The organism is Devosia riboflavina, assembly GCF_000743575.1.
Taxonomy (GTDB): Bacteria; Pseudomonadota; Alphaproteobacteria; order Rhizobiales; family Devosiaceae; genus Devosia; species Devosia riboflavina.
The window spans coordinates 54373-107317 of record NZ_JQGC01000004.1 but is presented as its reverse complement, the minus strand read 5'-3'; the positions used below and the strand labels follow the sequence as shown (position 1 = coordinate 107317).

Annotated in this window: 65 protein-coding genes (1 of these 65 cut by a window edge); 31 read left to right on the top strand and 34 right to left on the bottom strand. The window is 62.0% G+C overall.

What is annotated here, in order from left to right:
• Positions 1-125, bottom strand: the 5' end (the start) of a protein-coding gene (locus JP75_RS05905) for an outer membrane protein (RefSeq protein WP_051960410.1). The gene continues 571 nt to the left of window position 1, outside the view; the window shows 125 of its 696 coding nt (coding positions 1-125); it begins with the start codon at positions 123-125; the stop codon falls past the left edge of the window.
• A 281-nt stretch (positions 126-406) separates the two neighbouring features.
• Here JP75_RS05905 and JP75_RS05900 point away from each other — a divergent pair, with 281 nt between their 5' ends.
• From JP75_RS05900 to JP75_RS05880, 5 genes are all read left to right on the top strand, one after another.
• On the top strand, positions 407-658 hold the full coding sequence (locus tag JP75_RS05900) for an accessory factor UbiK family protein (protein WP_035080483.1): 252 nt from the start codon (positions 407-409) through the stop codon (positions 656-658).
• A 4-nt stretch (positions 659-662) separates the two neighbouring features.
• A complete protein-coding gene (locus tag JP75_RS05895) occupies positions 663-1385 on the top strand; it encodes a metallophosphoesterase family protein (protein WP_035080482.1) in 723 nt (240 codons plus the stop codon).
• A gap of 278 nt (positions 1386-1663) precedes the next feature.
• The gene (locus JP75_RS05890) at positions 1664-2164 is read left to right on the top strand and encodes a type III secretion system chaperone family protein (RefSeq protein WP_035080481.1); all 501 of its coding nucleotides are present in this window, start codon (positions 1664-1666) and stop codon (positions 2162-2164) included.
• Positions 2164-2985, top strand: coding sequence for a pyrroline-5-carboxylate reductase (gene proC, locus JP75_RS05885; protein WP_035080480.1), 822 nt, complete (start codon positions 2164-2166; stop codon positions 2983-2985). Before JP75_RS05890 ends, proC begins: the two co-directional genes overlap by 1 nt.
• A 151-nt stretch (positions 2986-3136) precedes the next feature.
• The gene (locus tag JP75_RS05880) at positions 3137-3619 is read left to right on the top strand and encodes a hypothetical protein (protein WP_152565743.1); all 483 of its coding nucleotides are present in this window, start codon (positions 3137-3139) and stop codon (positions 3617-3619) included.
• Here the strand turns inward: JP75_RS05880 and JP75_RS05875 are convergent.
• Positions 3616-4134: a MarR family winged helix-turn-helix transcriptional regulator gene (locus tag JP75_RS05875; RefSeq protein WP_425277265.1), complete on the bottom strand. Its 519-nt coding sequence runs from the start codon at positions 4132-4134 to the stop codon at positions 3616-3618. The genes JP75_RS05880 and JP75_RS05875 overlap by 4 nt on opposite strands.
• A 135-nt stretch (positions 4135-4269) precedes the next feature.
• On the opposite strand from JP75_RS05875, the gene JP75_RS05870 reads away from it, so the two are divergent.
• The 3 genes from JP75_RS05870 to JP75_RS05860 all read left to right on the top strand — a co-directional run bounded on the left by JP75_RS05870 (position 4270) and on the right by JP75_RS05860 (position 5798).
• Positions 4270-5160, top strand: coding sequence for a branched-chain amino acid aminotransferase (locus JP75_RS05870; RefSeq protein ID WP_035080476.1), 891 nt, complete (start codon positions 4270-4272; stop codon positions 5158-5160).
• A 94-nt stretch (positions 5161-5254) separates the two neighbouring features.
• Positions 5255-5515 (top strand): type II toxin-antitoxin system ParD family antitoxin, encoded by a 261-nt coding sequence (locus tag JP75_RS05865; RefSeq protein ID WP_035080475.1) that lies wholly within the window; start codon positions 5255-5257, stop codon positions 5513-5515.
• Positions 5508-5798: a type II toxin-antitoxin system RelE/ParE family toxin gene (locus tag JP75_RS05860; RefSeq protein WP_035080474.1), complete on the top strand. Its 291-nt coding sequence runs from the start codon at positions 5508-5510 to the stop codon at positions 5796-5798. The genes JP75_RS05865 and JP75_RS05860 overlap by 8 nt, the downstream gene beginning before the upstream one ends.
• Here JP75_RS05860 and JP75_RS05855 read toward each other — a convergent pair.
• The 11 genes from JP75_RS05855 to JP75_RS05805 form a co-directional block, all read right to left on the bottom strand.
• Positions 5795-6238, bottom strand: a complete 444-nt coding sequence (locus tag JP75_RS05855; RefSeq protein WP_035080473.1) for a molybdenum cofactor biosynthesis protein MoaE — start codon at positions 6236-6238, stop codon at positions 5795-5797. The two genes, JP75_RS05860 and JP75_RS05855, sit on opposite strands and share 4 nt — an antisense overlap.
• 1 nt (position 6239) lies before the next feature.
• Positions 6240-6491 (bottom strand): MoaD/ThiS family protein, encoded by a 252-nt coding sequence (locus JP75_RS05850; protein WP_035080472.1) that lies wholly within the window; start codon positions 6489-6491, stop codon positions 6240-6242.
• Positions 6488-7057 carry a CDP-diacylglycerol--glycerol-3-phosphate 3-phosphatidyltransferase gene (gene pgsA, locus JP75_RS05845; RefSeq protein ID WP_035080470.1) on the bottom strand — a complete coding sequence of 190 codons (570 nt, stop codon included), beginning with the start codon at positions 7055-7057 and terminating at the stop codon, positions 6488-6490. Before pgsA ends, JP75_RS05850 begins: the two co-directional genes overlap by 4 nt.
• A 119-nt stretch (positions 7058-7176) precedes the next feature.
• Positions 7177-8250 carry a 3-deoxy-7-phosphoheptulonate synthase gene (locus tag JP75_RS05840; protein ID WP_035080468.1) on the bottom strand — a complete coding sequence of 358 codons (1074 nt, stop codon included), beginning with the start codon at positions 8248-8250 and terminating at the stop codon, positions 7177-7179.
• Positions 8251-8617: 367 nt separating this feature from the next.
• A complete protein-coding gene (locus JP75_RS05835; RefSeq protein WP_035080466.1) occupies positions 8618-9418 on the bottom strand; it encodes an ABC transporter permease in 801 nt (266 codons plus the stop codon).
• Position 9419: 1 nt separating this feature from the next.
• Positions 9420-10223: an ABC transporter permease gene (locus tag JP75_RS05830; protein WP_035080464.1), complete on the bottom strand. Its 804-nt coding sequence runs from the start codon at positions 10221-10223 to the stop codon at positions 9420-9422.
• The gene (locus tag JP75_RS05825; protein WP_035080462.1) at positions 10220-11218 is read right to left on the bottom strand and encodes an ABC transporter ATP-binding protein; all 999 of its coding nucleotides are present in this window, start codon (positions 11216-11218) and stop codon (positions 10220-10222) included. Before JP75_RS05825 ends, JP75_RS05830 begins: the two co-directional genes overlap by 4 nt.
• A 95-nt stretch (positions 11219-11313) precedes the next feature.
• Positions 11314-11817, bottom strand: a complete 504-nt coding sequence (locus JP75_RS05820; RefSeq protein ID WP_051960409.1) for a pyridoxamine 5'-phosphate oxidase family protein — start codon at positions 11815-11817, stop codon at positions 11314-11316.
• Between the two features lie 89 nt (positions 11818-11906).
• Positions 11907-12260 (bottom strand): YciI family protein, encoded by a 354-nt coding sequence (locus JP75_RS05815; RefSeq protein ID WP_035080460.1) that lies wholly within the window; start codon positions 12258-12260, stop codon positions 11907-11909.
• A gap of 265 nt (positions 12261-12525) precedes the next feature.
• The gene (gene uvrC, locus JP75_RS05810) at positions 12526-14406 is read right to left on the bottom strand and encodes an excinuclease ABC subunit UvrC (protein WP_035080458.1); all 1881 of its coding nucleotides are present in this window, start codon (positions 14404-14406) and stop codon (positions 12526-12528) included.
• A complete protein-coding gene (locus JP75_RS05805) occupies positions 14403-15188 on the bottom strand; it encodes an SDR family oxidoreductase (protein ID WP_051960408.1) in 786 nt (261 codons plus the stop codon). Before JP75_RS05805 ends, uvrC begins: the two co-directional genes overlap by 4 nt.
• A 203-nt stretch (positions 15189-15391) precedes the next feature.
• On the opposite strand from JP75_RS05805, the gene JP75_RS05800 reads away from it, so the two are divergent.
• The 3 genes from JP75_RS05800 to JP75_RS05790 all read left to right on the top strand — a co-directional run bounded on the left by JP75_RS05800 (position 15392) and on the right by JP75_RS05790 (position 17235).
• Positions 15392-15700 (top strand): hypothetical protein, encoded by a 309-nt coding sequence (locus JP75_RS05800; protein WP_035080456.1) that lies wholly within the window; start codon positions 15392-15394, stop codon positions 15698-15700.
• 121 nt (positions 15701-15821) lie between these two features.
• The gene (locus JP75_RS05795; RefSeq protein WP_051960407.1) at positions 15822-16739 is read left to right on the top strand and encodes a DMT family transporter; all 918 of its coding nucleotides are present in this window, start codon (positions 15822-15824) and stop codon (positions 16737-16739) included.
• A 61-nt stretch (positions 16740-16800) separates the two neighbouring features.
• Complete coding sequence (locus tag JP75_RS05790; protein ID WP_035080454.1) at positions 16801-17235, top strand: hypothetical protein; 435 nt, start codon at positions 16801-16803, stop codon at positions 17233-17235.
• A gap of 3 nt (positions 17236-17238) precedes the next feature.
• Here the strand turns inward: JP75_RS05790 and JP75_RS05785 are convergent, their stop codons facing one another.
• The 4 genes from JP75_RS05785 to JP75_RS05770 all read right to left on the bottom strand — a co-directional run bounded on the left by JP75_RS05785 (position 17239) and on the right by JP75_RS05770 (position 18902).
• Complete coding sequence (locus tag JP75_RS05785; RefSeq protein ID WP_035080452.1) at positions 17239-17526, bottom strand: BrnA antitoxin family protein; 288 nt, start codon at positions 17524-17526, stop codon at positions 17239-17241.
• Complete coding sequence (locus JP75_RS05780) at positions 17523-17771, bottom strand: BrnT family toxin (RefSeq protein WP_035080450.1); 249 nt, start codon at positions 17769-17771, stop codon at positions 17523-17525. Before JP75_RS05780 ends, JP75_RS05785 begins: the two co-directional genes overlap by 4 nt.
• Positions 17772-17877: 106 nt before the next feature.
• Entirely contained in the window at positions 17878-18330 is a 453-nt protein-coding gene (locus tag JP75_RS25140; RefSeq protein ID WP_051960406.1) for an SH3 domain-containing protein, read from the bottom strand.
• 149 nt (positions 18331-18479) lie between these two features.
• The gene (locus JP75_RS05770; protein ID WP_035080448.1) at positions 18480-18902 is read right to left on the bottom strand and encodes a MarR family winged helix-turn-helix transcriptional regulator; all 423 of its coding nucleotides are present in this window, start codon (positions 18900-18902) and stop codon (positions 18480-18482) included.
• A gap of 174 nt (positions 18903-19076) precedes the next feature.
• Between JP75_RS05770 and JP75_RS05765 the strand changes: the two genes are divergently transcribed.
• The 3 genes from JP75_RS05765 (at position 19077) to hemH (ending at position 22830) form a co-directional block, all read left to right on the top strand.
• On the top strand, positions 19077-19973 hold the full coding sequence (locus JP75_RS05765; protein ID WP_201772905.1) for a LysR family transcriptional regulator: 897 nt from the start codon (positions 19077-19079) through the stop codon (positions 19971-19973).
• A gap of 12 nt (positions 19974-19985) precedes the next feature.
• A complete protein-coding gene (locus JP75_RS25765) occupies positions 19986-21692 on the top strand; it encodes a HoxN/HupN/NixA family nickel/cobalt transporter (protein WP_084587505.1) in 1707 nt (568 codons plus the stop codon).
• 115 nt (positions 21693-21807) lie between these two features.
• Positions 21808-22830, top strand: coding sequence for a ferrochelatase (hemH, locus tag JP75_RS05755; RefSeq protein ID WP_035080652.1), 1023 nt, complete (start codon positions 21808-21810; stop codon positions 22828-22830).
• A gap of 2 nt (positions 22831-22832) precedes the next feature.
• Here the strand turns inward: hemH and JP75_RS05750 are convergent, their stop codons facing one another.
• From JP75_RS05750 to JP75_RS05740, 3 genes are all read right to left on the bottom strand, one after another.
• The gene (locus JP75_RS05750; protein ID WP_051960405.1) at positions 22833-23123 is read right to left on the bottom strand and encodes an SH3 domain-containing protein; all 291 of its coding nucleotides are present in this window, start codon (positions 23121-23123) and stop codon (positions 22833-22835) included.
• 40 nt (positions 23124-23163) lie between these two features.
• Positions 23164-23445 (bottom strand): hypothetical protein, encoded by a 282-nt coding sequence (locus tag JP75_RS05745; RefSeq protein WP_035080444.1) that lies wholly within the window; start codon positions 23443-23445, stop codon positions 23164-23166.
• A 110-nt stretch (positions 23446-23555) separates the two neighbouring features.
• Positions 23556-24008: a DUF1236 domain-containing protein gene (locus JP75_RS05740; RefSeq protein ID WP_051960404.1), complete on the bottom strand. Its 453-nt coding sequence runs from the start codon at positions 24006-24008 to the stop codon at positions 23556-23558.
• 622 nt (positions 24009-24630) lie between these two features.
• Here JP75_RS05740 and JP75_RS05730 point away from each other — a divergent pair.
• Both JP75_RS05730 and JP75_RS05725 read left to right on the top strand, forming a co-directional pair.
• On the top strand, positions 24631-25113 hold the full coding sequence (locus JP75_RS05730; RefSeq protein ID WP_035080440.1) for a hypothetical protein: 483 nt from the start codon (positions 24631-24633) through the stop codon (positions 25111-25113).
• 2 nt (positions 25114-25115) lie between these two features.
• Entirely contained in the window at positions 25116-25592 is a 477-nt protein-coding gene (locus JP75_RS05725) for a hypothetical protein (RefSeq protein WP_035080438.1), read from the top strand.
• 7 nt (positions 25593-25599) lie between these two features.
• On the opposite strand, the gene JP75_RS25135 is transcribed toward JP75_RS05725, so the two are convergent.
• Positions 25600-26022 (bottom strand): helix-turn-helix domain-containing protein, encoded by a 423-nt coding sequence (locus JP75_RS25135; protein WP_152565742.1) that lies wholly within the window; start codon positions 26020-26022, stop codon positions 25600-25602.
• A gap of 291 nt (positions 26023-26313) precedes the next feature.
• Between JP75_RS25135 and JP75_RS25760 the strand changes: the two genes are divergently transcribed.
• A complete protein-coding gene (locus tag JP75_RS25760; RefSeq protein ID WP_084587503.1) occupies positions 26314-27066 on the top strand; it encodes a DUF5131 family protein in 753 nt (250 codons plus the stop codon).
• Here JP75_RS25760 and JP75_RS05715 read toward each other — a convergent pair.
• From JP75_RS05715 to JP75_RS05690, 6 genes are all read right to left on the bottom strand, one after another.
• The gene (locus JP75_RS05715; RefSeq protein WP_035080434.1) at positions 27021-27938 is read right to left on the bottom strand and encodes a three-Cys-motif partner protein TcmP; all 918 of its coding nucleotides are present in this window, start codon (positions 27936-27938) and stop codon (positions 27021-27023) included. The genes JP75_RS25760 and JP75_RS05715 overlap by 46 nt on opposite strands.
• Before the next feature lie 139 nt (positions 27939-28077).
• The gene (uvrB, locus tag JP75_RS05710) at positions 28078-30597 is read right to left on the bottom strand and encodes an excinuclease ABC subunit UvrB (RefSeq protein WP_425277266.1); all 2520 of its coding nucleotides are present in this window, start codon (positions 30595-30597) and stop codon (positions 28078-28080) included.
• Between the two features lie 241 nt (positions 30598-30838).
• The gene (locus JP75_RS05705; protein WP_035080430.1) at positions 30839-32245 is read right to left on the bottom strand and encodes an HD-GYP domain-containing protein; all 1407 of its coding nucleotides are present in this window, start codon (positions 32243-32245) and stop codon (positions 30839-30841) included.
• 105 nt (positions 32246-32350) lie between these two features.
• Positions 32351-33223, bottom strand: coding sequence for an alpha/beta fold hydrolase (locus tag JP75_RS05700; RefSeq protein ID WP_051960402.1), 873 nt, complete (start codon positions 33221-33223; stop codon positions 32351-32353).
• A complete protein-coding gene (locus tag JP75_RS25130; RefSeq protein ID WP_051960401.1) occupies positions 33220-33867 on the bottom strand; it encodes a permease prefix domain 1-containing protein in 648 nt (215 codons plus the stop codon). Before JP75_RS25130 ends, JP75_RS05700 begins: the two co-directional genes overlap by 4 nt.
• Positions 33860-34198, bottom strand: a complete 339-nt coding sequence (locus JP75_RS05690) for a PadR family transcriptional regulator (RefSeq protein WP_035080429.1) — start codon at positions 34196-34198, stop codon at positions 33860-33862. Before JP75_RS05690 ends, JP75_RS25130 begins: the two co-directional genes overlap by 8 nt.
• 146 nt (positions 34199-34344) lie before the next feature.
• Between JP75_RS05690 and JP75_RS05685 the strand changes: the two genes are divergently transcribed.
• Positions 34345-34644 carry a PRC-barrel domain-containing protein gene (locus tag JP75_RS05685; RefSeq protein ID WP_035080428.1) on the top strand — a complete coding sequence of 100 codons (300 nt, stop codon included), beginning with the start codon at positions 34345-34347 and terminating at the stop codon, positions 34642-34644.
• Positions 34645-34700: 56 nt separating this feature from the next.
• Here JP75_RS05685 and JP75_RS25125 read toward each other — a convergent pair whose 3' ends face one another.
• Entirely contained in the window at positions 34701-35366 is a 666-nt protein-coding gene (locus JP75_RS25125) for an SH3 domain-containing protein (RefSeq protein ID WP_051960400.1), read from the bottom strand.
• Positions 35367-35568: 202 nt separating this feature from the next.
• Here JP75_RS25125 and JP75_RS05675 point away from each other — a divergent pair, with 202 nt between their 5' ends.
• The 3 genes from JP75_RS05675 to JP75_RS05665 all read left to right on the top strand — a co-directional run bounded on the left by JP75_RS05675 (position 35569) and on the right by JP75_RS05665 (position 39260).
• Complete coding sequence (locus JP75_RS05675; RefSeq protein WP_051960399.1) at positions 35569-36537, top strand: AraC family transcriptional regulator; 969 nt, start codon at positions 35569-35571, stop codon at positions 36535-36537.
• A 189-nt stretch (positions 36538-36726) separates the two neighbouring features.
• Positions 36727-38781, top strand: coding sequence for an autotransporter domain-containing protein (locus JP75_RS05670; RefSeq protein WP_160194643.1), 2055 nt, complete (start codon positions 36727-36729; stop codon positions 38779-38781).
• Positions 38781-39260 carry a hypothetical protein gene (locus JP75_RS05665; RefSeq protein WP_035080425.1) on the top strand — a complete coding sequence of 160 codons (480 nt, stop codon included), beginning with the start codon at positions 38781-38783 and terminating at the stop codon, positions 39258-39260. The genes JP75_RS05670 and JP75_RS05665 overlap by 1 nt, the downstream gene beginning before the upstream one ends.
• A gap of 72 nt (positions 39261-39332) precedes the next feature.
• On the opposite strand, the gene JP75_RS05660 is transcribed toward JP75_RS05665, so the two are convergent.
• Positions 39333-39512 (bottom strand): hypothetical protein, encoded by a 180-nt coding sequence (locus JP75_RS05660; RefSeq protein ID WP_035080423.1) that lies wholly within the window; start codon positions 39510-39512, stop codon positions 39333-39335.
• Between the two features lie 169 nt (positions 39513-39681).
• Here JP75_RS05660 and JP75_RS05655 point away from each other — a divergent pair, with 169 nt between their 5' ends.
• The 3 genes from JP75_RS05655 (at position 39682) to JP75_RS05645 (ending at position 42671) form a co-directional block, all read left to right on the top strand.
• Entirely contained in the window at positions 39682-40287 is a 606-nt protein-coding gene (locus tag JP75_RS05655) for a Spy/CpxP family protein refolding chaperone (RefSeq protein ID WP_035080421.1), read from the top strand.
• Between the two features lie 147 nt (positions 40288-40434).
• Complete coding sequence (locus JP75_RS05650) at positions 40435-41655, top strand: aminotransferase class V-fold PLP-dependent enzyme (RefSeq protein WP_152565740.1); 1221 nt, start codon at positions 40435-40437, stop codon at positions 41653-41655.
• A gap of 110 nt (positions 41656-41765) precedes the next feature.
• On the top strand, positions 41766-42671 hold the full coding sequence (locus tag JP75_RS05645; protein ID WP_035080637.1) for a DMT family transporter: 906 nt from the start codon (positions 41766-41768) through the stop codon (positions 42669-42671).
• Between the two features lie 3 nt (positions 42672-42674).
• On the opposite strand, the gene JP75_RS05640 is transcribed toward JP75_RS05645, so the two are convergent.
• Positions 42675-43058, bottom strand: coding sequence for a DUF2147 domain-containing protein (locus JP75_RS05640; RefSeq protein WP_035080419.1), 384 nt, complete (start codon positions 43056-43058; stop codon positions 42675-42677).
• Positions 43059-43508: 450 nt separating this feature from the next.
• Between JP75_RS05640 and JP75_RS05635 the strand changes: the two genes are divergently transcribed.
• The 4 genes from JP75_RS05635 to JP75_RS05620 all read left to right on the top strand — a co-directional run bounded on the left by JP75_RS05635 (position 43509) and on the right by JP75_RS05620 (position 46081).
• Entirely contained in the window at positions 43509-44105 is a 597-nt protein-coding gene (locus tag JP75_RS05635) for a thymidine kinase (protein WP_035080417.1), read from the top strand.
• Positions 44105-44494 (top strand): acyl-CoA thioesterase, encoded by a 390-nt coding sequence (locus JP75_RS05630; RefSeq protein ID WP_035080415.1) that lies wholly within the window; start codon positions 44105-44107, stop codon positions 44492-44494. The genes JP75_RS05635 and JP75_RS05630 overlap by 1 nt, the downstream gene beginning before the upstream one ends.
• A gap of 231 nt (positions 44495-44725) precedes the next feature.
• Positions 44726-45397, top strand: coding sequence for an SH3 domain-containing protein (locus JP75_RS25120; protein WP_051960397.1), 672 nt, complete (start codon positions 44726-44728; stop codon positions 45395-45397).
• A gap of 111 nt (positions 45398-45508) precedes the next feature.
• The gene (locus JP75_RS05620; RefSeq protein ID WP_035080413.1) at positions 45509-46081 is read left to right on the top strand and encodes an SH3 domain-containing protein; all 573 of its coding nucleotides are present in this window, start codon (positions 45509-45511) and stop codon (positions 46079-46081) included.
• 126 nt (positions 46082-46207) lie between these two features.
• Here JP75_RS05620 and JP75_RS05615 read toward each other — a convergent pair whose 3' ends face one another.
• Positions 46208-46636, bottom strand: coding sequence for a CBS domain-containing protein (locus tag JP75_RS05615; protein ID WP_035080411.1), 429 nt, complete (start codon positions 46634-46636; stop codon positions 46208-46210).
• 265 nt (positions 46637-46901) lie between these two features.
• Between JP75_RS05615 and JP75_RS25115 the strand changes: the two genes are divergently transcribed.
• On the top strand, positions 46902-47315 hold the full coding sequence (locus JP75_RS25115) for a DUF4864 domain-containing protein (RefSeq protein ID WP_160194642.1): 414 nt from the start codon (positions 46902-46904) through the stop codon (positions 47313-47315).
• A gap of 85 nt (positions 47316-47400) precedes the next feature.
• On the opposite strand, the gene JP75_RS05605 is transcribed toward JP75_RS25115, so the two are convergent.
• Positions 47401-47652 carry a hypothetical protein gene (locus JP75_RS05605; RefSeq protein WP_035080408.1) on the bottom strand — a complete coding sequence of 84 codons (252 nt, stop codon included), beginning with the start codon at positions 47650-47652 and terminating at the stop codon, positions 47401-47403.
• Positions 47653-47790: 138 nt separating this feature from the next.
• Positions 47791-47994, bottom strand: a complete 204-nt coding sequence (locus tag JP75_RS05600) for a hypothetical protein (protein ID WP_035080406.1) — start codon at positions 47992-47994, stop codon at positions 47791-47793.
• 149 nt (positions 47995-48143) lie between these two features.
• On the opposite strand from JP75_RS05600, the gene JP75_RS05595 reads away from it, so the two are divergent.
• Together JP75_RS05595 and JP75_RS05590 are read left to right on the top strand one after the other, a co-directional pair.
• A complete protein-coding gene (locus tag JP75_RS05595) occupies positions 48144-49217 on the top strand; it encodes a LacI family DNA-binding transcriptional regulator (protein ID WP_341872266.1) in 1074 nt (357 codons plus the stop codon).
• A 55-nt stretch (positions 49218-49272) separates the two neighbouring features.
• A complete protein-coding gene (locus JP75_RS05590) occupies positions 49273-50475 on the top strand; it encodes a pyridoxal phosphate-dependent aminotransferase (RefSeq protein ID WP_035080405.1) in 1203 nt (400 codons plus the stop codon).
• Between the two features lie 146 nt (positions 50476-50621).
• Here JP75_RS05590 and JP75_RS05585 read toward each other — a convergent pair whose 3' ends face one another.
• Positions 50622-51746 carry a hypothetical protein gene (locus tag JP75_RS05585; protein WP_035080404.1) on the bottom strand — a complete coding sequence of 375 codons (1125 nt, stop codon included), beginning with the start codon at positions 51744-51746 and terminating at the stop codon, positions 50622-50624.
• Between the last annotated feature and the right edge of the window lie 1199 nt (positions 51747-52945).

Sequence of the window (52945 nt, the reverse complement as noted above, 5' to 3'; positions counted from 1 at the left end):
GACCAATCGAAACCGGCATCGGGGATGACCAGCGGTGGCGGGTCTACGAGAACGAGGTCGGCGCCGTGGGTAGCGCCTAGCGATACAAAAGAAGCGGCCAACGCCGCGATGAGTCTACTTTTCATTGTGCCCCCTTGAATTTCCTTATGGAAACAAATCAAGCAGCAAAACAGTAGTACGCCAATTTTTGTTCGGCAATGTACCGGTCGTTTTATTGACGTTTGATCCGGTTTTGATGCCTCATCGACGTTTACGGGGCGAAGCGGCCAAGTCGATCGTGTCATCGACGGCTGCGTCCCTGGGCATGAAGGGGCGCGGGGTGTGCCGCGGCCTCTCACCGCACTGGTCAAGTGGGTGGGGCTGGCTTACATAGGGGCTAGACGCGCAACCGAGAGTTGGAAAAGCCATGACGCAGAGCAGCAACCGGATTTTTGATGGCCTTGGCCGGATCATGAACGAGGCTGCGGGCGTGGCCGATGGCGTGCGCCGGGAAGTCGAAACCGTCGCCAAATCGCAGGCCCAGCGCATCGTGGCCGATATGGAACTGGTGAAGCGCGAGGATTTTGACGCGCTGCGCGAGTTGGTGCAGGTGCAGGGCGAAGAGATTGATGCCCTCCGCAAGGAGCTGGCTGCGCTCAAGGCCGAAAAGACCGCCTAAGACTTTGCGCCTCGCGGTTATTTCAGACGTGCATGGCAATGCGCCGGCGCTGGACGCCGTGCTCGAGCATATTGCCGGCGAGCATGTCGACGCCATCGTGTTGCTGGGCGACCATGTCAGTGGGCCGATCGACCCCAAGGGGGCGGCGGAGCGGCTAATGGGGCTCGATGCCGTGGCTATTCGCGGCAATCATGATCGCTGGACGGTGGATACCGGCTCACGTGGGGCAGGGGCGGTCGACCGCTTTGCGCAGGGGCGATTGTCGGCCGAGCAATTGACGTGGCTGGCGGGGCTACCGGCGACGGCGGAGGTGGGAGACGAGATTTTCGTCTGCCACGGTACGCCGGAGAATGACGAGACGCCCTGGCTCGACAATTTCTATGATGGACGCACGACCACGCTGCCTTCCGAGGAGGAGGTGGCGGGGCACGCTCGGGGGATCGACAGTGCGGTCATTCTCTGCGGGCACACGCATATCGCGCGGACCCTGCGGCTGAGCGACGGGCGGTTGATCGCCAATCCCGGTTCGGTGGGGATGCAATTGGTGCGGGGATCGCCCGACGCGCATTATGCGATCGTGGAGAAGGGGCGGCGCGGCTGGCAGACGGCGCTGATTGCCGTGCCCTATGACACCGAAGCTGCGGCAAAGCTGGCGGAGGCCAATGGGTTTCCGGGCTGGGGCGAGTCCATCCGGCATGGTTGGGCGGGGCCGGAGAGCCTGGGCTAGGTTTTAAGGCTTGCCGGTGCCCCCGCCCTCATTCCCTCCCCACAAGGGGGAGGGAGGCAAAGGCCTCTGCCGGCGCGGCAAGAGTTAACAAGTCGTTACTGTCATCCACAAGAGAATAGCCGCTCTTGAACTAGCTGACTGCCTGAATCAGTAACGCAGTGTACCCTTTCCATTGTGGACGATTCGAACGCCGGAGGAGGCGCGAGAGCGGGTCCGCATTCGTGATGCGCCCCTCCTGGTGCATTCGACGTAGCGCCAAGCCAGCATGGAAACGGCCAATGTCCTTGATTGCCCACGAGCCCGATCGCGTGTCCCACCCGGTGGACCTGGTCGAGCATATCGCATCGATCAATGACTGGAACTTTGAGCGCCAGGACGCCGACGAAATCTCGATTTCGGTGCGCGGCGGCTGGAGCGACTATCATGTGTCGTTCAACTGGATGGAGGATCTCGAAAGCCTCCATGTCGCGTGCGCATTCGACCTGAAGGTGCCGGATGGGCGGCGCGGGGAGGTGCGGCAGTTGATCAGCATGATCAACGAGCAGCTCTGGATCGGACATTTCGATATCTGGAACAAGGAAGGCGTCGTGCTCTTCCGCAATTCGCACCTTCTTACAGGCGGCGCCGATGTGTCGCCGCAGCAGTGCGAAGCGCTCTTGCGTTCGGCCAGCGATAGCTGCGATCTCTATTATCAGGCTTTCCAATTCGTCGTCTGGGCAGGCAAATCGGCGGCGGATGCGCTGAGCCATGTGATGTTCGAAACCGTGGGAGAGGCGTGATGGCGAATTTGCGCTCGATCGGGCCGGTCATGCTGGTGGGTGCCGGCAAGATGGGCATGGCACTGGCGACCGGCTGGCTTGAGGCGGGCTTGCCGCCGACTAACCTGGTGCTGGTGGAGCCCAAACCGAGCGAAGAAACCAAGGCTTTTGCGGCCGAATATGATTTGAAGATTTATGACCATGCCGTGGGGCTTTTGCCCAATGTGCTGGTGCTGGCGGTCAAGCCGCAGGTGATCGACGAGGTGATGGCGAGCCTCGTGCCGGTGATCGGGCCGCAGACTCTGGTAGTGTCGATTGCGGCGGGGATTTCGCTGGCGCGGCTGGCCAAGGGCACGGGTACCGATCGGATGGTGCGCAGCATGCCCAATACGCCGGCGCAGATCGGCAAGGGTGTCACGGGTGTCGTCGCTGGAGCCGGTGTCGATCAGGATGGTCGCTCGGCGGCGGAGGCGCTGTTGTCGGCGGCCGGGCTGGTGGTTTGGTTTGACGAGGAAGGCGACCTCGATGCGGTGACGGCGGTTTCGGGTTCGGGCCCGGCCTATGTGTTCAACCTGGTCGAGGCGCTGGCTGCGGCTGGCGTGGCGCAGGGGCTCGACGAGCATGTGGCCATGGTGCTGGCGCGGCAGACTGTTATTGGCTCGGCGGCGCTGCTGGAGGCCGATGCGGCGCCGGCGAGTGTGCTACGGCAGAATGTGACCTCGCCCAATGGCACGACGGCGGCGGCGCTCAATGTGCTGATGGGCGAAGATGGCCTGACGCCGCTGATGGATCGCGCGGTGGATGCGGCGCGGAAGCGCAGCGAGGAATTGGGTCGGGGCTAGGACAGGTCGTCCTAACGTCTCTTCACGCTTTATCTGAAACATCCAAGCATTCGGTTGTCACCCCGGCAAAGGTGCAGATCCTGCGCCAGACTTTGCGTCAGGACGAACTGCGTTAGCGCGAGCCGGCGAGAAGCGCGCGGAGCGAGTGTATGTGTTCGAGCGGCGGCGCTTCTGTCTCGGCCAATCTATCCAGTTGGATGTTTGCCGCGAGCAGGTCTGCCGTTTGGCCGGAGAGCTGAAAGCGCAGGATATGGGCTTCGGCCAAAGCAAGGCCCAAGGTGGGCTCGGTCGGGTCGGATTGGCTGGCTGTCGTCAGCGCTGTGATGGCGCGATTGACGAGGCGGTCGACGCGGCGCGGATCGTCGCTGTGGCGGGCTTCGGTGATGAGCAGGAGGCCGAGGCCAAGGCCGGCGGCTTGCAGGGTCGGGCGGTCGTCACCGACCAGTGGATCGCGCAGAATGGTCTCGTAGCACCAGATGGCTTCGACCAGTTCGCCCTGTTGTTCCAGGCGCTGCGCTTCGGACAGATACTGAACCAGACTAAGAATCTGCCGCTCCCGAAGGCTGCCGAACTGATTCCAGAGTGCCGGACAAGTTATTGGCGCACAAGCCTATTTCTGGCGAGGCAGCGCTAGAGATTGATGGTGAGATTGAGCCGATCGAGAACCGAATGATCGGATGGTTCGACCATCCGGACCAGGAATTCGCGGACCATGCGGGCGCCTTCGGGGGGGAGGGAAGCGATGGCTTCGTCGATGCGGCTGGCCTGGGTCGCCGAGAGCGTGGCGAAGAGGGAACGGCCCTTGTCGGTGGCAAAGAGCAGGCGCTGGCGGCGGTCGGAATGGCCGGTCTTTTGCTCGATATAGCCGTTGTCGATCAGTTGGCGGAGCACGCGGGCCAGGCTCTGCTTGGTGATTTTCAAGATATCGAGCAGGTCGGCGACCGGCATGCCGGGGCGCAGGTTGACGAAATAAAGCACGCGGTGGTGAGCGCGGCCAAAACCCTGGCGTTCGAGCAGCGCATCGGCATCGCCGGTGAAGTCGCGATAGGCAAAGAAGAAAAGGCCCATAATGTCGAGCGGCAGGCCTGACTGCACGGGATGGCCAGAATTTATGTCAGCCTTGTTGACATTTTTTGGGCTCTCTGGCATTGTCACTCCATCGCAAAGGCGTTCCGTCTTATCCCAAAGACATTCAGGTTTGCCAAGGGCATGGCCCTTGGGGCATGATCAAAGGAACACCCGTTTCGCGAGCAAACGGCAAAAACGAAGACTTTGGAGAGGATCATGGCAGGCGTGCCCATGGACCAGCGCGATGGCTGGATTTGGTTCGACGGCGAACTCAAACCGTGGAAGGACGCGAAGATTCACGTACTGACGCACGGGCTTCACTATGCCAGCTCGGTATTTGAAGGCGAACGCGCCTATGGCGGCGAAATCTTCAAGTCGCGCGAGCACACCGAACGCCTGATCCGTTCGGCCGCGACGCTCGACATGCCCTTCCCCTATTCGGTCGACGAAATCGAGGCGGCAAAGCGCCTCGTGCTCGACAAGAACGGGTTGGTTGACGCTTACGTGCGGCCTGTGGCCTGGCGCGGCTCGGAAGAGCTTTCGGTGCCGGCGCGCAACAACAAGGTGCATGTGGCGATCGCTGCGTGGGTCTGGCCGAGCTATTTCTCGGTCGAGGAAAAGCTCAAGGGGATTCGCCTTGAATGGAGCAAGTGGAAGCGTCCGTCGCCGGAAACCATTCCGTCTTCGGCCAAGGCTGCCGGTCTTTACATGATCTGCACGCTCTCCAAGGACCATGCCATGGCCAACGGTTTTGCCGATGCGCTGATGCTGGACTATCGCGGCTATGTGGCTGAGGCCACGGGCGCCAACGTGTTCTTCATCAAGGGCAAGGAAATCACGACGCCGACGCCGGATTGCTTCCTCAACGGCATCACCCGCCAGACGCTGATCGCGCTGGCCAAGGAAAACGGCTTTACGGTGACCGAGCGGCATATCATGCCCGAAGAGTTGAGCCAGTTCGACGAGTGTTTCCTGACCGGCACGGCCGCGGAAGTGACGCCGGTTTCGCTGATTGGGGACTACAAGTTCACCCCGGGCGAAGGTTGCCGGACGCTGATCGATGCCTATTCGGCAGCGGTGCAGCCGAAGCGGGCGGCGGCGGAGTAGGGTTCTTTCGCTGATTTGCGTTTGAGGAGGCCGGGCAGGATGTCCGGCCTTTTTTGTTTTTGAAGGGTGGGCAGGAGTTTGATATGATGGGGGTATGAAGACGCTGACCATATCGGTGGATGATGAGACCGAGAAGCTGCTCGAGAGGGCGGTTGCCGGGGGGCGGTTTGCATCCGATAGCGAGGTCATTCGCGAAGCATTGGAGCTTTGGGAAAAGCGCAAGACGGCCGAAGCGGCAGAGGTCGAATGGCTGCGGCGGGAGATTCAGGCTGGGTTTGACAGCGGCGAGCCTAAACCGCTGGATCGCGAGGCCTTCTTCGCCGAAGTGAAGTCCCGGCGGGCCAAGCGTGCGTGAAGCGCGCCTATCGCCAGCTGCGAGACGCCAAATCGCTGACATCTGGTATTTTATTGCCGAAGAAAGCGAACGCTCCGCCGACAAAGTCATCAATGGCATTCTTGATGCTATAGATTTGGCGGCTGAGAATCCAAACATGGGTAGCCCAAGAGACGATATCCAAGATCGGCTGCGGATGCTGGTGGTCGGATCATATCTGGCTTTCTACCGGCCAGAGGTCGAGATGATCTGGGTGGCAGCCGTGGTGCACGCCATGCGTGAACCAAAATCCTGGCTCGACTAGCGCCAACGATCCCGCGCGGCATCGTCCGCCAACTTGGCTTCCACCCATTCCGTGCCCGCTGCGGTGTCTTCCTGCTTCCAGAAAGGCGCGTCGGTTTTCAGGTAGTCCATCAGGTATTGGGCGCCATCGAAGGCGGCTTGGCGGTGGGAGGCGAGGGTTATCACCTGCATGATGGGTTCGCCGGGGACGAGGCGGCCGTAGCGGTGGAGGACCGCGGCGTCGATGAGGTTGAAGCGGGCGATGGCGGCGGAGCGAATGGTGGCGATCTCGTTTTGGGCGAGTTCGGGATAGCATTCGAGGATGAGGGCCGTGATCGGGCGATCGGGGGTGGAGCGGACCATGCCGGTGAAGGCGACGGCGGCGCCGGCTTCGGGGTGGTTGGCCTGAAACTCGTTGAGGAGGGCGCCGGGGTCGAAGGGGGCTTCGGAGATGATGATCATCTCAGCCACCGGTCATGGGGGGCAGGATGGCAATCGTGTCGGCATCGGCGATGGGGGTTTCCCAGGGGACGATGCGGGCGTTTTTCGAGAGTTTGAACTGTTTGGGATTGGCCATGGCGAGGTCGAGGGCTTCGTCATTGGCGCGGAGCCAGACGATGAGGTCGGCCAGGGTTTGGACTTCGGCGGGCGGCGATACGTCGTCGCTGGCGCGGTTGAGGCGCTCGCGCAGCCAGGCGAAGTAGAGGATTTTCATTTCGCAGTCGTGCCGGAAAGGTGCGGCCAGGAGGCGCGGAGGTAGTTCCAACCGGTCCAGAGGGTGATGGCGCCGGCGGCCCAGAGGATCAGGTCGGAGATGAGGCGCAGGCCGGGGATGAGGGGTTCGACCAAGACCACGGCGAGGGCGACGAGCTGGATGGTGGTCTTCCACTTGGCGAGTTGGCTGACGGGGAGGACCACGGCGGTATTGCCGAGGAATTCGCGGAGGCCCGAGATGAAGAATTCGCGGAAAAGGATGGCGCTGACTGGAATCATGTCCCAGCCGGAAAAGCTGCCGTCCCAGGCGAGAGCAGCGATGAGGATGCCGACGAGGAGCTTGTCGGCAATCGGATCAAGCATGCGGCCGAGGTCGGAATATTGGTTCCACGCGCGGGCGAGGAAGCCATCGACCCAATCGCTGGCGGCGGCCACGACGTAAAGGACGAGCGCGATGATGCGCAGCGTCAGGTCGCCATCCATCACCAGCCAGACGATCGGGATGATCGCCGCGATGCGGGCGATGGTGATGATATTCGGGACGAGCGTGAGCGGGTTTCTGGCCATGGGGGGACAGAACAGGAATGGGGGCGGGGGGTCAAGGGAGTTGGCATTCGCGCTTGCTGCTACCCCCCCTTGATCCCTCCCCACAAGGGGGAGGGAGACGAAGGAGCGCAGGTATCGGCTCAGGCAACTGCCTGATTGGTCACGGATCGGCGTTTTTCGACGGCTTCGGCGAGGGCATTGAGCGTGGTGACGGTCGTGTCCCAGTCGATGCAGCCGTCGGTGATGGACTGGCCGTAGGTCAGTTCCTGGCCGGGGACGAGGTCCTGGCGGCCGGCGACGAGGTTGGATTCGATCATGACGCCGATGATGCGCTTGTCGCCAGCGGCGAGCTGGGTGCCGATGTCGGCGAGGACCAGCGGTTGGTTTTCCGGGTTTTTCGAGGAATTGGCGTGGCTGGCGTCGACCATGATGGCCGGGTTGAGCCCGGCCTTGGTTGCGGCCTGGGCCGCGGCTTCAACGCTCTGGGCGTCGTAGTTCGTGGTTTTGCCGCCACGGAGGATGATGTGGCAGTCTTCATTGCCGGTCGTGGCGGCGATGGCGGAACGACCGTCCTTGGTGACGGCGAGGAAATGGTGCGGGTGTGAGGCGGAGAGGACGGCGTCGAGGGCGATTTTGACGTTGCCATCGGTGCCGTTCTTGAAGCCGACGGGGCAGGAGAGGCCGGAGGCCAGTTCGCGGTGGATCTGCGACTCGGTGGTGCGCGCGCCGATGGCGGCCCAGGAGACGAGGTCGGCAATGTATTGCGGCGTCGTCATGTCGAGGAATTCGCAAGCGGCGGGGAGGCCAAGATTGGCGACGTCGAGCAGCAGGGTGCGGGCGGTGTGCAACCCTTGGGTGATGTTGAAGCTGCCGTCGAGATCGGGGTCGTTGATCAGACCCTTCCAGCCGACGGTGGTGCGGGGCTTCTCGAAATAGACGCGCATGATGATTTCGAGGCGATCGCCGAGGGTTTCGCGCAGGGCAACGAGGCGGTTGGCATAGTCCATGGCCGCCTTGGGGTCGTGGATGGAGCAGGGGCCGACGATGACTGCCAGGCGATCATCCTGGCCGGTCAGGATATTATGGAAATCGTGGCGGGCGGCGATGACGGTGCGGGTCGCGGCATCGGTGCGCGGGTGCTGGCGCATGACCTCGATGGGCGTGGTCAGCGGTTTGATCTCGGTGATGCGGAGGTCGTCGGTCGATTTGAGCATTTCTTAGTCCTCGAAGTTTTTTGGGTCGAGGGGCCAAGAAAAAAGCCGCCTCGGAAGTCGGGCGGCTGGCTTGCGATTTGGTCTGGTCTTGTCGGGATCAGGACACGCGCGCGATAGCCTCCGCCGGGAGCGGATAGCTAAAATACCAAAAAAAGGTCGCTGCGTTGATCATGGTGAGGAAGCTAGCGGAGGAGTCGGGGCTTGTCGAGTCCCGACTTTAGGAGGGGGTGTCGGTCCTTTTGGGCCAAATGAGTGGGACGCATACGTGTCACAACGGCGAAGGCCGGGGCCTATCCCGAGATCTCAAGTTGGGCCCCGGCCTTCGCCGGGGTGACAATCGAGGATGGGTGGATTCTGTGCAGAAATCCTAGCCGCCTGCGCCCTGGTAGTTGCGGAGGCACCAGCGCCAGTGGGCCATGGCGATTAGGGTGACCAAGGGACCGGCGAGGAGGGCGGCTGCGGAGGCGTAATCCCCGAGGAGGGGCACGGGTTTGCCCAGAGTCGCCGCGACGGGGACATAGGCCATGAAGGCCAGGGGCGCGAAGGTGAGCATGAGGAGCTGCAGGGGGAGGGGGAAGATGTTGAGCGGGTAGCGGGCCAATTCCCAGAAGCCGAAAAAGATCTGGTAGAGGTGGTTGGATTTTACCCAGACGAGCGCGGTGGCGCCGATCATGGTCATGACAGCGGCGATGATCATGGCGGCGCTGATCAGGTAGCAGACAAAGAGCAGGCTGGACTGCCCGGTCCAAGTGACGTCGACCTGGGTGAGGGACCAGGCCATGAGGCCGAGGGCCAGGACGATGTGGCCAGCATAGCCGATATTAAGGCCGGAGAAGACGATATAGGTCCAGGTGCTGACGGGTTTTACCAGGATCGCGTCCATCGTGCCTATGCGCACTTTTTCTTCCATTTCGCGGAATTGCACGAAGCTGAGCGACGCGCCAAGGGAATAGGCGAGGAGGTGGAAGGAGAGCAGCAGGGCGATTTCCGGCCAGACCCAGCCGCCCAGTGAGCCGAAGCGGGCGAGGATGAGGGAGATGGCCGTGTACATCGAGCCATAGGCAGCGAACTGGGATAGCCAGCCCAAAACCATGGCGCCGGGATATTCGGTCTTGCTCCTGATGAAGGTGTGGACGAGGGCGGGGATGACAACGTGGAGACGAGCCATGTCAGCCTCCCTGTACGATCAGGCGGTGGCGGGCCTTGGCCCAGAGCCAGAGCAGGACACCCAGCAGCACGGCGAACCAGACGAGGCCGATGATAAAGGCGGTCAGCGCCTGGGAGGGATCGAGCTGTCCGATATAGATGGCCGCGGGATAGTAAGAGACCCAGGCGAAGGGCAGGTTGCCGGCGATGGCAGCGAGCCAGCCGGGGAAGAACCAGAGTGGGACGATGCCCCCGGCCAGCAGGGTCATGATGCTGTTGAAGAACCAATCAAGGGAATCGGCGGTCATCAGCCAGAAGGCGGCGAGGCCGAGGATGGTCGTCAGCAGGAACAGCATGCCGAAGGAGAGCGCCCAGAAGGGGAGGAAGGCCAGGCCGTGAAAGAGGCTCGCCGGGGGAACGAGGCCGACGGTGAAGCCTATGATGATGGCGACCGGCACCGTGACGGTAAGCAAGTCGAACAGGAAGTTGCCGGTATGATTGGCCAGCATATAAGCGGGATAGAGCAGGGGTTTGAGCAGGTACACGGCGATGTCGCCTGACTTTACCGCAGTGCCGACATCGCGCAGGAGGCGCGAATAGTCCCAATAGAGCACCGGGCCGGCGAGCAGGGCATAGGTGATCATTTGCGGCAGGGTGACGCCGTCGACGCTATCCGAGGCCACGGTGCTGAAGACCGATGTCCAGATGGCGATGCGGGCGAACATGAAGACCAGCTCGCCGAAGACGCCCGACCAGACCTGATTGCGATAGGCGAGGCGCGACTGGAAGGCCGTGGCGGTGAAGGCGGGATAGGCGGCGAGCTTCATGGCGCGACTCCCGCCTGCACCTTGTTTTTATAGAAAGTGCGGATCACTTCCTCGATGTCGGGCTCTTCGAGTTTGACGTCTTTCAGGTCGTGGCCTGAGCCGAGTTCGGTGAGGACATCGAGGATGGATGTCTGTTCGCTGTCGAGCAGGAAGTGTTTTGCGGCGCCTTCGTCGGTGACGAGGTGTGCGGTCTTGAGCGTGATCGGGCCGGGGTCGGTGCCGAATTCGAGTTTCAGGCGGCGGCGGGAGCCGAGGGCACTGCGCAGGTGTTTCAGTTCGCCATCGAAGAGCAGCTTGCCGTCGTCGACCATGATGAGGCGGGGGCAGATTTCTTCGATGTCGACGAGATCGTGGGTGGTGAGGATGATGGTGGTGCCGCGCTCGCGATTGACCTCGGCGAGGAATTTTCTGACCACGTCCTTGGCGACGACATCGAGGCCGATGGTGGGTTCGTCGAGGAAGAGGATTTTGGGGTCGTGCAGCAGGGCCATGGCGATTTCGGCGCGCATGCGCTGGCCGAGGCTCAATTGGCGCACAGGGCGGTCGATATAGCCTCCCATGTCGAGCATGGTGGTGAGGCGGGTGAGGTTTTCGGCAAAGCGCGGGGTCGGGATGTCGTAGATGTGGCGGTTGAGGTCAAAGCTGTCGCGCACAGGCAGATCCCACCAGAGCTGGCTGCGCTGGCCGAAGACGACGCCGATTTCGGCGGCATTGGTGATGCGATTGGAATGGGGCTCGCGGCCGAGGACGCTCAAGGTGCCGGCGGTGGGAACCAGGATGCCGGTCATCATCTTGATCATGGTCGACTTGCCGGCGCCGTTGGGGCCGAGATAGCCGACGGCTTCGCCGGGCTGGATGGTAAAAGAGATGCCGTTGACCGCGCGAACCTCGGTGTAGTCGCGCGAAAAGAGGCTGCGAATTGCGCCGGCCAGACCGGATTGCCGCTTGGGCTGGCGGAAAGTCTTTTCGACGCCCTGTGCCGAGATGATCGCCATGGTTCTCCCTCCCAGAGGGGGGAAGCTAAACGATTCTTGGGGTGTGGGAAGGGGATAGACAGAAATGGCCCGCGGAGTGCCGCGGGCCGGGGATGCTACATGCGCACCTTGGCGGTGTCGCCCATCTCGGGCTTGGCGCCGGTGGCGGCGGCGACCAGCATTTTGGCGGTGGCGACGAGCATGTTTGGACTGTCCCAGACCTCGCCGTCATCGGGCGTGACGCGGAGGAGGCGGATCTGCGGATCATTGGCGTCGTCCCACCAGGCTTTGTCAAAGCTTTCCCAGAGGTCGGCGATCATGTTGCGGTCGTTGAGCACTTCGGCTTCGCCGGCGATCACTGCATATTTGTGACCGCCATTGTCGGCCCAGGCGAGGGAGACGTGCGGGAACTGCTCGATCTCTGTGAGCTTGTGGCCTTCGAGATCGGTGAGGAAATAGATGGCGTGTTCTTCGCGGCGGACCCTAGCGGACATGGGGCGGCTGCGCTGCTGGTTGCCGTCCCAGGTGGTCAGCATGCAGATGTCGATCTTTTCGGCCAGTTCCCAGATGCGGTCCACGGCTTCGCCGGGCGGCAGGATGTTGTTGTTTTCTTCGGTCATGGTTCGACTCCTTGTGGGGTGGGAGCCGAACGGGTGGGCGCGGGCGGAGGTTGCGCTGTTGTGACCGCGGGGCGATCACATCGGAGCGTTCAACCGGCCATATTGAATTGCTGGAGGTGCAGGATGGTGACCTCGCCGTCCCATACTGGCCAGTGCTTGCGATGAAGATCGACGAAGCGTTCGGTCCAGTTGATGATTTCGGCGTCGGTTTCGAGCTCGTAGACCGCGTAGCCGCCGACCATTTCCTTGGCCTCGGCGAAGGGGCCATCGGTGATCATCTGGCCTTGTTTCGTGGTGACGGTGCCAGCGAGGGCCATGCCGCCGGTTTCGGTCATCTTGGCGCCGGCTTCCATGCCGAGCTGCATGATGGCCTGCATGAGTTCGACGGGCGGGTGTATGGCGGTTTCGGGGTTGAGGGTTTTCACCATGGTGATGAATTTCATCTGATGCTCCGGGGCTGGGGATTGCTAACGCGACGAATGGGGGTGGGGGATTTCGACGAGTCTACAGCACTTTTCTTCCTTCTCCCCTTGCGGGAGAAGGTGCCCGAAGGGTCACCGAATTCGCGTTTGCGAATTCGGCTGGGATGAGGGGTGGCACCGTGTCATTGCCAACTCCTCTGCGGAGGAGAGATACCCCTCACCCTGGATTTTTGCTGAACGCAAAAATCCTGTCCCTCTCCCGCAAGGGGAGAGGGACAGGTCCGGGCTAGGTCTGGTTGAAGTGATCGTAGACGAGCTGGGCCATGGCTTTGGAGATGCTGGGCACTGACTCGAGGTCCATGAGGCTCGCTCTTGCGACGGCCTTGGCGGAACCGAAGTGATTGAGGAGGGCGCGTTTTCTTGTGGGGCCGATGCCTTCGATTTCGTCGAGGGGGTTTTTCACCACGTCCTTTTTGCGCTTGGCGCGGTGGGTGCCGATGGCGAAGCGGTGGGCTTCGTCGCGGAGGCGCTGGACGTAGTAGAGGACCGGGTCGCGGTGGGGGAGCATGAAGGCGTCCTTGCCTTCCATGAAGAATTTTTCGCGGCCGGCATCGCGCTCTTCGCCTTTGGCGATGCCGATGAAGGTCACTTCCTTGGGCAGGTTCAGTTCGGCGATGACGCCGCGCACGGCGCTGAGCTGGCCGGCGCCGCCGTCGATGAAGACGACGTCGGGCCAATCGGGCATGCCGGTCTGTTCGTCTTCGGCGTCGGTCTCGCTTTCGGTGGCGAGGCGGGTGAAGCGGCGGGTCAGGACTTCGCGCATCATGCCAAAATCGTCGCCGGCGGAGATGTCGGATTTGATGTTGAAGGTGCGGTAGTGCTTTTTGGAAAAGCCTTCTTCGCCGGCCACGATCATGGCGCCAACCATATTGGTGCCCGAGATGTGGGAGTTGTCGTAGACCTCGATGCGACGCGGGGTTTCTTCGAGGCCGAAAATTTCGCCGACGCCTTCGAGGAGGGCGCGGTGGGAGGCGCCTTCGGCGAGCTGGCGGCCGAGGGCTTCGCGGGCGTTTTGGAGGGCGTGATTGACGAGGTCGCGCTTTTCGCCGCGCTGAGGGGTTTCGACGCGGACCTTGTAGCCGGCGCGGGTGCGTAGCGCCTCTTCGAGAACTTCGGGCTCGGACATTTCGTGGCTGAGGAGCACGAGGCGCGGTGGGGTGCGGTCTTCGTAGAACTGGCCGATAAAGGCTTCGAGCACTTCAGCGTCGGAGAGGGAGTCGTCGGCCTTGGGGCGGAAGGCGTGGTTGCCCCAATTCTGGAAGGCGCGGAAGAAGAAGACCTGCACGCAGAACTGGCCGCCTTCGTGATGAATGGCGAAGACGTCGGCTTCTTCGACGGATTTTGCCGTGGCGTCGCCCTGCGACTGGATCAGCGCCAGGGCCGAGAGGCGATCGCGGAGGAGAGCGGCGCGCTCGAAATCGAGGTTTTCGGCGGCGCTCGCCATGTCCTTTTGCAGGTGGTCGCGGACCGTTTGCGATTTGCCGGTGAGGAAGAGGCGCGCGTCTTCCACCAGCTCGCCATAGGCTTCAAGGCTGGTTTCGCGGGTGCAGGGGCCGGCGCAGCGCTTGATCTGGTATTGGAGGCACGGCCTTGTTCTTGCGGCGTAAAAGCTGTCGGAACAATTGCGCAGGAGGAACGCCTTTTGGAGGCTCGCAATGGTGCGGCTGACGGCGACGGCGGAGGCGAAGGGGCCGAAATAGTGGCCGGGGCGGCGGCGGGAGCCGCGGTGTTTCGTCAGTTCCGGGGCTTCGTGATCGGTGGCGATCAGGATGTAGGGAAAGCTCTTGTCGTCGCGGAGGAGGACGTTGAAGCGCGGCTTTAGCCGCTTGATGAGATTGGCTTCGAGGAGGAGCGCTTCGGCCTCGGTCTCGGTGCGGACGAATTCCATCGAGACGGTGGCCATGATCATGCGCTGGATGCGCACGGAAAGGCCTTCGGGGCGGGTGTAATTGGTGACGCGCGACTTTAGCGAGCGGGCCTTGCCGACATAAATGACCTCGCCGTTTTCATCGAGCATGCGATAGACGCCCGGTGCCGAGGGCAGGGTGCGGACGAAGTTCTTGATGACTTCAGGGCCGGAGGGCGGGGGAGTGGGCGTGTCGGTCATTTTCGGGGCGTGGGGCCGCGGCGGCTGGGATAGTCGAGATGCTTGCCGCCGTCGAGGGCGAGCATCTGGCCGGTAAAGGACGGCATGGAGAGAATGGCGAGGACGGCCCGGGCGATGGCGTCGGGATCGGCGTGGCGCTTGAGGGGCAGGGTTCTTGTGCTCTGCTCGAAGTCTTCTTCGCTCTGGCCATTGTGCGGCAGGACGGGGCCGGGGCCGATGGCGTTGACGCGAATGGCGGGGGCGAGGGATTGCGCCATGGTCTGGGTTGCGGTCCAGAGCACGGATTTTGAGAGGGTGTAGCTGAAATAGGCGGGGCTGGGCTTGAGAACCCGTTCGTCGATCATGTTGATGATGTTTCCCTCGATGCCGTCGGGGAGCTGGGCGGCAAAATCACGCGAGAGAAATATGGGGGCTTCGGCATGAATCGAAAAGTGCTCGTCCCAGAGGTCTTCGTTCACATCCCGGGCACTGTCGGGATGAAAGACCGAGGCATTGTTGACGAGCACCGTTAGTGGGCCGAAGGATTTTTGTGCCTTGGCGATGAGGCTGGCCCGATCGGCGCGGCTGCCGAGATCGGCCTGGACGGTGGCGGCGCGGTGGCCTGCGGCCCTGAGTTCGTCGGCGAGCGTGCGGGCGCCATTTTCATCCGAACGATAGTGGATGATGACGGCGTGGCCGGCGGCGGCGAGGGCGCGCGCGATGGCAGCGCCGATGCGGGTGCTGGCACCGGTGACGAGGGCTATGCCGGGCTGGTCTGGATAGATTCGGGGCGTTTCGGACATCGGGCGGACAATAGGCCGGATTGGCCGCTTCCTTCAATCGTGGCGTGGGCAGGCGGGCGAAGCGCAAAGGCTTCTTCGGGCTCAGTTATCTCAAATGAAATGACAGAACGCGGCAGTAGCTTTGTGCTTTCCCTGCACCGCGAGGAGAGTTAACGTTTCCATACACGGAAGTTGGAGCTTCCGTGCAAAACGAGGGGACTACCATGGAAGTCTTAGTGCCTTTATTGGTGCAATTGATCGCCGGCGGTGCCGGCGGCAATGTCATCGGACAATTGGCCAAGAACCTCAATCTCGGGACCACCGGCAATTCTATTGTCGGTGCAATCGGGGGCCTTGCCGGCACGTGGTTGGCCGGCATGATTCCCGGCCTCGACTCGCTGGTGGGTGCAGCCGCCGGCACGGGAGGCCTGGATATCGGTGCATTGGCAGGACAGGGCGCGACCGGCCTTGTCGGCGGTGGCGTGCTGACGGCAATCGCCGGCATCATCAAGTCCGCGATGGCCAAGAGCTGAGGCCGAAGACGTTTCGGCTCATCTGGAGCTGAAGATCGACTTGGCTACTTTCCTGCTATAGCGTTCCGGCGCCCCGCGAGGCCCATATTTGCGAGGCGCCACACTTTTCCCTCCGGTGACCATGTCCTCCCCCCTTGAACCACGCGCGGATAATCTGGGCCGCGCGATTGCCCTTACCCTCACCACCATTGCGGTATTCGGCGTTCAGGACGCGGTCGCCAAGCTTCTGGTGCAGGCGCATTCGCCGTTCCAGATCACCATGATGCGCTATTGGGGTTTTGCGGTCTTTGCCCTCATCATCGTGATGCGGCAGGGGCCGCTGCGCGAGGCGTTGCACTCGAAAATGCCGAAGCGGCAAATCCTGCGCGGCGTGTTGCTGATGGTCGATATCTGGTGCTTTGCCATAGCGCTGCAGACGGTGCCGCTGGGGGAATTGCAGGCCATCGTCATCATCTATCCGCTGCTGGTGACGGTTTTTGCGATTCCGATTCTGGGGGAAAAGGTCGGTATCTTCCGTTTTGCGGCGGTGGGGGCGGGGCTTTTGGGCGCCTTGATCATCCTGCGGCCGGGTGGCGTGCCGCTTGAATGGGGCGTGGCCTTTGCCATCGCCTCCGCAGCCTCCTATGCCCTCTACATTGTTCTGACGCGCCAGGTTTCGCGCAGCGACAGCGCGGCGACGAGTCTTGCCTATGGCGCGCTGGTGGGGCTGGTGATGTCGAGTGGGGTCGGCATATTTTTCTGGCAGCCCATGCCGTGGACCGATTTCGCGCTCGTGGTGGTGACCATGCTGACCACCTGCGCCGGGCATGGCCTGATGGTCTATGCGCTGACCATGGCGCCGGCCAGCGTGTTGCAGCCGTTCAACTATTTCTCCCTACCCTGGGCCATCGTGCTCAGCATCGTGGTCTTCGGGCAGTGGATCGATCCGATCTCGCTGGTGGGTGCGGCCGTTATCGTCGCGGCCGGGCTGGTGGTGATGGCGCGGGAGCGACAGAAGCGCATTCCGGTCGTGGCGGCTGCGCCTGTGGGCGAGGAATAGGCGGCACTTGCAGGCCTGTCCCCGAATGGGCATGTGAAGCGCTGGATAGGGAGGTCTCACCATGTGGCTGCAAATCGCCTTGGTCTTGTTGCTGATCGGCGGCGGCTGGACGCTGCTGACGCGCGGAAAGGTGACCAAGGAGCGCGAGGCGCTGACCTTGCGGCGCGTGGACGCCTATATCGAGACGATAAGGCGCGAGCGCCGCAATCCTGAGCTCGTGGCGATGAGCGACAGCGAATTGCGCGATCTGTTGCATGCCGGCGCGCGGAATTTTCGCGTGGCGAGCCAGAAACGCGGCTGGTTTCTGCTTGGCGTGGGCGGAGTAACGTTGTTTTCGGCCATTGCGATTGCCAGCCAGGATGGCTGGCGCGGGTTTGGCATTGCCATGGTCGTTGGCGCCGTGGTGGCCTACGGGCTCAACGAATTTCTCATTCGCAAGGCACGGGCGCCGCTGGAGCGCTATGGTGTCGATGTGGAGCGGCTGACGGTGGAGTGACCGTCAGATTCGCGCTTTGTCGAGCACTTCCACCATGCGGCTGCGCCAATCCTCCCCGGTGGCCTGAAACCTGGCGATGGTTTCGGGGTCAAGCCGCAGGGTGACAGCCTGACGGGCATTATCCAGTTTGGGACGGCCCCTGCCACGCTTCATGGCTTCGGCGAAGCTTATCTGGCCTTTGGCCTGCTCGTCGGCAATTTCGGGATTGTCCGGGTCCGACGCGATCATGCGCTGGATGTCGGCCTCTTCGGCATCGGTCAGCGGGCGGTCGGCGCTGAATTTTTTCGTCATAGTAGATCCCTTTCCTTTCGGCTGGCAGGGCGCATGGAGATAACGGCGAGCGCCTCGGTTCCCAAGGGTTGGAACACCACCGCGATCACGATGCCTTCGAACACGCCGATGGCGAGGAGACGGTCTCCCTTGGCGGGAAAGATTGCGGCGGTTTCAAAGAACTGGACCGTGAGAGAAGCGAAGTCGAGGCCATCGTGCTTGGCGATATTGCTCAGGCGCTTCGGTTCATCAAAGGTGATGTTCACGAAAATATTCGTACACGAAAAATCGCGTGTTGGCAAGAATAACCGTGTACGAAAATGAAAGCGGCCCCGATGAGGGGGCCGCTCGATGATCAGATGCGGACCGGAATTAGCTGCCGGCGCAGAAGTAGCCGTTGGGGCCGTTGAAGCAGAAGCTGGCGCCCGGACGGGTCGGGTAGGGCGTCGGGTAAGGACGCGGCGGCCAGGGCTGCGGGTTCCAGTGGGGCGGACGCGGGGGACGCGGGTTCCAGTGCGGCGGGCGCGGCGGCGGAGCCGGCTCGTACCAGTCGTCATCCCAGCCACCACCGCTCGAGAGGTAGTTGGAAGACACCCAGCCATCGGGACCGCGCTTCTGGATGAAGCACCAGCTACCGCGGCAGTATTGGACGTCGACCTGTTCGCCGCGGCGCAGCGCGTCGACCACGGCATAGCCGGTGCCCGGACCCGAGCGCACATTGACATTGCTGGTCGCGACGGCGGGCGCGGCGGAGGCCGCTGCGGTGGTTGCCAGCACTGCCAGGGTGGCAAGCGCGGAAGTGATCAGCTTGCGATTAAGAGCCATGGGAGTTCTCCTTTCCCTGTCGTTGGCTTGTTTTTGCCTGCGTCCACTAAAGCGTATCGTGGATGAACCCAGACTGAACGAAGCCTTCAGACATCGATTCAGGAAATGCGCGAAACTTCAGTGCGTTGCTTCGGCGCGGCCGGCGCCGTTCAAAACTGCAGGAGATCGGTGAAGCGGCGGAGAATCTGGCCGAAGCGCTTGCGGTGTTTTGGCTTGAGCTCGCCAAGGAGCGCTTCTTCGAGCTGGGCCCAATGATCGGCAAGGCTATTGCGGATGCGAATGCCGCGTTCGGTGAGGGCGACACCCGGAACAAGTTCCGGGCCGACGGCGCGGCGGTCGACGAGGTCGCGATCGATGAGTCTGATAAGGCGGGGTTCGAGGGTTTCGAACGGCAGGCCAAGGGTTTCCGCCAGTTCCTGCTCGGTGGTGCCGGAGCGCCCCAATTCGAAGAGCACGGCGTCGTCGCCCGGTTCGAGCCCGCGTTCCTTGAGCGGCACGAGCAAAGCCTTGTGCGCCAATTGCCCAGCCGCGATCAGTTGATAGAGCGAGGAATTGGGTGAAGGTTTGGCCATGAGCGGGAAAATAGTCCGAACTCCGGTTGCGCGTCGACGGTGGAAACATCCTATCGTTAATCACGCAACGACCAAGACCCGTTATTGTTCACTGATTGCAGATGAGTTATGCGTCGATTGGTGGTGTTCAGCGGTGCAATGCCGTCTGTATGATTCCCGCCAATGGAGGCCAATTTGCAGGATCTTGCCCGCATTCGTGCATTCGTGCAGGTGTTTGATGCGGGCGGATTTTCTTCCGCCGCACGGCTGCATGGCCGCTCCAAGGCGCTGCTCAGCAAATATGTGACCGATCTCGAAGACTATCTCGGGGTGCGGCTGATGAATCGCACGACGCGAAAGCTGAGCCTGACCGAGGCGGGGGAGGCTTATTATCGCGAGGCGTCGTCGCTGTTGCAGCAGCTTGATGATCTCGACGCGACCATAACCGACCAGACGGCAGAGCCGCGCGGCATGCTGCGAGTTTCGGCGCCGCGCAATTTTGGCGAGTCGACGCTGGCGCCGGCGATTTTCGAGTATCTGAAGAAATATCCGAAGGTGACGCTCGATCTCAGGCTTGAGGATCGTTATGTCGATCTCGTCGACGAGGGGATCGACGTGGCGCTGCGGATTTCAACGCTGGCGGACTCTTCGCTGATCGCGCGAAAAATTGCCGATATGCATGTGGTGGTGGGGGCGTCGCCGGAGCTGATCAAGACGATCGGCGCGCCGCAGCATCCCGACGATCTCCGGCATTTGCCCTGCATCATCGACGTCAATTTGCAGGGCCAATCGAACTGGCGCTTCATCGAGAATGACAAGACGATTTCCGTGCCGGTGAACGGGCCGTTGCGGGTGAATTCGCCGCTGGCGGCGCGCAAGGCGGCGGCCATGGGTCTCGGTTTTGTCGTATTGCCGTCCTATCTGGCTGACCCGCTGGTGGCGAGTGGCGAACTCGTGCCGGTGCTGCCCGGCTTTCTGCCGACGGGGCAGACGCTGCAGGCGGTCTATCCGCATCGGCGGCATCTGGCCGGCAAGGTGCGGGCGCTGATCGACCATCTGGTGGACTGGTTCGCAGTGCACCCGATCAACTGACGGGTTTGGGGCGTGGGTTTTTCGCGATTTGGGGCGTGGGCGCTGCGGCTTGCAGGGCTGGTTCTGGTGCTGCTCGGGCTGGCGCAGCCGGCGATGGCGCATCCGCACATTTTCATCGATGCCAAGGTGGCCGTCGTTTTCGACGATGCGGGGCGGATCGCGACGCTGCGCAATAGCTGGACTTTTGACACGGCTTTTTCCGTGTGGATGGTGCAGGGGCTCGATACCAATGGCGATGGGGTCGTCTCGTCAGAGGAAATGCAGGAACTGGCGGACGAGAACATGGTCGGGCTCGCCGACTATGGATTTTACACCGTGGCCGGCGATGGCGTGCATTTCACGCCTGTGGGCGACCAGCGCATGCGCTATGAGGACAACAAGGTCACGCTGGATTTTTCCATCAATGCTGTGGAGCCGGTTGCGCCGGGGGCGCGGTTTGAACTGGGGATCTTCGACGCCGAATATTATGTGGCGATCAGCTTTGCCGATGTCGGGCATGTGACGCTGGAGAATCCGCCGGCGAGCTGTGGGACGGAACTGGTGCCGCCGCGACCGATGGATAAGACGACCGAAGACCGGCTCTATGCACTGGGGCCGGACGTGCTGGAACTACCGCCGGATCTGGCTGCGGCGATGCGCGGCACGCAGGGGATGATCGTCATTTCATGCGGTGAAGCGCCGGTGGCGACGACGGCCTTGCAGGCGACGGAGCATGTGGCGCAAGCCCGACCGGCCGCGCCCTTTGGCGGACCGCCGCCGGAGCGGGGCCTCAACCTGCCGCGCACGGGATTTTTTGGCTGGGTGAGGGACCAGCAGAAGGCTTTTTATGCCGCCATGACCAGCGCGCTCGATCGGATGCGGACGGACTGGACCGCATTTTGGGTGCTGGGCGGGCTGAGCTTCCTCTATGGCGTTTTCCACTCTGCCGGGCCGGGGCATGGCAAGGTGGTCATCTCGTCATATGTGCTCGCCAATGAGCGGCAATTGCGCCAGGGCATTGCGCTCAGTGCGCTGTCGGCGCTGCTGCAATCGCTGGTGGCGATCGGCTTTGTGCTGGTCTTGGCTGGAGTGTTGAAGCTGACCAGCACGGCCCTCGGCGATGCCGCTTATTGGGTGGAAGTCTTGAGCTATGCCATAGTGGTTGCACTAGGGCTTTGGCTGATTGCGCGGAAGGTTTTTGGATGGGGGCATCACCACCACCAGCACCATGAAGAGCCGGTGAAGCGCGATATCTGGCATGATCATGATGGTGATCATGGGCACGGCCATGGGCATGATCACCATCATCACCACGACCATCATCACGATCATGGTCATGATCACGCGCACCATCACGAGCATGACCATGTGCATGAGCATCATACCGAGCACATGCACCATGCGGTTGGCCCGGGGGACCTCAAGGGGAGCTGGCGGGAGAAGCTGGGCGTGGTGCTGGCTGTGGGGTTGCGACCCTGTTCCGGCGCACTAGTGGTTATGGTCTTCGCACTATCGCAGGGCGTACTCCTGGCGGGCGTGGTCTCGGTGCTGCTGATGGGGTTGGGGACGGCGATCACCGTGGCGGTGCTGGCGTCGCTGGCGGTGGGCGCCAAGGGATTGGTGAGCCGACTCGGCGGCGGAGACAGCGCCCTGGCGCAGAGAATCGTCTGGTGGGCCGAGCTTGCCGGGGCGGTCTTCGTGCTGCTGTTCGGCATCCTCCTGTTGATGGCCAGCCTCTAGAGCCGCACCGTCTTGATCCAGCGCAAGCGAAAGCGCGACCCATAGCCGCCTTGCGGCGGGGCGAGAAAGTTCTATGTTGCCGGCAACTCTGGAAGATTTCCAAACTGGCGCCCCCATGTCCGATCATCTGCCCCCTAGTCATCCGTCCGTTGTTGCGCCCAAGATTGGCGTGGTGCTGCTCAATCTCGGAACGCCCGACGCCACGGACTTTTGGAGCGTTCGGCGCTACCTCAAGGAATTTCTCTCTGACCCGCGGGTGATCGAGACGCCGAAGTGGCTTTGGTGGCCGATTCTCAACCTGGTCATCCTGAATTTTCGGCCGCAAAAGGCTGGGCATGCCTATGCCCAGATATGGGACAAGGAGCGCAACGAGAGCCCGCTTCGCGTCATCACGCGGGGGCAGGCCGAGGCGCTGGCGGAACGCATGAGCGGCGATGGCGTGATGGTTGAATATGCCATGCGCTATGGCAATCCATCGACGCAGAGCGTGCTTGAGAAGATGCAGAAGGCGGGCTGCCAAAAAATACTCCTCGTGCCGCTCTACCCGCAGTATTCTGCTACGACGACGGCTACTGCGAACGACAAGGCGTTTGATGCGCTAAAAGCCATGCGCTGGCAGCCGGCGGTGCGGACGACGCCCGCTTACTTCGAGGATGCGAAGTATATCGAGACGCTGGGTAATTCGATCCGCGACGGTGTGGCGGCGCTTGATTTCGAGCCGGACCTGGTGATCACCAGCTATCACGGCATGCCGGTGGAATATCTGCAGAAGGGCGATCCGTATCACTGCCAGTGCCACAAGACGACGCGGCTGGTGCGTGAATATCTTGGCTGGCCCAAGGAGAAGCTGATGGTGACTTTCCAGAGCCGGTTCGGGCCGACGGAATGGCTGCAGCCCTATACCGACAAGACGCTGGAAGAACTGCCGGGGAGGGGCATCAAGAAGGTCGCGATTCTGGCGCCGGCCTTTTCGGCTGACTGTATCGAAACGCTGGAAGAAATCGCCATGGGCGGCAAGGAGACTTTCCTCCATGCTGGGGGCGAGAAATACGCCTATATCCCCTGCCTCAATGACAGCCCCGCGGGCATGGAGATGATTGAGGATATGGTGCGGCGCGAGCTTAAGGGCTGGCTGTAGCCTCACCAGCCGGGGCCTGAAAAGTCGGGTGGGGTGACGCGCATTTTGGCGGACCAGCCGACGAGCCAGGAGGCGTCGACCCAGCCTGTGTCGGTGACGAAGCACCAGCGATCGTCGCGGGTGCAATAGTCTAGGGTGACTTCCGTGCCGTCGGGGATGCGGCCGATTATGCCGTAGAACATGCCGGGGCCGGTGCGGACGGCGATGTTGCCGCCGGAGACGCGGGCAGTGGGTTCGGCCAGGGCCGGGGTGATGGTCAGGGCGGCGAGGGCCGCTACGAACAGGATGCGCATGGGGCACTCTTGCGCTGGCACGATGGCGCTTGCAAGGCGCTTAGTAGCGGATCGGACGGTGGCGCTTGATTTCGGCGATGCGTTCCACATCGCCGGTGCCGAGGTAGCGGCCGCGTTCGAGGATTTCCAGGGTATATTCCTCGTAGGTGAGGCCGATGAGGGCGGCGCGGCGGGCGCGGAGGACGGCGACGTCGTAGGGGGCGTCGAAGGCCTTTTTCTTGGCCGCGGCCCATTCGAAATAGCGGCCGATGCCATTGCGGCCCCAGGGTGGGGTGTGGTCGTCGTCGAGGGGAGGGCCGCCATTGGAGAGACGTTCGGTCATGGGGCGAGTTTGGCGCTGCAGCTAAATCGCGTCCAACGAAGGTTTTTTATCGGGGCAATAGGACCGGCTGATGCGAAACGGCCGCCCGGGGGCGGCCGTTGTAAAAGTCGTTATTCTGCGGCAACGACGATGCCGGGAGAATAGACGACCGCGCGATTGGAGAGGTCGACGAAGTAGACGCGGTCCTGGGTGTAGAAATAGCCATAGGCCGGATCGCCCTCGATGGGGTGAATGACAATGGCTTCGGGGACCGCATAGCCGACGTCGATGTCGCCTTCGAGCACGACGGGCTCGGTGGGGTTGAGGCGGACATAGTCGACCGAGGAGGCTTCGATGCCGGCGCCGGCGCCGATGGTAGCCCCGGCAAAGCCGCCAATGGCAGCGCCGATGGGGCCAAAGATGAGGCCGCCGACGACGGCACCGGTGACGCCGCCCGCCGTGCCGCCGACAACGGCGCCGCCGGCAGCTTCGGCTTCAGGTTCGCTCTTGATGATCTGGGCATGCGCCAGGGTGGGAACCACCAGCGCGGCAGAGGCAATGATCGGAATCAGAAATTTCTTCATTTTTATCTCCTTCGGCTTTCGCCTTTGGCAATGGCCAAGAAACCGGGAGCCGCCGGATTTGGTTCCGGCTTTTTTGATTCAAGCGCGCCGTGCAAGGGCTTGATTCTACGCGCAAATCGCTGATGCCTTTGGGAAATTCCGCCACGCGCGCGCAAGCGCCGCCCGGCCCTGTGGGGCGTCGCGGTTGCACGGTTGGGACGCCCTTTGGGCGCACGGTCGCGACGCCCATGGGGCGCACGGTGGAGAGCGGCTTTCGCCCCGAAGATTTGTAAAATGAAGAGGCGAAAGCCGCTTCCCAAGTTCGGGATTTTTTGCGCACGCCTCGAGCGGCCCCCTTTTGGGGTTTGCGGTCCGGATCGCCGTCGGAAGCATCCGAAGATGCAACGGGGGCTCACCGCCGTCTGGCCGGTGGTCGGCATCCACGCATTCGCCCAGGCGACCCCGAGCAAACCCGACTTCCCGCCCGGCACTTCGTCGGTGCCGCGTGTTATCGGCGGGAACGGGGGAATGATGGCACAGGTTTTCGGGGCGGGGATAAGTTGAATAAGTTTGGGTCGGCCGGCGGACTCTACTTTTGCCGCGGAGGCGCTAGAGTGGGGCAATCTTGGAGGGGAGATTGCCGATGCTGGGGTTTTCACGTCTGGGTTTTCCTGCGGCACTGATGGCGGGGTTTTTGGGAACCGCGGCCATGGGGCAGGAGGTGCCGGAGGGCTGGCATCTGCAGGAAGAGGATATGAGCGGGGTCAACGACCTGTTCCTCGCCTGGTACGAGCCAGGCAGCGGCGATGTGACGGTCGCGGTGAATTGCCAGGAGGGTTATGCCGACGTGGTGCTCACCATCTATGTGGATGGGCCGGCGGCGGCGGGCGCGAAGCCGGCGGCGGTCGTACTGGAGGGCGCGGGGACGCGCTTTGCCTTCGAGAGCGAGGTCAGCGACTACAATGGCTATTCGGTCGGCACGATTACCAGTTTCGGGCCGGAATTGACGACGCTACTGCGCGGCGGGTTCGTGGTCAGCGTGGATGGCGAGGTTTTGGGTGAATTCGGCGCCAAGAGTGGCAAGGGGGAAATCGACCGGATATTGGAGGCCTGCCCGGCGGGCTAGGCATGGATCGGACCATTCACATTTATACCGATCGCAGCGTGATCAGCATCCTGCTGGTGATGGTCAAGGGCGCCATGGTGCTCCTGGGGATTTTTATCCTTGCCCGGGCATTTTTCAGCGGCGAAGCGGGGCAGGCGCTATGGCTCGCGCTGCTGCTGATCGCGGGCGGCGTGTTTTTTGGTTTCTATGATCTCCTAAAACTGCTCGACCGCTCGCCGCAAGTGACGCTGGGGCCGGAGGGGTTTGTCGATCATCGCATTGCCGTGCCGGTGGTCATTCCCTGGGACCATTTTCGATCGCTCGGCTATCGCAGCGCCGGGTCCTCGGGCTGGACGCTGGAGATTTTTCTGGCCGATGGCGGGCATGTGCTGGTGCCGGCGAGCCATTTGGCGGTGAAGCCGAAGGAGCTGGTGCGGCTGGTGCAGGAGTTTGCGCCGGGCGCGGCGGTGGATCGGCGGTTTAGGTTATGGTTGGGGTGAGTGGCGGTTATGACTCGAGGCGACCGCTCTCTTGCAGTCTCTGACGTCTCGCTAAAAAGTGCACATCGGTTTGTGCAATTTCTCTGAGACGCGCGACCAAACCTGAAGGGTCAAGAACTGCGTTTCCATGCCAATCGTGGCTTCGCGTTATGAAGCCCATAGCCTCAAGGTCTTTTACGGATCTCTGGACTGAACGCACACTTAGGCCCATTCGTTGAGCGATTGAAGTCGGGCGCGGAAACGGCGGGCTGTCGGCATACCACCAGTGCATTAGAATGTTCAGCAGAACGACTAAGTCTGTGGTGTTCAGGCGAAGCTCATGCTGGCGACGCAACAAAAGGTCCGGCACGGCCTGGAAGCCGGCAAGAGCTGCTTCTCCCCATTTTGAGTAGACGTTAGATTTGTAGGTTGAGGAATCGGAGATCGTCATTTTCACCTCCTTGGCGATCGCCAAATCTACGCCGCCAAGACAGATGAATACATACTGGCACAAAACGAAGCGCCGGAAACTATTCTATCGGTGATATCTGGTTACCGAGGCGACAACCTTGTCGCATTCTCTTACGATTTAGCCCAATGCCGAAGTTTGTTGTGCTGTAGGAGGTCGTCGAGACCTCTTCCTGCTCTCGATCACCTTGAGTTGGTTTGACTGTGTTCCTTATTTGTTCCATCACGGTTTCTTTACGCAGCTGTCACATCCTGCGTTCAGGAGAACTATCAGATGGCTGACACGTCAATTGAATGGACCGATGCCACTTGGAACCCTGTGGCTGGATGCACGATAGCCACGGCGGGGTGCACCAATTGCTATGCGATGAGAATGGCGGCTCGCCTGGAGGCGATGGGGGTCGATAAGTACGTGGGGACCACACGAAAGTCAGGTGGGCGTGCGAAATGGACAGGCAAAATCGTACTGGATGATGCTGCGCTTTCTATTCCGTCGACCTGGAAGAGACCGAGGAAGGTGTTTGTCAATTCCATGTCGGATCTCTTCCATCCCGACGTTCCGGTGGAGTTCATCCGCAAAGTGTGGTCAGCCATGGCTGGGGCACGTCAGCATACATTTCAGATACTAACGAAGCGTCCAGACCGAATGTCTTCTGTTTTGTCGGGCGGGGGTTTTGATGTTCTGCAAAACGTCTGGCTCGGCACGAGCGTTGAGGATAGTCGAGTTGTTAATCGACTCAATCAATTGCGCACCGTGCCGGCTGAGGTTCGTTTCGTGTCATTCGAGCCGCTGATAGGATCAGTAGCGGGGGCAGAGTTGGATGATATTCATTGGGCCATAGTTGGCGGTGAGTCCGGCCCCCAATCGCGCCCGATGAACGCTACCTGGGTTGATGAAATACATTCGGCATGCAAGCGGTCGGGCACAGCCTTCTTCTTCAAGCAGTGGGGCGGAACAAATAAGAAGGCGGCCGGACGCACCTATCGCGACCGCGTGTGGGATGAACTGCCTGGTTTGAGAATGTAGCTTGCAATGCGCTTAGCCAACGCGGTTGCCTTGGGACTCGGGTTCGCTACCGCAAAAAACAGAGATGCCATTGGGGCATTGTTGTTGTGCCTAAGCCTAACCGGGGGCATCACACCGCCCTTAAATACGCTCGCTAGCCGCTCTGAGACGTAGGCCTCGATTGCATCAACGTCCGCGCGGCGAACTGCTTCTGTTTCGCTTTCGAACATATTTTCGGGTAGTACCGAGTGCTGATACCAACGTTCTCGCCAGTCGGTGGTGCCAAGCAACCTATCCAGCTTTTCCTCTTTTCCTCGCTCAAGCTTTGCGCGGTCGTGCGGTGCATTGCGGTACAGGCCCGACAGTGGAAAAAAGTACCAACAGTCGAGCGCCTCGGTGGCGGCGACCGCCTCCACCGTGGACCACTCGACCTCCATGCCAAACGGGTCAAGAAAAATGACCCCCCGCATACCAAGGACATCGCCTTGCCGCTTGTGCCAAGGCACCCCAGAACAGAGCCTTTTCACGTTCTGATTAGCATCACCGTTCTTCAGAAATATCTTGTGATCGGGATACTCAGATGCGAGGCGCTCCAGTTCGTGAAATCTGTCCTGGTCCTGCTCAATGAAGACGAGCGTATCAAATGGGGGTTCAACCGACAGGGCAAGGCGAGCCGAGCCGGGCGTATTGACTTCATGAGGTTCAGCGAACTCTGGTCCGAACAGAGGTAACGCCGGACGAGTCTCGGTTTTGCTGCCCGTTCCAGCAAACGCATCGATGTAAAGTCGGGCGAACCCTTGGTCTTGCAGGGCTATGGAATAGTGCTTCAGATAATCATGAAGCATTGACAGTTTGGCGTCTGTGTCGCGACTTCCACGAAATGGCTTTTTCACACGAATCTCCCCTATCAAGTAAAGAAGATCGCGCTGTTGTCTTTTTGTCTACACGCAGATGCTCGTCTAGTCCTAACTCTCACCTAGAACTGGAGAGAGAAAGAAGGCCGGCGCTAGTTTAACTCGGCTCGATTGTGGCTTAGTCCACTTCCCCAGACAACGTATCCAGCTCCATCTCGCGTAGCCGTTTGACCTCGTCGCGCAATCTCGCCGCCTTTTCGAACTCGAGGTTCGTCGCGGCTTCGCGCATTTCGCGTTCGAGGTCCTTGATGACCGTCGCGAGGTTGTCGCCGGTGACGACCTTTTCCTTGCCGTCCTTGCCTTTGCCAATGCTGATCGTGACGTGGTCTTGCTCGTAAACGCTGTCGACGATGTCGTTGATGCGGGCTTTTACGCTCTGGGGCGTGATGCCGTTGGCCACGTTGTAGGCGATCTGCTTTTCGCGGCGGCGGGTGGTTTCGGCGAGGGCCCGCTCCATGGAGCCGGTTTCCTTGTCGGCATAAAGGATCACCCTGCCATCGACGTTACGGGCGGCGCGGCCGATGGTCTGGATGAGAGAGGTTTCGGAGCGGAGGAAGCCTTCCTTGTCGGCGTCGAGAATGGCGACGAGGCCGCATTCGGGGATGTCGAGGCCTTCGCGCAGGAGGTTGATGCCCACCAGCACGTCGAAGGCGCCGAGGCGGAGATCCCTGATGATCTCGATGCGTTCGATGGTGTCGACGTCGGAGTGCATGTAGCGCACGCGAATACCCTGCTCGTGCATGTATTCGGTGAGGTCTTCGGCCATCTTCTTGGTGAGGACCGTGCAGAGGGTGCGATAGCCCTTGTTGATCGTTTGACGGATCTCGTCGATGACGTCGTCCACCTGATGGGTGGCGGGGCGGATTTCGACCGGGGGATCGATGAGACCAGTGGGGCGGATGACCTGTTCGGCAAAGACGCCGCCGGCCTGTTCCATTTCCCATGAGCCAGGGGTGGCCGAGACATAGACCGATTGCGGGCGCATGGCGTTCCACTCCTCGAAGCGGAGGGGGCGGTTGTCCATGCAGGAGGGCAGGCGGAAGCCGTATTCGGCCAGGGTTGCCTTGCGGCGAAGGTCGCCGCGATACATGGCGCCGAGCTGGCCGATGGTGACGTGGCTTTCGTCGACGAAAACAAGCGCATTGTCGGGCAGATATTCGAAGAGCGTCGGAGGGGGCTCGCCGGGACGGCGGCCGGAGAAGTAGCGGCTGTAGTTTTCGATGCCGGCGCAGGAGCCGGTGGCTTCCATCATTTCGAGATCGAAGAGGGTGCGCTGTTCCAGGCGCTGGGCTTCAAGGAAGCGGCCGGCGCCGTTGAGTTCCTGCAGGCGGCCGGCGAGTTCCTGCCGGATGAGTTTTATGGCGCCGGTGGTGGTGGCGCGGGGGGTGACGTGGTGGGAATTCGCATAGATGCGGATGAACTTGCGTTCGCCCACGGTCTTGCCGGTGAGTGGGTCGAATTCGACGATCTTTTCGACCTGATTGCCGAAGAGGGAGACGCGCCAGGCGGCGTCTTCATAGTGGGACGGGAAGATTTCGACGGTATCGCCGCGCACGCGAAAAGTGCCGCGGGTAAAGGCCTGCTCGTTGCGCTTGTATTGCAGGGCGACGAGCTTTTGCAGCATTTCGCGCTGGTCGATGCTCTCGCCCTGGTGCACGTCGATGATCATGGCGGAATAGCCTTCCACCGAGCCGATACCGTAGATGCACGACACCGAGGCGACGATGATGACGTCGTCGCGCTCCATCAGCGCCCGCGTCGCCGAGTGGCGCATGCGGTCGATCTGCTCGTTGATGGTGGATTCCTTCTCGATATAGGTGTCCGTGCGCGGAACGTAGGCTTCCGGCTGGTAGTAGTCGTAGTAGGACACGAAATATTCGACGGCGTTTTCCGGGAAGAAGTGCTTGAACTCGCCATAGAGCTGGGCGGCGAGGGTTTTGTTGGGCGCAAGGATCAGCGCCGGGCGCTGGGTGCGCATGATGGTCTGGGCGACGGTAAAGGTCTTGCCCGAGCCGGTGACGCCGAGGAGCACCTGGTCGGTTTCGCCGTTGGAAATGCCTTCCACCAGTTCGCCGATGGCGGTGGGCTGGTCGCCGCGCGGCTCGTAATCGGTCACGAGCTTGAAGGGTTTTCCACCCTCAAGTTTCTCTGGGCGTTCCGGGCGATGGGGGACCCATGGCGAAGAACCCTCCACTTCCTTGCGGCCGTGGAGGATGATCTGTTCGAGGGCCTTCACCGTGGCGGTGATGCCGACGGTGGTGGCGTTTTCGAGGCTCTCGCCCTTCTTGGCCTTATTCTTCTTGACCGAGACATCGAGGGCTTCGCGGATTTTTGCCTGCGCCTCGGGATCGGCGGCGGCGATGCGCGAAATCTCGCGGGCGGTCATGGGCTTTTCGGTTTGCGCGCTACGCGTCGCGGCCGAGGGAACATGGCCGAAGCCGGCTTGCGGGGCCTCGCCAAAGCCGTCGAAGTCGACGCGGTCGACGGAGTTGATCTTGGTTTTTGCCGTCTTGGCCGACATGCCGGTGGCGGTGTCGTGGCTCGACTTGGTGGTGCGGCGCTTTTCGAGGGCCGTTTTGGGTTGAGCTGCTTCCTTCTCGGCCGCTTCGGCGCGGTCGAGGGCGCGCTTGTTTTTCATGCGCTCGGCGTAGAGCGGCTTGTTGGCCTGTAGATCCTCGGCCTTTTCGATCTCGGCGAAGAACTCGTCGATGGAAAATTCGGCTTTGCCGGGGCGAGTCGTCTTGGGGGCCATGGCGCGGGCTCTTCTTCAGCAGAACGGATGGTGCAGGGTGACCCTAAGATGGGTGTCCTGTCACGCAATGTCAGCAGGGAAACGGAGCGCGGCTTTTAACATATTGTGAACGGAGAGGGAACGGGCCTCAGGCGGCGTTCGCCGCGTCGGCGTGCTTGTCCTCTGTGGCGTCGGCTGCGGGAGCCGGGGCTTCGACGATGCCGTTGATGCGGGCGAAGCCGCGTTTCAGGGCGGCGAAAATTTCGGGATCGATGGCCGTGCCGAGGCCGCGTTCCATCACCTCGAAGGCGGCGGGAACCGGCATGGCCTTGCGATAGGGGCGGTCGGCGGTGAGGGCGTCGAAAATATCGGCGGCCGTGACGATGCGGGTGTCGCGGTCGATCTCGGCGGCGCCGATGCCGAAAGGATAGCCCTTGCGGTCGAGCCGCTCGTGATGGTCGCCGGCGATGCGGGCCATGGAGCGGAAGGCGCTGATCTTGGAGAGAATGATGCGGCCAAGCTGCGAGTGGCTGCGGACCTGCTCCCATTCCTCCTCGTCGAGCGGGCCATTCTTGTCCAGAACGGTATTGGAAACGCCGAGCTTACCGATATCGTGGAGAAGGGCGGCGCGCTTGAGCCAGCGGCGATGTTCGGCATCGCAGCCAAGCTCTTCGGCGATGAGATCGGCGAACAGGGAGACGCGATCGCTGTGGCCGGCAGTGAAGGGGCTCTTGGCGTCGACCACCTGGGCGAAGCCGGCGGCGATGTCGTCGAGATAGTCTTCATCGACGGAGCGCACGAGGGTTTGCGGTTCGAGATCGGCGACGCGATCCGGCAGATCATTGGCGAGGAGGGGAAGCCAGAAGAAGGCGTCGCTTTCCAAGGTCGCGACGATCGAGACCAGTTCGGGGTCGAACCAGCGGCCGGACCTGCTCTTCACTTCCGCGACGGCAGCGGGCGCGCCGCCGCGCATGAAGAAGACGTCGACCACCTGCGAGATCAGGGCGATGCGGGCAAAGAGGGAAATATCGCGGCCGCGACGCTGCAACGGCTGGCCGGAACCATCCCAGTGTTCGTCGAGATCGAGAATGCCGTGGGCGACGGCTTCCGAGAAATGCATGTTGCGGACGATGTCGGCGCCACGCTGGCAGCGCGTTTCGATCAGTTCGCGAGCGATTTCGCCGCTGCTGCGCGCGACACTGATCATGGTCTGCAGGCGTTCGACGAAGCCGGATTTCCGCGCCGTGTTGGCGAGCAAAAACCGCAAGACTTCGGGAAGCTTGTTGTCGATCAGCTTGTAGGAGCCTTTGAAGCTCAGGTCGTCGGTCAGATAGAGCTTGCAGATACGCGCCGCATTGGAACTGCAGCCGATGTCCTTGAGCAGGAGCGTATAATAGAGGTCGGACAGGGATGCTTCGGACAAGCCCAGACGCTTGCCGATATGCATGCCGATCCAGCAGCAGCGGAGGCTATGACCGATCGGCTGACCCTCGGTGAGGTCCAGGGCGTAGCTGAGCGCACCCACGACTTCCGAGAGATGAACGACGTCCTTCATGCCTGCGCTCCCACCATTTCACCGTCAGTTCTACGGGAAAACTCTTAATGGGACGCATCGACCGCGCGCCGAGTTTTACTTACCCGAGGCGCGACTACCGATGGGTTAGCGCGCAGGGATGGGGTTCTCCGCCCAGGCGGCGGCCATCGCCGCAACTGAGGGGAGATGGGAGGCGCCTTGGGGGTCGAGCATGCCGTGGTCGAGGGCGGGGAATTCCCAATAGGTCAGGTTGCAACGGCCGTCGGCGGTGAAAGCATCGGCCGTGGCGCGGGCCGCGGCGAGGGGGGAGGAGGTGTCGAGGCCGCCTTGGATGAGGAGGAAGGGCGTGTCGGTTTGGCGCATATAATCAATGGAGCGGTAATCGAGAATGTCGGCCCAGAAGCGATAGGCGTGGCCTGCGAAAAGCTCGCTGCTGTCGGGATTGGCGCGGGCGGCGGCGAAGCCGGCATCGATGTGGGCATGGCCTTCGGGCGGGACGGTGCTTTTCACCATGTCGCCAAAACTGGTGCCGGTGGCGGAGGAGAAGATGATGGCGGCGTCGGCTTGCAGTCTGGTCGTGAGGATGGCCATGGCGAGGCCACCTTCGGAGCCGCCGAAAAGGACGACGCGGCTGGGTGGAGGGCCGAGCGTGGAAAGGACGGCTTCGTAGTCGTCGATGCGCTGGGAGACTGTGTAGCGATCGTAGAAGTCGGCGGGGCAGTTGAGTTCGTCGATCTCCATATCGGGTGTGATGCCGGCTTTTTCGACGATCAGAGTGTCATAGGCGGAGAAGGCGGCGCGGACCGTAGCGAGTGCGGCGTTTTGGGCGCCGGGTCGGCAGCCGGAACCCTGGCTGAGGACGAGGAGGCCAGTGGCGGGCTCGGCGGCCCGGTCGATTGTGTAGTGGATGAGGCTGCCGTCGGGGCGGGTCAGGTGATGGGCTTCCGGGGCCGCGCTTGCCGCGCCGGTGAGCAGGAAAAGAGCGGCGAGGCTTTTCATGTCGCGGACCTCGCGCGGAAATGGAGAACGAGGGGCAGCAGGGACAGGGCCGCGAGGGTAACCAGAGATAGCGGCGACGGATGCGTGAGGGCGAGGGTGATTTCGCCATGGATTTCTGCCACGGGCATAGTGACACCGATATTTACGGCGGCAGCGAGAGTGGCGACGGCCAAGGCTGCGATAACCGGCCAGCGCATGGAGGCGCGGCGGCGATGGGCGGCGAGAATGGCGGCCCAACTCAGGATGACGGAACCGGTGAGCCATAGGATAGCGGCGCCAGAGGCGAGATCGATCAGAGCGGGGCGAAGGGGCGTCGAAGCCGCGGCGATGAGGAATATCGCTGCGAGGAGTGCCAGGATGATCTGCGAGACGAGGGGCAGGACGAGATAGACCACGGCGGGCCAGCGCGATGCCATGCTGCGGAAACGGGCATCGGCGAGCATGGGTAACAGCAGCGTATCGTGAGAGCCGAGGCGCTGCGTGGCGCTTTGTTCGGCTTCTTGGTGGGAAAGGCCTTGTGCCTCCAGATGTTCAATGAGATCGGCGTGGTGGTCCGAAAGTTCCCGGACGTAGCGGTTTGCGCGGCGCGGTGAGATGCCGGCGCGAAGGAGGTCTTCGAGAAGGTCGGCGAAACGCTCACGCATGATGGGGCGCCTTCAGGATATTGGCGATGGCGCCGGTGAGCGCGCGCCAATGGGCGGAGAGGGCGTCCAAGCGTTCGTTACCGGTGGGCGTGATGGAATAATAGACACGGCTGCGGCCATTGATGGTCTGGCGGCGGGTGGAGAGGGCGCCGTCACGCTCCAGCGTATGGAGAAGCGGATAGATGACGCCTTCGGCGAAGGTGAGTTGATCGGCGCTGGCCTCGCGGATGGCTTGTACCAATTCGTAACCATACATTTCCCGATCGCGCAGTAGGCGAAGGACCAGGAGCTCGGGGATGCCATTGAGGAAAGTGGATGGAGTAGGGGGCATATCTATACCTATCGATTATAGGTATATATACCTTGCACCGATAGGTGTGTCAATCTTCGCGCTGGGCACTCGTCATTGTGATTGAGCTCCGACGGAACGGAGCAGGGCTGCCATTGGTTTCTCTGGGAGATGAAAGGAGATTGACCATGGACCACAGCCATCATGTACGCCTTTCCAGCACCGAGCTTGTCCCGGCAATGCTCGAAGGGGCGATCATTTATGATGTCGATGATGAAAAGGTCGGCACTGTCGATCATATCGACGGGGTCGGGATGGACAGTACGGCCGTTGTCGATGTTGGGGGTTTTCTCGGCATTGGCGCCAAACCGGTTGCGCTGCCGCTACATGAACTGGACTTCATGCGCGACGAGGGCGGCGAAATTCACGCCATGACGTCGTGGACGAAGGAGGAGCTCAAGCAATTGCCGGAGCATCCGCCGCACTAGGGTTCATCAGTCGTTTGAATAGCAAAAGGCCCGGCATTGCCTGGCCTTTCCTTTGATCAGTAGTAGGTCTGATAGCTCGATACGTTGTTGGCATAGGATGGGTGGAGGCTCGACTGGCTGCTGACATAGACGGCGCAGCCGCCGCCGAAATTGGGGTCGCGGCAGATTTCCACCTTGCCGGTGCCGATGATCTTGAAGCTTTCCACTTCATTGTCCCAGCCGGGCACGAGGAAGGTCGAATTGGCGCCGATGGCAACGCAGGCGCTTTGGCCGGTGAACTGGATGCCCGTATAGAAGCAGGCCTTGTCGCCATTTTGCGGCGGCTGGGGTTGGGGCGGCTGCGGCAGGGGAGCGGGCTGGTTGCCGACGCCGAAGGAAATGGACGGGCCATTGGGGCCGACGGTGACGCCGAAATTGAACGGGATGTCGTCCTCTTCTTCCTCGTCGGCATCGTCCTGGATGGCGGCAGGTTTCAGGTAATTGGCCGCGACCCAGCCGTCTTTGCCGGCCTGGCGATCGACGAAGCACCAGGAGCCCTGGCATTCCTGAACGTCGACGAGTTCGCCGGCCTTGAGCGCGCCGAGCTTGGCGAAATTGGTGCCCGGGCCGGAGCGGACATTGACGCCGCTGGTGGCGACGCCCGGCTGGGCCAGGGCGGCACTGGTGCCGACGATCAGGGTGAGTGTGGAAAAGAGTGCGGTGAGTGCGATGGTCTTGGTCATTTGGTTCAGTCCCTCAACTGCGGGGTACGGCCCTCCGCCCCTCCCGCTTTGTTGAGGCCAGTAAAGTTCACCGGCGCTGAACTGGTACTGAATGCGCCATTTACTGTTCCGGCATGTATTGGCGTCCGGCGTTCATAATTTCAGTGATTTGACAGAAGGCGATTTTCTTCTAGCGTGCCGGGCTTGCTTCCGAGGGACGCGGATGACGGACTGGTTGTTTTCGAGTGGGCGGCACACGCAAGTCGCGGATTTCGCGGAGCGCGAGCGGCTGAGCTTTCGGTATGGGGCCGCCAAGGCCTATCTCGAGGAGACGCAGGTGCTGCCGGGCCTGTGGCTTTATCGCAGCGAGGCGACGCCCGATTGCCGTTTCAGTATCGAGGTGGAGGCGGGCGAGCCGAGCCGGGGACGGCTTATTCTCGGTGCCATCCTGACGAGCCGGGGCGTGGCGAGCCTTGAAGGCTGCGGCAACGAAAGCTGGCGCGAGGATGGTCGGGCCTATGTGATGACGCCGGTCGAAAGGCGCGCGCGCTACGAAATCGATGCGCATCGGGGATGGCGGGCCGTGTCGCTGCGGCTCGAGCCGGAGGCGCTGGAGCTGGTGGGGGGAGATTCCAACCTGCCGGAACTGTTCACGGCATCGCTGGACAGGGGAAAGGACGATGTTCTGGGCATGGCGACGCTGCCGGCCAAGCTGCGCCTTGTGGCGCAGGAGCTGCTGCGCCCGGCCTTTCGTGGGCCGATGAACCGGATTTTCCGCCAGGCCAAGGCGCTGGAATTTCTCGCCCATCAGTTCAGCGTGCTCGACCGGTCGCATGAGGCGGACGATACATTGCCGGCTCGCGACCTGGCGAAGGTGCGCATGGCGCGTGACCGGCTGCTGTTCGATTTGCGCGAGCCGCCCGATCTCGAGGCGTTGTCGCGGGACGTGGGGCTTTCAGCAAAGCGGCTCAATCGCGGGTTTCGGCAGCTCTATGGCACGACGGTGTTTGCCTTCCTGCGCGATGCGCGGCTCGATGCGGCGCGGCAGGCGCTGGAGGAGGGGACGCCTTTGCCGCTCAAGCAGCTTGCCTGGGAACTGGGCTATGCGCAGGTGAGCAATTTTGTCACCGCGTTTCGACGGCGCTTTGGCGTGACGCCGGGGGCGTGGAAGCGGGGCGAGGAGGAGGTCTAGGCCGTTATGGCGAAGGGCAATGGTTTTGACTGAGAGGCGCTCACGTTGAGCTGATGAAATGGGTGCCCTAATTGCCAAAGCCGGTTCGCAAGGACCGGCTTTTGCTTTTGGGAGAGACTTATGGCGGCGCGCGCTTTTGGGACACGGAAACGACAGATCGGGGGGCGGTGGCTGTTGGCGGCGGCGCTGATGGCAACGACAGCTCTGGTCGCGGCTCCGAAGGCGGAGGCGCAGAGCCGCTTTGACAGGATTTATGGGCTTCCCAACGAGCCGAGTTCAATCCTTTCCCAGGCCATGAGCGGAAATGGCGCTTATGTCGTTGGTCTCCTGCAGGCTTCCGGTTCAGGCTTGTGGCGTGCGACACGGTGGGACAGCGGCGGCAATGCGGTCGATCTTGGGGCCGATATCGGCGCCAACTCCTACGCTACCGGCGTGTCCTGGGATGGCAGCGTGGTCGTTGGCTACTCGAACTTCATTTCCATGCCGGGTGCGTTCCGCTGGACCGAGGATGGCGGGCTCGAATATATCGGCTCGCTCGGCGGCAATCGCAGCATGGCCTATGATGTTTCCAATGATGGTCGCATCGTGGTGGGATTTGCGCGGCGCGGCGATGGCACGGATACGCGCTTTGTGTGGATCAAGGACGCAACGACCGGCGTCGTCTCGAATCCACAAATGCACGAAATGCTTTCGGCCACTGGTGCGATCAACGTCACTCTGGGCGGAATTTCGGGCAATGGCCGCTACACAACTGGCCAAGAGTATCCCGGAGGCACGCCGGAGGCTTACCGATACGATATCAGCGGCATCCAGGGCGGCGTTGTCAGCCACGTGGCACTGGGCAGTCTGGGCGGCTGGGAAACCAATCCCTATGACATTTCCGACGATGGTACCGTCATTGTCGGGGCGGCCGAGCTGGATGCTGCCGGCGGCGGTCACTTGCGGGCCTTTCGCTGGGTCGAAGGGGCGACAGGCGGATACAATGGCGGCAGCATGTATGAGCTGGGGACGCTGGGCGGCGACGAAAGCGCTGCATCCGCTGTTTCGGGTGATGGTCGGGTGGTTGTCGGGCGTTCGGAGTCGGCCGCAGGTGATGATGTCGCGTTCCGCTGGGAAGAGGACACCGGCATGCTGTCGGTTGCCGACTGGCTTCGGCGCGCGGGCGTTTCGGTGGACTATACGCTGACGGACGCTCAGGCGACGAATTCGGATGGCAGCCTCGTGACGGGCACGATGCTGAACGATGACGGCGAATGGGAAATCTATATTGCCCGGGTCATCGCCGATACGGGGCCCAATCCAGGCTCCGGCATCATGAATGTGGCGGAATACCAATCGACGCTTTATGGCGCCGCGGGGATCGCCAATGCCGGGGAATTTCTGACCTGGCTGCCGATGAATGGGGCGCACCACCGGCCATTGATGCTGACGCCGGATCTTTCGGGCGACATGTGCGCCTGGGCGACGGGGGATTTTGCCCATTATGGCCAGAGCGGCGCGAATTTGGCGCTGGCGGAGGCCGGGGGTTGCGTCGACCTGGCGGGGGGCGCCGTGCGGCTTGGTGGTGCGGTGGGCACGACGGCTTCGTGGCAGGCGCTGTCGCTGGGCGGGGCCGCCAATATGGTGGGGCAATATGTGCTGGGCGAGGTGGATTGGCAGCCGGATGGTACGCCGCTGCTGCTGTCGGTGACCGGCATGCTGGGCGGATGGAACGCCAAGGTGGATCGGGCCTATTCGAATGGTGCGGCGACGGCAATGTCGAGCGGGCAGACCAATGCCATGGGTGGCGTGGTGCGCGTGCGGGCGGATTGGCTGGAGGCGGCCAAGATCGGCAATACCAGTTTCAATCCGTGGGCCTCGGTGTCGTTCGGGGCGCTGCATGTGGACGGGTATAGCGAGAGTGGCGGGCCGTTTCCGGCGCGGTTTGCGGCGCAGAATCTGGGCCATACGGATATTCGCGTCGGTGTGACGGCGGTCACGGAATTTTCGAAAGACACGAGGCTCAGCACGACGCTGGAACTGGCGCATCGCACCGGTACGGCGGCGTCGGCCGTGGGGCAGGTGGACGGGCTGTTCAGCTTCTCGCTTGGCGGGGGGACCTATGGGCAGACCTGGGGGCGGCTGGGGCTGGAGCTAGATCATCGGGTTAATGATGCGGTGTCGCTGTCGACATCGGTGCATCTGGCGACCAATGGGCGCGATCCGACCGTGGCTATTTCGGCCGGTATCAAGGGAGCTTTCTGATGAAGTTTGGGATTTTTCTCGTGGCCGCGGGCCTGATGATGGCGACGCCGGCTATGGCGCTGACCGTCGGGGAGGCCGAGGCGGTGGTTGGGATCGTCGAGCAATTGGCTGACGAGACCGGCGAGGGCATGGTCGCTGACGCGGCGGAGATATTCTTCGATTATGACGCGCTCGGCGCCAATCTGATTCCGGCGGCGGGGTTCGATCGGGCGAGTTGGGTCACCGCCTATGACGCGGTGGCGAGCGGCTATATGGCTGTGATCCCGCTCGATGAGTTCAACGCGGTTTTCGAGGAGCCTTTGGCCTTGCTGGAAGCCTCGGCGCTGGCGGACGATCAGAAGGCGATGATGCGGGAGCATATCGTGGGATTGGTTGCCGAGGCGCAGGCGACGCGGGAGCAGGGCATGGTCCATGCCGATATTGTGCGGCCGCTGGAGGGAAGGCTCCATGCGCTGTTCTTTGGTGAATTCGGAGAGTAGCGGCTCGCTCCGAATGAAGGGCCGCCACGCAGAAACTGCGGGCGGCCCGTTCTTTTGGGCATGAGGCGCGCGCTAGTCCGGATTGCCGACGACGGTGACTGGGGCGCGGCGCGGGGTACCGGCGTCGGCCTTCTCTGCTTCGGCGGCGCGCTGTTCCATCTCTTCGGTTTCGTGCGGGCGACCATCGGGGCCACGGCGGGTCATGGGGCGGGACGCCGGAGTGTTTGTCGGGCGGGCGGTGGGTTTGGTCATGGGCTCCTCCTTTGCCTCATGATGAAAACGCGGAAGGCGGTGTCACAGTTCACGGCCAACCTTACCGACCTTGCCAAGAGTTCATGCCCTCGCAATCTCGTGAAGAGTTTATGCTCGCTAGGGTCGTGTTGTTCCGGTTCTGCCGGTTTCCCATGCAAGGAAAAACACTATGACCTCCACCTCGATCAAAGCCCTCATGGCCGTCGTCGCGACTGCAATCGGTTTGAGCGCCGTGGCTCCCGCCATGGCCCAGCTGGCTCCGCAGGCGCCCGACGCTGCCGTTACCCAGGAAGATGGCGGGCCCGGCAACCAGGCTTTCCGTCCGCAGGGCGGTGGGCCGCGCCAGAACGGCGGCGGCATCGGCGGCTTCTTCGATTTCTCGCGTGGTGGCGAGGGGATCGAGATTGCGCTGGTCCGCCTCAGCCATCGTCTTGACCTGACCACGGAACAGCAGGCGCTGTTCGACACGCTCAAGACCTCGGCGCTGGCTGCGGCAGAAGATTTTGCGACCGCGACCGAAGGCTTGCGCCCGACGAGGCCGGCGGAAGGCGAACAGCCGGCAATGCCTGATGTGGCGCAGCGGCTCGAAACCCGGATTGCTGTTGAGAAAGCGCATGTGGCGGCGCTTGAAGCGGTGCAGCCGTCCGTTGCGGCATTTTTCGATAGCCTGACGGATGAACAGAAGGCCGAGCTGATGCCGGCGCAGGGCGAACATGGTCCGCGTGGTCAGCATGGCGGTCAGGGGCCGCGCGGCTTTGGTGGCGGTAACCGCTAACCTATAAATCCGGCTCCTGTATCTCCTTCAGATATGGGAGACGGCCAGCGGCGCGGACCTGCGTCGCGACAAGCCCGGCTCTCAACGGCCGGGCTTGCTTTAATTTTCAGCTTCTCTACCAATCGATCACTCTTTGACGGATCGATGATGACCAATCTGCCTCTGGACCCGGTGCGTATTCGCGCGCTCTTCCCCGCCTTTGCCGAGCCGAGCCTGCAGGGCCAGGCGTTTTTCGAGAATGCCGGTGGTTCCTATGCCGCCAAGGCGGTCCTCGATCGGTTGGAGCATTATTATCGCGCGACCAAGGTGCAGCCTTATGGGGTTTACCCGGCTTCGATCGAGGCGGGAGAGGCGATGAACCTGGCCTATGAGCGGATTGCGGCGGCGCTTGGTGTTTCGGCGGACTGGATCCACTTTGGACCGTCGTCTTCGGCGAACAGCTATGTGTTGGGCAATGCCTTTGGCGGGTGGCTGAAGCCGGGCGATGCCATTGTCGTCACCAATCAAGATCATGAGGCCAATTCGGGCTCGTGGCGGCGCCTTGCGCAGCGGGGCATCGAGGTGCGCGAGTGGAGCGTCGATGGGCAGAGCGGGCGATTGGCGCTGGCGGCGCTGGATGCGGTGCTCGATGACAAGGTGAAGCTCGTTGCTGCGCCGCATTGCTCCAATGTGGTGGGTGAGATCAATCCGGTTGCCGAGATTGCCAAGAGGGCGCATGCCGTTGGTGCGGTGCTGGCGGTGGATGGGGTGAGCTATGCGCCGCATGGCTTGCCGGATCTGACTGAGCTTGGCGCGGATATTTATCTGTTTTCGGCCTACAAGACCTATGGACCGCATCAGGGGGTGATGGCGGTGCGGCCGGAACTGGCCATGCAGTTGCCGAACCAGGGGCACTTCTTCAACGATGCCAAGCCGCGCTATCGGTTGACGCCGGCTGGTCCGGATCATGCGCAGATCGCCGCTTCGGCGGGGATTGCGGATTATCTGGAACAGGTGGCGGAGATCGCTGGGGGCGAGGGCAATCCGTTCCGGCGGGCGCACAAGGCGATGCGGGCGCAGGAAATCGCGCTGGCGCGGCCGCTGCTCGATTATCTCAATGGGCGCAATGACGTGAACCTGGTGGGACCGGGCGATGCCGAATTGCGGGCGCCGACGATTGCGTTGCGGCATCGCGAGCCGGGCGTGGAGGTGGCGAAGCGGTTGGCAAAGCACGGGATCATGGCTTCGGGCGGGAATTTTTACGCCTGGCGGCTGATGGAGGCGCTGGGGATCGATCCGCAGCATGGCGTGCTGCGCCTGTCGTTCGTGCACTACACGAGCCCGGAGGAAATCCAGAGTCTGATCAAGGCCTTGGATGAGGAGCTTTAGAGGGAGAATCATTTTCCCGACGAATGCCGCTAAACAGAGGTCCCCGCTTTCGCGGGGATGACATCGGGGTGGGGAGCAGCCTGCCCGAAACCGCCAACGAGAAACAAAAAATGTCACGTCCACTCGCAGCCTTGCTTTTGCTGCTTTGCACCATGTTTTGGGGGTTTGCCTTCGTGGCGCAGAAATCGGCCATGGGGTCGGTGGGGCCACTGAGTTTTACCGGGGCGCGGTATATTATCGGCGGGCTGCTGGTTTTGCCGCTGGCGATCAATGAATGGCGGCGGCGCAAGGTGGAATTGTCGCGCGCGCAATGGCTGCTGGTGGGCGTGTTGTGCTTTGCCTTCTTCATGGGGTCATGGTTGCAGCAGGCGGGGCTGGCGACGACGACGGCAACCAATGGCGGGTTTCTGACCGGGCTCTATGTCTTCTTCGTGCCGCTGATCGGCTATTTTGCGTTTCGCGTGCGGCCGCATCCCATCGTCTATGTCGGGGTGCCGCTGGCATTGGTTGGAATCTATTTCCTCAATGGCGGTGGGCTTTCGAGCTTCAACGGTGGCGACTGGCTGATCGTGGGAAGTGCGGTGTTCTGGGCCATGCATGTGCTGACGCTGGGACATCTGGCCAAGGAGACGGAGCTGCCGATCTTCGTCTCGGCGGTAAGTTTCCTCGTGGCGGGTGCGGTGGCATTGGCGATTGCGTTGCCGGTCGAGGCGCCGACGATTGCGCAGATCTCGGACGTCTGGGTGCAACTGGCTTATGCGGCGGTGCTGTCGACGGCCGTGGGCTTTACGCTGCAGGCGGTAGGGCAGCAATATGTGCCGCCGGCCAATGCGGCGATCATTCTTTCGGCGGAGAGCCTGTTTGCGGCGCTTGGCGGGGCGGTCGTGTTGGGGGATCGGCTGCCGGTGGTGGGCTATGCCGGGGCGGCGTTGCTGTTCGTGGCCATCGTGATGGTGGAGGCGGTGCCGGCGCTGTTGGAGCGCCGGAGGCTGCCTGAGGTCAGGGCTACGAATTAGACCTTATTCGGTGTAGCGATACATCTGGTAGGTCTTGCAGACGACGAGCAGGGCGCAGCCGTGCAGCGTCATGTGGTTTTCGCTGTTCTGGGTCAGCGTGCCGGACAGGTTGTAGCCGAAGAGCTTTATGTCGCCCTTCCAGCGGTTGGGGCCTGACTGGTTCATGTGGTCGGCCATGGGGCGGTTGAGATAGGGCTTGTACTGCTCGTTGTAGTCGACATCGCTGAGCCAGGTGAGGAGGCCGCAAAGCTGGGTGCCGTCTCCGCACATTTCGAGCTGGAAGCGGGTGTCCTTGCCCTCCAATTCCCAGGTGCCCACTGGCGAGGCGAGGGCGGGGGTGGCGATCAGGGCGGCGAGGGCAAAGGCGAGGCTGCGGGCGAAGCGCATTGGCTGAAACTCTCTACTCGGTAGACCCAGCATGGCTTCGCGAGCCTGAATGCTGGCTGAACGGCTTTCATGTGCACGTCATGTAAGGTGCCTAGTCTGGAAATGCTCCGGGGCAGCCCATGCATGCCGGATGCGCCGTTCGCACCAGCCCCCCAGGCCAGCGGACGCACTACCCGAGGCCGTTCTGCCTCAACGCTTAGGACCGATCGGCATTCAGCTGATGCTGGTCTGCAAATGGCAGCTTTCTGCGCTTCCGGTGCTCACGTACCCAAAAGTACGTTCCGCTCCGGTTCTCGAAAGCCACCATTTTCGCCTGAGCCTGAGCTGAATGCCGATCGGTCCTAGGCCTTGGCCGCCCCACGGGCGGCCCTTTTTTGTGGACCGTCGGGAAAAACCCTCGCACCGGGGCGCCGGCTAGGTCAAATAGGTCCGCAGCTTCCGGGGCGGACTATGGCCAAACTCTATTTTTCCTATGCCGCTATGAATGCCGGCAAGTCCACCTTGCTGTTGCAGGCCGCCTATAACTATCGCGAGCGCGGGATGCGGCCGCTGCTCTATACATCAGCGCTCTATGTCGAGGATGGAATCGGGCTGATCTCGTCGCGGATTGGGATTAGCGAGCCGGCCGAGCTCTATTCGGCGGGCGATGACCTTTATCAGTCGATCCGCGACCAGCATGAAGAGTCCAAGGTCGATTGCGTCTTTGTCGACGAGGCGCAGTTTCTGGAGCGCGAGCAGGTGTGGCAACTGGCGCGCGTGGCTGACCGGTTGCGCATTCCGGTGATGTGCTTCGGGCTGCGCACCGATTTTCAGGGCAAGCTCTTTCCTGGTTCGATGGAACTGCTGGCCATTGCCGATGTGATGCGCGAAATTCGCACGATCTGTACCTGTGGCGCCAAGGCGACCATGGTGGTGCGGCAGAGCGTGGATGGGCGCGTGCTGACCGATGGCGATCAGGTGTCGATCGAAAAATCCGTCTATCTCTCGCTGTGCCGCAAGCATTGGGAAGAGGCGGTCGGCCGCTGGCCGGTGAAAGGACCTGAGTGATGGAAACTGTCGTGAGCGAACCGCTGGGCCAACTGACCATCCGCACCCTGGCCATGCCGGCCGATACCAATGCGGCGGGCGACATTTTTGGCGGCTGGGTGATGAGCCAGATGGATATTGCCGGGGCCATTGCCGCGGTCGAGCGGGTCAAGGGCAGGGTGGTGACGGTGGCTGTGGAAGCCATGACGTTCATCGCGCCGGTGAAAGTGGGCGACGTGCTCTGCGTCTATACGACGATCGAGCGGATCGGGCGGACCTCGATCACCGTGGGCCTCGAGGCCTGGGTGCGGCGGCACGAACTCGATGACCGCAAGAAGGTTACCGAGGGGCGCTTCGTTTATGTTTCTCTTGACGATAACGGCCAAAAGCGGGTGATCCCGCAAGGCTGAGCCAATACATTCAGACTGCGTTCAGGCTGGACGAGCGAAAAGGCGTGTGAAGCGCTTTGGTGCTGGGGCAGGGCTATGAAGTTTCACGTCATTACCGGTCGCCGTCTCCTAAGCTTTTGAATCCGTTCGGGGCCGGAACTCTTTGAAGGCCGGACCCGTTTCTGCATCGCAATGAAATTCCGCGCCGGGTTTTAAGCGTCACCCCCGGACGTGGTGGAAGAGGGAATAGTCATGAACCGCCATACCCGCAAAACCCTGCTCAATGTTGCGACCGCCATTGCCGTCGCGACGACCGCAGTCGTCGTGTTCCTGCCGGCCGCGCAGGCCGCGCCGGGGACCGTGACCAGCAATGTCAATGTGCGTTCGGGTCCGGGCACCAATTATGCCGTGGTCGATACGGTGCGCCGCGGCCAGCAGGTCGACGTGCAGCAGTGCCAGGGCTCCTGGTGCTACGTGTCGAAGCCGGGTCCCGATGGTTGGGTTTCGGCTACCTATCTTGCCGCAGGCGGTGGCCAGCCGGTCAATCCGACCCAGCCGGGGCTTTCCTTCGGCTTCAACCTCGGCCCGAATGGTCCGAACGTGAATATCGGTATCGGCAACCCGCAGCAGCCGCCGCGTCCGCCGCGCCCGCCGGTTATCCAGCCGGTGCCGGAGCCGGTCTATGACGAGGTCTGCTTCTACGATCGCACCAATTTCCGCGGTCAGAGCTTCTGCCTTTCGGCCGGCGACAGCGTAAGGGATCTGCGCGACTGGACCGACCGGATTTCCTCGATCGACAATCAGTCCGGCTATGCCGTGCAGGTTTGCTCGGAGCCGAACTATCGCAACTGCCGCACCTATACGACCAGCGCCAGCTCGCTCAATGACTTCGACGACTATGTCGCCTCGGTTCGCATCCGTTAATTGACCTGAAACGGCGCCTTACAAAAGTATGGCGCCGTTTTCTTCTTGGCCTTGGCCCCGGACCGGCGCCGAGATACAGTCCCGCTGATTTTTACGGGGGATTCTCTTTCCATGAAGCGCTTGAAGAGCTTGGCTCTCGCCATCGGTATCGGGCTTTCCCTGTTTTCTCCTGTTGTCGCTTACTCCGATGTCGGCTCGCACGGCTGGGCGCAGGTCGATCTGACGCTGCGCAAGGGGCCGGGGGCCGCGCATGACGTCGTCGGTACGATCGCCGAAGATAGCGCCATTCGCATCCTGCGTTGCCAGGTGACCTGGTGCCTCGTCGATGGCGATGGCGGGCGGGGCTGGACGAGCCTCGAAGCGCTGAGCTTTGGCGCTGGGCCCGAGGGTCCGCTGTTCCTCGTGCGCCCGGATTATCCAGAAGGCGGCCCGGGGCAGGTATGCTTCTATGAGGGGCGCAATTTTACCGGGGCTTCGCTCTGTGCGGGGCCGGGGCAGGTCTTCAACGACCTCAAGCTCTATGGGCATGACAACCGGTTCTCGTCGGTCGAGATCACCGGGAACGTGTCGGCTGCGGCCTGCCGCGATCGCGGTTTTCAGTCCTATTGCGAGCGGATCATCGAAAGCCAGCCGGTGTTGAACCGGTATCTGTCGCGCAACCTGTCTTCGATCCGCGTCTACTGACGCTGCTTCTCCCTGCTCGAAGGGTTGTCATCCCGGCGAAGGCCGGGATCCATCCCGACATCTCAAGATGGGCCCCGGCCTGCGCCGGGGTGACAATTGTGGGTGGGAGGGATTTATGCCACGTACCTAGCTGGCGATATATTCGCGCAGCACTTCGGCTTCGTGCTCGACTTCCTCGATCTTGAGTTTCACCACGTCGCCGATGGAAATGATGCCGGTGAGGCGGTCGCCGTCGACCACAGGCATGTGGCGGATGCGGCGGTGGGTCATGCGCTCCATGACATCGGAAATGGCGGTGGTGCGGTCGCAGGTGACGACGGCCCGCGTCATGACGGAGCCGATGGATTTGGCCAGGGCCGCGGACGGGTTGTTGCCCAATTGCCGGACAATATCGCGCTCGGACAGGATGCCGATGACGCTTTCGCCCATGCCGACAATGACGATGGCGCCGATATTGTGGCTGTTGAGCATGGCAACGGCGTCGCCCAGCGTGTCGCTGTCGCGCAGGGTGTAAACGGCCGTGCCCTTGAGTTGCAGGATGGTGTCGACAATCATAGTCAGGTCCTCCTTGCGTTGGACCAATCGACCGTCAGCCGAACGAGCTGAGAGTCGATCGGTAGAAGGAGTGTGGACCCGAAGCGGTTTAGCGGCAAGGCTGAAAAAGACCGGCTCAAGGCCCTGCCGGACGTGCCATGGCGCCTTTGAAACTTTTTCGCGCAAAAGACGTAGATATTTGCATGGGATCGGCGTCTCCTGAGGTTCAGCGATGACATTGGGGGCGAGCATTTGGCTGGTGCGAACCCGGGCGGAGGCCATGATCATGGTTCGGTTCTTTGTAGTGATGGTGTTGTTGCTGAGTAGTGGCGGCATGGGATTGTCGCAGGAGGCGACGCCCTGGCAGGCGACGGTCACCGGGCAAATCGAGGCGCTGCATAGTGGCGACGCCGAGGTGGCCCTCGGTCTCGCCAGTGGGACATTTCGGGAGGCTTATACCGATCCCGAGCGGTTCCTTGCCGATGTGAAGCGGTCTGGCTACGGGCCTATCGTTGAAGCGCGTTCGCATAGTTTTGGCGCCTACGAAAAGACCGAGAGTGGCGTGGTGCTGCAGGTGGTCAAGCTGGTGGGGCCGGACCTGGATCTTTATGAGGCCGTGTATCAGTTGATGGACGAGCCGGGCCAGGGATGGCGGGTGCTCGGCGTCGTGCTGCGCAAGGTGCCAGGACGCGGGGCATAGGCAGAAAAAAAGGCCGGCACAGGGCCGGCCAAAGGACTTTGGAGAAGAGTAGACGGCATGGAGGGCTTCATGCCGCCGGTATTGATCAGCGCGTTTTTGCCACTGACCAATCGGTGCGACGCTGGCGCGCCGGCGTCGAAGCGGGAATGCGATTGCGCCAGACGAAGCGTCCGACTTCAAACAGCATGGTCATGATCAGAATAGTGAGCGGGACCATGAAGATGGCCACCTGGGCATCAGGCTGGGTAGCGAGATCGGCGGCGAGGGAAGGCGTAACACCCGCGAGGAATGCTCCGGCAAGGGCGAGTGCCGAGGCGAAGCCAGCGGCCACGGCCATCTTTACTTTCAGGCCCTTCCGCCCGCGAGACGAGAATAGAGGCATGGGATAGGCGTCTCATCGTTGAGGATGAGGAAGAGAACCACGCAAATGGGGTCTGACTGTGACGCGCTACAGAAATGTGACGGATTGCCCGTCTCAGCAATGATCTGAGGCGAGCACGGTTGGGGCAAGAGCAGGGCGGCGCAGCCGGGCCGGAACCTGGGCGAGAAGCGTCGCAAAGAGGTTGCGGATGGGGTGGCCGCCGCCGTGCGTCGACTGGCGGGCAATGGCGCTTTCGATATCCGGATCGAGCCAGGTCTGGCGATAGAGGTCCTTATAGAGATAGCTGGCGGGAATCATGGCTTGGTCCCTTTCGTGCCAAACTGTTGAATCGGTTCAATTTTCGAATAGACTGTTTCTTGAACCGGTTCAAATGTGCGCCTTTCGCGTGTCGTGGTCAAGCGAAAATTGAACCGATACAAAAACTATGATAGCGAGGAGGGCGGAGAATGTTCATGACTCAAGACAATCCGGTTCGTCTTCGGGACGTGGCGCGGGCGGCGGGCGTGTCGCAGGGCACGGCGTCAAATGTGTTCAACCGGCCCGATATCGTGCGGCAGGAAGTGCGCGAGCGCGTTGAAGCGGCGGCCAGGGAACTGGGCTATGCGGGGCCGAGCCTGACGGGGCGGCTGCTGCGGGCGGGGAAGGTCAATGCCATTGGCGTCGCGACGGCGGAACCGCTGACCTATTTTTTCGAGGACCAGTGGGCGCGGACCATGATGGCGGCGATTGCCGCCGAATGTGACAAGCAGGGGGCGGGGCTTTCCATCGTTTCGGCGATGAACCGTGAGCGGCCGGCCTGGAATATCCAAAGCGCGCTGGTTGATGGGCTGATCCTGCTCTGTGCTGAAGAGGGGCCGGCGCTGATCGGGCAGACCGAGAAGCGTGAGTTGCCCTTTGTGGCGCTGGGACTGGAAGAAAGCACGGTCGATGCGCCTGGTGTCGGCATCGACAACCGGGATGGGGCGCGGCAGGCGGCGGAGCATCTGGTGGCGCTGGGGCACCGCAGGATTGCCATTCTCGGTATCGGGGAAAGCTGGAACGACCGCTGTGCGACGCCCGAAGAGGTGATGACGACGCCGTATCTTACGGTGCGGGATCGTGTGGAGGGCTATTGGGCGGGGCTGGCGACGGCGGGCATTGCCGCAGGGGATGTGCCCTATGCCGATACCGATTCCGAGCGCGAAACCGTGTGGGCGGCGATGTCGAGGCTGTTCGCGATGGAGCGGCCGCCGACGGCCGTGCTGGCGATGTCGGATCGCGTGGCGCTTTTTGCTATCGAATGGCTCAAGAGCCAGAGCCGGCGGGTGCCGGAGGACGTGTCGGTGGTGGGTTTCGACGGGATTCCGGAAGGGGCCGATACGCTGCCGGCGCTGACCACGGTGCAGCAACCTTTCCAGGAATTGGCGGCGCGGGCGGTGGCGTCGATCCTCAATGGCGAGGAGATTGCGGCGCGGACTGTGTTGCCATTGCCGCTGGTGGTGCGGGGCAGCACGGGACCGGCGCCGAAGAGCGAGTTATGACTTTTCGATAACGGCGGATTCGACTACACCAGCCTCGGCTTAAATGGAGGCGGGCATGGCTTTTCTTTCCGATGCGCTCGGACGCGTAGCACCATCTGCGACGGTGGCGATCAGCCAGAAAGCGCGGGTGATGGCTCAGGAGGGCAAGGATATCATCGCCCTTTCCGCCGGCGAGCCGGATTTCGATACCCCGCTCCATGTTCGTGACGCCGCCAAGAAGGCGATGGACGAAGGCAAGACGCGCTACACCAATGTCGATGGCATTCCCGAGCTGAAGGAAGCGGTCGCGCGGAAGTTCAAGCGCGACAATGGGCTCGATGTGACGGCGGCGGACTGCTTTGTGTCGTCGGGCGGCAAGCAGATCATTTTCAATGCGCTGATGGCGACGCTCAATCCGGGCGATGAAGTCGTTATTCCGGTGCCCTATTGGGTGAGCTATCCCGAAATCGTGCGGCTCTGCGGGGCCGATCCGGTTTTTGCCGTGGCCGATGCTTCGACGGGGTTCAAGCTGTCGCCGGAGGCGCTGGAAGCGGCGATCACGCCCAAGACCAAGTGGCTGCTGCTCAATACGCCGTCCAACCCCACGGGGGCTGCCTATACGGCCGAGGAATTGCGCGGGCTGGCCGACGTGCTGCTGCGCCACGAGCATGTGCATATTCTGACCGACGATATCTATGAAGTGCTGGTCTATGACGGCGGCACTTTTTCGACGATCGCGCAGGTGGAGCCAAAGCTGCAGCCGCGCACGCTGACGATGAATGGCGTGTCGAAGTCGCATGCCATGACCGGCTGGCGTATCGGCTATTGCACTGGCCCACGGCCGCTGCTGGCGGCGATGACCAAGCTGCAGGGGCAATCGACCTCCAATCCGACTTCGATCTCCCAGTGGGCCGCTGTGGCGGCGCTGGATGGGCCGCAGGAATTTTTGGGCGAGTGGCGCAAGGTATTTCAGGAGCGCCGTGATCTTGTGGTCAAGGGGCTCAATGCCAATACCGGGCTCGATTGCCTGACGCCGGAGGGGGCGTTTTATGTGTTCCCCTCGTGCAAGCGGCTGCTGGGGAAGACCAGTGCCGGCGGCAAGGTGCTGAATACGGATGAGGATTTCGTCATGGCGCTGCTGGAGGAGACCGGCGTGGCGCTGGTGCATGGCACGGCGTTCGGCCTGCCGGGGCATTTCCGGTTGAGCTATGCGGCGAGCAATGCGGAGCTGGAAGAAGCGGTGAAGCGGATTCAGCAGTTTTGTGCGGGGATTAGCTGATATCCCCTGACCGTCATCCTCGGGCTTGACCCGAGGACACTTCACTTTTGAGGCTCAGCAAGTGTAGGGCCCTCGGGTCAAGCCCGAGGGTGACGAGTGGGGCTGGTGAGGGCAACGCCGTGGGCGGCGTTGCCGGCGGGTGAGTCCTAGCCCAGGAGGCTCGCGAAGCTGAAGCTGGAGCCGGTGTTGCTGGAGCTGCTGCCGGCGCTGAGCTGGTTGAACATCTCAAGTAGCTTGTTGGATGTCGAGTAGTTGGCGACAGCGGCTTCGTATAGCTGGTCAGACCAGCCGGCGGCCTGGCGTTCTTCGGCGCTGAGGGACGAGAAGGCCGAGATCACGTTCTGGCTGAAGGCGGTGGGGTCGGTGGACTGGGAGGCCGATTTGAGGCCGGCCATGAGCACCGAGCTCGACTTGGTGCGGAGCTGGGATTTGGCGGCGGCGACTTCCTGCGAGGTGAACTGACCTTCCTTGTCGAGCACAATGGCTGAGAGCGAGCGGCTGGAGAGGCCGGACAGGTCGACATAGCTCGGGCTGGTCGGCTTGAAGCTCGGGATGCGGCCGGTGGCGTGGATTTCCTCGTAGCGCTTGTCGAGGGCGGTGCGGGCATTGGTGGCGAGGGTCGCCATGGACTGATCGAGCGTGCCGCGGGTTTCCACGAGCTTGATATAGGTGGCGACGGGATCGTCCTCGCCGGCGGAAGGCAGCTTCTTAGGATCGGTCTGCAACTGCTTGAGGCCTTCGGTGATCGCGTCGCGCGAAGCCTTCCAATCTTCGCTGGTCTTTTCCTCGGGGCCAAGGGCGTCGAGGAAGGCGGCGGCGGCGTTGTAGAGGCCGGTATAGTTGCCGGTGACCTGCGCGATCGAATGCGGGCCGGCGAGGGCGGCTTCGAAGCGGCGCTGCATTTCGAGCATGGCGGCTTCGCTCTCTTCGGCCGAGAAGCTCTTGTCGCTGGCAATGGCGTAGATTTCACGCGAGTCGAGGCTCGACATGTCGAGGGCCAGTTCGCCGTTCTGCAGGGGCGATTTGCGGCCGGCGTCTTCGAGCAGTTTTGTCAGCTTGCTGCGGGCGTCGGCGATGACGCTTGCGAACGACTTCTCGGCCAGGGCGGCCTTGGCGGCGTCCGAAAGTGTGATTGATGTTGCCGAGGTTGAGGTGCTCGTCGTCGACGTCTTTGCGGACGTGGCAGCGCTGGTGCTGGCTGTCGTAGCGCTGGTCTGGCTCGACGTGGTGCTTGAATAGCCAGAGTAGTAGGTGGCGGTTACGGCGACCATGGCGGTTCTCCTTGCTGCAAATAGTTAAGCAAGGGTTGTGCCGAGAATTTCTATAGGTTTTTCAATGGTGTGCTGGCGGTTAAATCGGCTGATCGGCAAGATTTGCCGGGCAGATTTGGTGCTAAGCCAACTGGGTAGGGAAAGAAAAAGGCCCCACCCGAGGGGATGGGTGGGGCCAGGGGCCTACGGCAGAGCCGCTGACCTTGGAGGGGCGGGTACCACGTCTGCCCGCCGTCGAAAGCACTATCGCGCGGTGGCCTCTGCGGCACAAACGCGCAATGGGAAGGTCAGCCATGCAGATTTGCAGAATCGCCAAAAAAAGAGGCTCCAACCGAAGTTGGAGCCTTATTGATAGGGCCGAAGCCAAATCTAAGTATGGCCCGACGCAAGGGAGGAGGATTTGCGTCAGTCCGGGTGGGCTCTGATCGAGGGAGGAGGATACGATCAAAACCCGGTGCCGAGCGTCGCGGGTCCCAGGGAGGAGGAAAGGGAGCGGCGTCGCATCGACAAGACTGAATATAGATTTTGACCTTTTGGTCAGCAATGCGTTTCGCGACATGTCAGCTATGCATTAGGCACAGCGACAATGTGTCCAAAAATTGGGCAGCTTGTATGTAAGGGAGTGGCGTCGGGGCACGACCTCGTGGTTCGAGGCTGCGCTGCGTTTCGCACCTCACCATGAGGTCTACTGGAGCGGGGGGGGCGTCAGTTTCGGGGACGGTGATTGCTGTTTTGGGAACGGAGGTTCCCGCTTTCGCGGGGATGACGCTATGGGTGGCGGCGGATGACCTTACTCAAGGCGCGTTCGATAAGTGAAGTGTCCTCGGGTCAAGGCCGAAGATGACGGGAGGGGAGGAGAGGTGTCCCGGGGCCGGGAAGGCGGTGTTGCCGTGGAGCCTTGGCCGTTCAGGCAAAAAAAAGAGGCTCCAACCGAGGTTGGAGCCTGATGACTGGGCCGAAGCCAAATCGAAAGTGGGGCAGAGGCAAGGGAGGAGGATATGCCATCTGCCATGAGCCTTGGGTCAGGGAGGAGGAAGACCCGCAACTCGGTGTCGCGATACGGGGTCCGAGGGAGGAGGAGTTCGGAGCGCGTCTCAGCGACACGACCTATATGAACTCTACCAAGTTAGTCGGCAATCCCGGTACTGACATGTCAGCCATGCATTTTTGCAAGGGTGCTGAAAAAATCACAAACGCCG

Bases quoted from the DNA above. Each gene is read 5' to 3' on its own strand.
- JP75_RS05900 (WP_035080483.1), top strand. From the start codon at position 407: ATGACGCAGAGCAGCAACCGGATTTTTGATGGCCTTGGCCGGATCATG.
- JP75_RS05890 (WP_035080481.1), top strand. From the start codon at position 1,664: ATGTCCTTGATTGCCCACGAGCCCGATCGCGTGTCCCACCCGGTGGAC.
- proC (WP_035080480.1), top strand. From the start codon at position 2,164: ATGGCGAATTTGCGCTCGATCGGGCCGGTCATGCTGGTGGGTGCCGGC.
- JP75_RS05875 (WP_425277265.1), bottom strand. From the start codon at position 4,134: ATGCCAGAGAGCCCAAAAAATGTCAACAAGGCTGACATAAATTCTGGC.
- JP75_RS05870 (WP_035080476.1), top strand. From the start codon at position 4,270: ATGGCAGGCGTGCCCATGGACCAGCGCGATGGCTGGATTTGGTTCGAC.
- JP75_RS05865 (WP_035080475.1), top strand. From the start codon at position 5,255: ATGAAGACGCTGACCATATCGGTGGATGATGAGACCGAGAAGCTGCTC.
- JP75_RS05855 (WP_035080473.1), bottom strand. From the start codon at position 6,238: ATGATCATCATCTCCGAAGCCCCCTTCGACCCCGGCGCCCTCCTCAAC.
- JP75_RS05850 (WP_035080472.1), bottom strand. From the start codon at position 6,491: ATGAAAATCCTCTACTTCGCCTGGCTGCGCGAGCGCCTCAACCGCGCC.
- pgsA (WP_035080470.1), bottom strand. From the start codon at position 7,057: ATGGCCAGAAACCCGCTCACGCTCGTCCCGAATATCATCACCATCGCC.
- JP75_RS05840 (WP_035080468.1), bottom strand. From the start codon at position 8,250: ATGCTCAAATCGACCGACGACCTCCGCATCACCGAGATCAAACCGCTG.
- JP75_RS05835 (WP_035080466.1), bottom strand. From the start codon at position 9,418: ATGGCTCGTCTCCACGTTGTCATCCCCGCCCTCGTCCACACCTTCATC.
- JP75_RS05830 (WP_035080464.1), bottom strand. From the start codon at position 10,223: ATGAAGCTCGCCGCCTATCCCGCCTTCACCGCCACGGCCTTCCAGTCG.
- JP75_RS05825 (WP_035080462.1), bottom strand. From the start codon at position 11,218: ATGGCGATCATCTCGGCACAGGGCGTCGAAAAGACTTTCCGCCAGCCC.
- JP75_RS05820 (WP_051960409.1), bottom strand. From the start codon at position 11,817: ATGACCGAAGAAAACAACAACATCCTGCCGCCCGGCGAAGCCGTGGAC.
- JP75_RS05815 (WP_035080460.1), bottom strand. From the start codon at position 12,260: ATGAAATTCATCACCATGGTGAAAACCCTCAACCCCGAAACCGCCATA.
- uvrC (WP_035080458.1), bottom strand. From the start codon at position 14,406: ATGACCGACACGCCCACTCCCCCGCCCTCCGGCCCTGAAGTCATCAAG.
- JP75_RS05805 (WP_051960408.1), bottom strand. From the start codon at position 15,188: ATGTCCGAAACGCCCCGAATCTATCCAGACCAGCCCGGCATAGCCCTC.
- JP75_RS05800 (WP_035080456.1), top strand. From the start codon at position 15,392: ATGGAAGTCTTAGTGCCTTTATTGGTGCAATTGATCGCCGGCGGTGCC.
- JP75_RS05795 (WP_051960407.1), top strand. From the start codon at position 15,822: ATGTCCTCCCCCCTTGAACCACGCGCGGATAATCTGGGCCGCGCGATT.
- JP75_RS05790 (WP_035080454.1), top strand. From the start codon at position 16,801: ATGTGGCTGCAAATCGCCTTGGTCTTGTTGCTGATCGGCGGCGGCTGG.
- JP75_RS05785 (WP_035080452.1), bottom strand. From the start codon at position 17,526: ATGACGAAAAAATTCAGCGCCGACCGCCCGCTGACCGATGCCGAAGAG.
- JP75_RS25140 (WP_051960406.1), bottom strand. From the start codon at position 18,330: ATGGCTCTTAATCGCAAGCTGATCACTTCCGCGCTTGCCACCCTGGCA.
- JP75_RS05770 (WP_035080448.1), bottom strand. From the start codon at position 18,902: ATGGCCAAACCTTCACCCAATTCCTCGCTCTATCAACTGATCGCGGCT.
- hemH (WP_035080652.1), top strand. From the start codon at position 21,808: ATGTCCGATCATCTGCCCCCTAGTCATCCGTCCGTTGTTGCGCCCAAG.
- JP75_RS05750 (WP_051960405.1), bottom strand. From the start codon at position 23,123: ATGCGCATCCTGTTCGTAGCGGCCCTCGCCGCCCTGACCATCACCCCG.
- JP75_RS05745 (WP_035080444.1), bottom strand. From the start codon at position 23,445: ATGACCGAACGTCTCTCCAATGGCGGCCCTCCCCTCGACGACGACCAC.
- JP75_RS05740 (WP_051960404.1), bottom strand. From the start codon at position 24,008: ATGAAGAAATTTCTGATTCCGATCATTGCCTCTGCCGCGCTGGTGGTT.
- JP75_RS05730 (WP_035080440.1), top strand. From the start codon at position 24,631: ATGCTGGGGTTTTCACGTCTGGGTTTTCCTGCGGCACTGATGGCGGGG.
- JP75_RS05725 (WP_035080438.1), top strand. From the start codon at position 25,116: ATGGATCGGACCATTCACATTTATACCGATCGCAGCGTGATCAGCATC.
- JP75_RS25135 (WP_152565742.1), bottom strand. From the start codon at position 26,022: ATGACGATCTCCGATTCCTCAACCTACAAATCTAACGTCTACTCAAAA.
- JP75_RS25760 (WP_084587503.1), top strand. From the start codon at position 26,314: ATGGCTGACACGTCAATTGAATGGACCGATGCCACTTGGAACCCTGTG.
- uvrB (WP_425277266.1), bottom strand. From the start codon at position 30,597: ATGAAAAACAAGCGCGCCCTCGACCGCGCCGAAGCGGCCGAGAAGGAA.
- JP75_RS05705 (WP_035080430.1), bottom strand. From the start codon at position 32,245: ATGAAGGACGTCGTTCATCTCTCGGAAGTCGTGGGTGCGCTCAGCTAC.
- JP75_RS05700 (WP_051960402.1), bottom strand. From the start codon at position 33,223: ATGAAAAGCCTCGCCGCTCTTTTCCTGCTCACCGGCGCGGCAAGCGCG.
- JP75_RS25130 (WP_051960401.1), bottom strand. From the start codon at position 33,867: ATGCGTGAGCGTTTCGCCGACCTTCTCGAAGACCTCCTTCGCGCCGGC.
- JP75_RS05690 (WP_035080429.1), bottom strand. From the start codon at position 34,198: ATGCCCCCTACTCCATCCACTTTCCTCAATGGCATCCCCGAGCTCCTG.
- JP75_RS05685 (WP_035080428.1), top strand. From the start codon at position 34,345: ATGGACCACAGCCATCATGTACGCCTTTCCAGCACCGAGCTTGTCCCG.
- JP75_RS25125 (WP_051960400.1), bottom strand. From the start codon at position 35,366: ATGACCAAGACCATCGCACTCACCGCACTCTTTTCCACACTCACCCTG.
- JP75_RS05675 (WP_051960399.1), top strand. From the start codon at position 35,569: ATGACGGACTGGTTGTTTTCGAGTGGGCGGCACACGCAAGTCGCGGAT.
- JP75_RS05670 (WP_160194643.1), top strand. From the start codon at position 36,727: ATGGCAACGACAGCTCTGGTCGCGGCTCCGAAGGCGGAGGCGCAGAGC.
- JP75_RS05665 (WP_035080425.1), top strand. From the start codon at position 38,781: ATGAAGTTTGGGATTTTTCTCGTGGCCGCGGGCCTGATGATGGCGACG.
- JP75_RS05660 (WP_035080423.1), bottom strand. From the start codon at position 39,512: ATGACCAAACCCACCGCCCGCCCGACAAACACTCCGGCGTCCCGCCCC.
- JP75_RS05655 (WP_035080421.1), top strand. From the start codon at position 39,682: ATGACCTCCACCTCGATCAAAGCCCTCATGGCCGTCGTCGCGACTGCA.
- JP75_RS05650 (WP_152565740.1), top strand. From the start codon at position 40,435: ATGACCAATCTGCCTCTGGACCCGGTGCGTATTCGCGCGCTCTTCCCC.
- JP75_RS05645 (WP_035080637.1), top strand. From the start codon at position 41,766: ATGTCACGTCCACTCGCAGCCTTGCTTTTGCTGCTTTGCACCATGTTT.
- JP75_RS05640 (WP_035080419.1), bottom strand. From the start codon at position 43,058: ATGCGCTTCGCCCGCAGCCTCGCCTTTGCCCTCGCCGCCCTGATCGCC.
- JP75_RS05635 (WP_035080417.1), top strand. From the start codon at position 43,509: ATGGCCAAACTCTATTTTTCCTATGCCGCTATGAATGCCGGCAAGTCC.
- JP75_RS05630 (WP_035080415.1), top strand. From the start codon at position 44,105: ATGGAAACTGTCGTGAGCGAACCGCTGGGCCAACTGACCATCCGCACC.
- JP75_RS25120 (WP_051960397.1), top strand. From the start codon at position 44,726: ATGAACCGCCATACCCGCAAAACCCTGCTCAATGTTGCGACCGCCATT.
- JP75_RS05620 (WP_035080413.1), top strand. From the start codon at position 45,509: ATGAAGCGCTTGAAGAGCTTGGCTCTCGCCATCGGTATCGGGCTTTCC.
- JP75_RS05615 (WP_035080411.1), bottom strand. From the start codon at position 46,636: ATGATTGTCGACACCATCCTGCAACTCAAGGGCACGGCCGTTTACACC.
- JP75_RS25115 (WP_160194642.1), top strand. From the start codon at position 46,902: ATGGTTCGGTTCTTTGTAGTGATGGTGTTGTTGCTGAGTAGTGGCGGC.
- JP75_RS05605 (WP_035080408.1), bottom strand. From the start codon at position 47,652: ATGGCCGTGGCCGCTGGCTTCGCCTCGGCACTCGCCCTTGCCGGAGCA.
- JP75_RS05600 (WP_035080406.1), bottom strand. From the start codon at position 47,994: ATGATTCCCGCCAGCTATCTCTATAAGGACCTCTATCGCCAGACCTGG.
- JP75_RS05595 (WP_341872266.1), top strand. From the start codon at position 48,144: ATGTTCATGACTCAAGACAATCCGGTTCGTCTTCGGGACGTGGCGCGG.
- JP75_RS05590 (WP_035080405.1), top strand. From the start codon at position 49,273: ATGGCTTTTCTTTCCGATGCGCTCGGACGCGTAGCACCATCTGCGACG.
- JP75_RS05585 (WP_035080404.1), bottom strand. From the start codon at position 51,746: ATGGTCGCCGTAACCGCCACCTACTACTCTGGCTATTCAAGCACCACG.